45 protein-coding genes and 1 riboswitch (1 of these 46 running past the window's edge) are annotated in these 57,671 nt (G+C 46.5%); of the genes, 20 read left to right on the top strand and 25 right to left on the bottom strand.

The genetic code is table 11. The features are described from left to right. Both A37S_RS24830 and A37S_RS0114645 read left to right on the top strand, forming a co-directional pair. Window positions 1-396 (top strand): IS30 family transposase (locus A37S_RS24830; RefSeq protein WP_051293202.1); only part of this gene is annotated, 396 nt, incomplete at its 5' end. A 100-nt stretch (window positions 397-496) separates the two neighbouring features. Continuing rightward, window positions 497-1,297, top strand: coding sequence for a lytic transglycosylase domain-containing protein (locus tag A37S_RS0114645; protein ID WP_028297638.1), 801 nt, complete (start codon window positions 497-499; stop codon window positions 1,295-1,297). A gap of 99 nt (window positions 1,298-1,396) precedes the next feature. On the opposite strand, the gene A37S_RS0114650 is transcribed toward A37S_RS0114645, so the two are convergent. From A37S_RS0114650 to A37S_RS24835, 3 genes are all read right to left on the bottom strand, one after another. Then, window positions 1,397-2,341: an aldo/keto reductase gene (locus tag A37S_RS0114650; RefSeq protein WP_028297639.1), complete on the bottom strand. Its 945-nt coding sequence runs from the start codon at window positions 2,339-2,341 to the stop codon at window positions 1,397-1,399. Window positions 2,342-2,388: 47 nt separating this feature from the next. Next, the gene (locus tag A37S_RS0114655) at window positions 2,389-3,372 is read right to left on the bottom strand and encodes an aldo/keto reductase (RefSeq protein WP_028297640.1); all 984 of its coding nucleotides are present in this window, start codon (window positions 3,370-3,372) and stop codon (window positions 2,389-2,391) included. A 161-nt stretch (window positions 3,373-3,533) separates the two neighbouring features. Next, window positions 3,534-4,637, bottom strand: coding sequence for a ParM/StbA family protein (locus A37S_RS24835; protein WP_051293203.1), 1,104 nt, complete (start codon window positions 4,635-4,637; stop codon window positions 3,534-3,536). A 263-nt stretch (window positions 4,638-4,900) separates the two neighbouring features. On the opposite strand from A37S_RS24835, the gene A37S_RS24840 reads away from it, so the two are divergent. The 4 genes from A37S_RS24840 (at window position 4,901) to A37S_RS0114680 (ending at window position 9,608) form a co-directional block, all read left to right on the top strand. Next, a complete protein-coding gene (locus A37S_RS24840; protein WP_051293204.1) occupies window positions 4,901-5,761 on the top strand; it encodes a M23 family metallopeptidase in 861 nt (286 codons plus the stop codon). A 2-nt stretch (window positions 5,762-5,763) separates the two neighbouring features. After that, window positions 5,764-6,168, top strand: a complete 405-nt coding sequence (locus tag A37S_RS24845) for a bactofilin family protein (protein WP_051293205.1) — start codon at window positions 5,764-5,766, stop codon at window positions 6,166-6,168. Between the two features lie 114 nt (window positions 6,169-6,282). After that, window positions 6,283-9,117: an excinuclease ABC subunit UvrA gene (uvrA, locus tag A37S_RS0114675; protein ID WP_028297641.1), complete on the top strand. Its 2,835-nt coding sequence runs from the start codon at window positions 6,283-6,285 to the stop codon at window positions 9,115-9,117. Between the two features lie 170 nt (window positions 9,118-9,287). After that, window positions 9,288-9,608 (top strand): iron-sulfur cluster assembly protein, encoded by a 321-nt coding sequence (locus tag A37S_RS0114680; protein WP_028297642.1) that lies wholly within the window; start codon window positions 9,288-9,290, stop codon window positions 9,606-9,608. Between the two features lie 51 nt (window positions 9,609-9,659). On the opposite strand, the gene A37S_RS0114685 is transcribed toward A37S_RS0114680, so the two are convergent. Together A37S_RS0114685 and A37S_RS0114690 are read right to left on the bottom strand one after the other, a co-directional pair. Next, on the bottom strand, window positions 9,660-10,931 hold the full coding sequence (locus A37S_RS0114685) for a cation:proton antiporter (RefSeq protein ID WP_036602651.1): 1,272 nt from the start codon (window positions 10,929-10,931) through the stop codon (window positions 9,660-9,662). Window positions 10,932-11,040: 109 nt separating this feature from the next. Next, entirely contained in the window at window positions 11,041-11,526 is a 486-nt protein-coding gene (locus A37S_RS0114690; protein WP_028297644.1) for a cation:proton antiporter regulatory subunit, read from the bottom strand. Between the two features lie 179 nt (window positions 11,527-11,705). Continuing rightward, a riboswitch (cobalamin riboswitch) is annotated at window positions 11,706-11,916 on the top strand. A gap of 181 nt (window positions 11,917-12,097) precedes the next feature. On the opposite strand from A37S_RS0114690, the gene metE reads away from it, so the two are divergent. From metE to A37S_RS0114720, 4 genes are all read left to right on the top strand, one after another. Beyond that, on the top strand, window positions 12,098-14,428 hold the full coding sequence (gene metE, locus A37S_RS0114700; protein ID WP_036602653.1) for a 5-methyltetrahydropteroyltriglutamate--homocysteine S-methyltransferase: 2,331 nt from the start codon (window positions 12,098-12,100) through the stop codon (window positions 14,426-14,428). Window positions 14,429-14,828: 400 nt separating this feature from the next. Beyond that, window positions 14,829-15,320: a DUF4112 domain-containing protein gene (locus A37S_RS24850; RefSeq protein WP_036602656.1), complete on the top strand. Its 492-nt coding sequence runs from the start codon at window positions 14,829-14,831 to the stop codon at window positions 15,318-15,320. Between the two features lie 63 nt (window positions 15,321-15,383). Then, window positions 15,384-16,862 carry an NAD(P)H-hydrate dehydratase gene (locus A37S_RS0114710; protein ID WP_084163922.1) on the top strand — a complete coding sequence of 493 codons (1,479 nt, stop codon included), beginning with the start codon at window positions 15,384-15,386 and terminating at the stop codon, window positions 16,860-16,862. 420 nt (window positions 16,863-17,282) lie between these two features. Continuing rightward, on the top strand, window positions 17,283-17,633 hold the full coding sequence (locus A37S_RS0114720; RefSeq protein ID WP_028297648.1) for a single-stranded DNA-binding protein: 351 nt from the start codon (window positions 17,283-17,285) through the stop codon (window positions 17,631-17,633). Window positions 17,634-17,869: 236 nt separating this feature from the next. Here A37S_RS0114720 and clpB read toward each other — a convergent pair whose 3' ends face one another. The 3 genes from clpB to pyrE all read right to left on the bottom strand — a co-directional run bounded on the left by clpB (window position 17,870) and on the right by pyrE (window position 21,957). After that, window positions 17,870-20,482, bottom strand: a complete 2,613-nt coding sequence (gene clpB / locus A37S_RS0114725) for an ATP-dependent chaperone ClpB (protein ID WP_028297649.1) — start codon at window positions 20,480-20,482, stop codon at window positions 17,870-17,872. Between the two features lie 397 nt (window positions 20,483-20,879). Next, on the bottom strand, window positions 20,880-21,284 hold the full coding sequence (locus A37S_RS0114735; protein ID WP_028297650.1) for an SRPBCC family protein: 405 nt from the start codon (window positions 21,282-21,284) through the stop codon (window positions 20,880-20,882). A 22-nt stretch (window positions 21,285-21,306) separates the two neighbouring features. After that, window positions 21,307-21,957, bottom strand: coding sequence for an orotate phosphoribosyltransferase (gene pyrE, locus A37S_RS0114740; RefSeq protein WP_028297651.1), 651 nt, complete (start codon window positions 21,955-21,957; stop codon window positions 21,307-21,309). A 22-nt stretch (window positions 21,958-21,979) separates the two neighbouring features. Between pyrE and A37S_RS0114745 the strand changes: the two genes are divergently transcribed. Further along, complete coding sequence (locus tag A37S_RS0114745; RefSeq protein WP_245586396.1) at window positions 21,980-22,573, top strand: NUDIX hydrolase; 594 nt, start codon at window positions 21,980-21,982, stop codon at window positions 22,571-22,573. On the opposite strand, the gene coaD is transcribed toward A37S_RS0114745, so the two are convergent. From coaD to A37S_RS0114760, 3 genes are all read right to left on the bottom strand, one after another. Then, entirely contained in the window at window positions 22,570-23,049 is a 480-nt protein-coding gene (gene coaD / locus A37S_RS0114750) for a pantetheine-phosphate adenylyltransferase (RefSeq protein ID WP_036602662.1), read from the bottom strand. The genes A37S_RS0114745 and coaD overlap by 4 nt on opposite strands. A gap of 103 nt (window positions 23,050-23,152) precedes the next feature. Next, entirely contained in the window at window positions 23,153-23,692 is a 540-nt protein-coding gene (rsmD, locus tag A37S_RS0114755) for a 16S rRNA (guanine(966)-N(2))-methyltransferase RsmD (RefSeq protein ID WP_028297654.1), read from the bottom strand. Continuing rightward, entirely contained in the window at window positions 23,683-24,501 is an 819-nt protein-coding gene (locus A37S_RS0114760; RefSeq protein ID WP_028297655.1) for a DUF3822 family protein, read from the bottom strand. The genes rsmD and A37S_RS0114760 overlap by 10 nt, the downstream gene beginning before the upstream one ends. A 132-nt stretch (window positions 24,502-24,633) precedes the next feature. Here A37S_RS0114760 and A37S_RS0114765 point away from each other — a divergent pair, with 132 nt between their 5' ends. Beyond that, the gene (locus A37S_RS0114765; RefSeq protein WP_157278689.1) at window positions 24,634-26,070 is read left to right on the top strand and encodes an ATP-dependent DNA helicase; all 1,437 of its coding nucleotides are present in this window, start codon (window positions 24,634-24,636) and stop codon (window positions 26,068-26,070) included. A gap of 57 nt (window positions 26,071-26,127) precedes the next feature. Here the strand turns inward: A37S_RS0114765 and bla are convergent, their stop codons facing one another. The 6 genes from bla to A37S_RS0114795 form a co-directional block, all read right to left on the bottom strand. Then, window positions 26,128-26,958, bottom strand: coding sequence for a subclass B1 metallo-beta-lactamase (bla, locus tag A37S_RS0114770; protein WP_028297657.1), 831 nt, complete (start codon window positions 26,956-26,958; stop codon window positions 26,128-26,130). 25 nt (window positions 26,959-26,983) lie between these two features. After that, the gene (locus A37S_RS0114775) at window positions 26,984-29,344 is read right to left on the bottom strand and encodes a S9 family peptidase (RefSeq protein ID WP_028297658.1); all 2,361 of its coding nucleotides are present in this window, start codon (window positions 29,342-29,344) and stop codon (window positions 26,984-26,986) included. Between the two features lie 119 nt (window positions 29,345-29,463). Further along, complete coding sequence (gene uvrC, locus A37S_RS0114780; RefSeq protein WP_028297659.1) at window positions 29,464-31,269, bottom strand: excinuclease ABC subunit UvrC; 1,806 nt, start codon at window positions 31,267-31,269, stop codon at window positions 29,464-29,466. Then, entirely contained in the window at window positions 31,270-33,534 is a 2,265-nt protein-coding gene (locus tag A37S_RS0114785) for a transglycosylase domain-containing protein (protein ID WP_028297660.1), read from the bottom strand. Between the two features lie 8 nt (window positions 33,535-33,542). Continuing rightward, window positions 33,543-36,380, bottom strand: a complete 2,838-nt coding sequence (porW, locus tag A37S_RS0114790) for a type IX secretion system periplasmic lipoprotein PorW/SprE (RefSeq protein ID WP_028297661.1) — start codon at window positions 36,378-36,380, stop codon at window positions 33,543-33,545. Between the two features lie 958 nt (window positions 36,381-37,338). Then, the gene (locus tag A37S_RS0114795) at window positions 37,339-37,548 is read right to left on the bottom strand and encodes a hypothetical protein (protein ID WP_028297662.1); all 210 of its coding nucleotides are present in this window, start codon (window positions 37,546-37,548) and stop codon (window positions 37,339-37,341) included. Window positions 37,549-37,652: 104 nt separating this feature from the next. On the opposite strand from A37S_RS0114795, the gene A37S_RS0114800 reads away from it, so the two are divergent. The 3 genes from A37S_RS0114800 to ppk2 all read left to right on the top strand — a co-directional run bounded on the left by A37S_RS0114800 (window position 37,653) and on the right by ppk2 (window position 40,576). Then, a complete protein-coding gene (locus A37S_RS0114800; protein ID WP_028297663.1) occupies window positions 37,653-38,831 on the top strand; it encodes a prolipoprotein diacylglyceryl transferase in 1,179 nt (392 codons plus the stop codon). 53 nt (window positions 38,832-38,884) lie between these two features. Next, a complete protein-coding gene (locus tag A37S_RS0114805; RefSeq protein ID WP_036602687.1) occupies window positions 38,885-39,676 on the top strand; it encodes an inositol monophosphatase family protein in 792 nt (263 codons plus the stop codon). A 78-nt stretch (window positions 39,677-39,754) separates the two neighbouring features. After that, window positions 39,755-40,576, top strand: a complete 822-nt coding sequence (ppk2, locus tag A37S_RS0114810; RefSeq protein ID WP_028297665.1) for a polyphosphate kinase 2 — start codon at window positions 39,755-39,757, stop codon at window positions 40,574-40,576. Here the strand turns inward: ppk2 and A37S_RS0114815 are convergent. The 3 genes from A37S_RS0114815 to purB all read right to left on the bottom strand — a co-directional run bounded on the left by A37S_RS0114815 (window position 40,573) and on the right by purB (window position 43,202). After that, window positions 40,573-41,085 carry a GNAT family N-acetyltransferase gene (locus A37S_RS0114815; RefSeq protein ID WP_028297666.1) on the bottom strand — a complete coding sequence of 171 codons (513 nt, stop codon included), beginning with the start codon at window positions 41,083-41,085 and terminating at the stop codon, window positions 40,573-40,575. The genes ppk2 and A37S_RS0114815 overlap by 4 nt on opposite strands. A 90-nt stretch (window positions 41,086-41,175) precedes the next feature. After that, window positions 41,176-41,730 (bottom strand): NifU family protein, encoded by a 555-nt coding sequence (locus A37S_RS0114820; protein ID WP_028297667.1) that lies wholly within the window; start codon window positions 41,728-41,730, stop codon window positions 41,176-41,178. A 128-nt stretch (window positions 41,731-41,858) separates the two neighbouring features. Next, window positions 41,859-43,202: an adenylosuccinate lyase gene (gene purB / locus A37S_RS0114825; protein WP_028297668.1), complete on the bottom strand. Its 1,344-nt coding sequence runs from the start codon at window positions 43,200-43,202 to the stop codon at window positions 41,859-41,861. A 182-nt stretch (window positions 43,203-43,384) separates the two neighbouring features. On the opposite strand from purB, the gene A37S_RS0114830 reads away from it, so the two are divergent. Both A37S_RS0114830 and A37S_RS24855 read left to right on the top strand, forming a co-directional pair. Then, the gene (locus A37S_RS0114830) at window positions 43,385-45,172 is read left to right on the top strand and encodes a hypothetical protein (protein ID WP_028297669.1); all 1,788 of its coding nucleotides are present in this window, start codon (window positions 43,385-43,387) and stop codon (window positions 45,170-45,172) included. Window positions 45,173-45,342: 170 nt separating this feature from the next. Further along, complete coding sequence (locus tag A37S_RS24855) at window positions 45,343-45,978, top strand: hypothetical protein (RefSeq protein WP_051293207.1); 636 nt, start codon at window positions 45,343-45,345, stop codon at window positions 45,976-45,978. Between the two features lie 45 nt (window positions 45,979-46,023). Here the strand turns inward: A37S_RS24855 and A37S_RS0114840 are convergent, their stop codons facing one another. Further along, complete coding sequence (locus A37S_RS0114840) at window positions 46,024-47,040, bottom strand: LLM class flavin-dependent oxidoreductase (protein ID WP_028297670.1); 1,017 nt, start codon at window positions 47,038-47,040, stop codon at window positions 46,024-46,026. Between the two features lie 337 nt (window positions 47,041-47,377). Here A37S_RS0114840 and A37S_RS0114845 point away from each other — a divergent pair, with 337 nt between their 5' ends. The 3 genes from A37S_RS0114845 (at window position 47,378) to A37S_RS27130 (ending at window position 53,084) form a co-directional block, all read left to right on the top strand. Further along, window positions 47,378-49,996, top strand: coding sequence for a glycoside hydrolase family 3 C-terminal domain-containing protein (locus A37S_RS0114845; protein WP_036602667.1), 2,619 nt, complete (start codon window positions 47,378-47,380; stop codon window positions 49,994-49,996). Window positions 49,997-50,056: 60 nt separating this feature from the next. Next, window positions 50,057-52,843, top strand: a complete 2,787-nt coding sequence (gene galB / locus A37S_RS0114850; protein ID WP_036602670.1) for a beta-galactosidase GalB — start codon at window positions 50,057-50,059, stop codon at window positions 52,841-52,843. 67 nt (window positions 52,844-52,910) lie between these two features. Next, entirely contained in the window at window positions 52,911-53,084 is a 174-nt protein-coding gene (locus A37S_RS27130) for a hypothetical protein (RefSeq protein ID WP_157278691.1), read from the top strand. Here A37S_RS27130 and A37S_RS0114860 read toward each other — a convergent pair. The 4 genes in view from A37S_RS0114860 to A37S_RS0114875 are tightly spaced (at most 51 nt apart) and all read right to left on the bottom strand, a layout consistent with a single transcriptional unit that may run on beyond the window. After that, the gene (locus tag A37S_RS0114860) at window positions 53,075-54,091 is read right to left on the bottom strand and encodes a glycoside hydrolase family 43 protein (RefSeq protein ID WP_028297673.1); all 1,017 of its coding nucleotides are present in this window, start codon (window positions 54,089-54,091) and stop codon (window positions 53,075-53,077) included. The genes A37S_RS27130 and A37S_RS0114860 overlap by 10 nt on opposite strands. Before the next feature lie 51 nt (window positions 54,092-54,142). Further along, entirely contained in the window at window positions 54,143-55,609 is a 1,467-nt protein-coding gene (locus tag A37S_RS0114865; RefSeq protein ID WP_028297674.1) for an MFS transporter, read from the bottom strand. 23 nt (window positions 55,610-55,632) lie between these two features. Next, entirely contained in the window at window positions 55,633-56,760 is a 1,128-nt protein-coding gene (locus tag A37S_RS24860) for an endo-1,4-beta-xylanase (protein WP_211229798.1), read from the bottom strand. A 25-nt stretch (window positions 56,761-56,785) separates the two neighbouring features. After that, on the bottom strand, window positions 56,786-57,671 hold the 3' portion of the coding sequence (locus A37S_RS0114875; RefSeq protein ID WP_028297675.1) for an alpha-glucuronidase family glycosyl hydrolase. It continues 1,253 nt past the right edge of the window; only the last 886 of its 2,139 coding nucleotides appear in the window; its start codon lies off the right edge, out of view; it ends in the stop codon at window positions 56,786-56,788.

Consider the following 57,671-nt stretch of genomic DNA (forward strand, 5'->3'; position numbering starts at 1 on the left):
ATGCTCTTCATGCGCAAGCTGGAAGAGGGAAAGCAGGCCGATGGCCTGCGCAAGGCACTGGTGGAGATGCTCTTGCCCTACAGGGAATGCGTCCACACCATCACCTCCGACAACGGCACCGAGTTCGCCCGGCACAAGCTGATCGCAAAGAAACTGAAGGCCGATTTCTTCTTCGCACACCCCTATTCCTCCTGGGAAAGGGGTACCAACGAGAACACCAACAAGCTCATCAGGCAGTACATACCAAAAAAACAGTCGTTTGACGACTTCAACTGGCAGGATATCAGAAATATACAGTACAAAATCAATGCAAGACCAAGAAAAAAACTAGATTACCAAAACCCCAAGAGCATTTTTTATGCTACCTTAGACCAAAATGTTGCATTGGTGAGTTGAATCTACCTACAAGGGGTTTTTTGTAAGTATTTGGTAGTTAGGTTTATAATTTGTATGTTTGCATCGCTTTTTTGCATAACCAAACAGGGAAAGGTAAAAAATGATAAAAAAACACCTCTTAACATGTACGTTGGCGGTGCTTTGTTTGATAGTCTCCAAGCTATTTATGTATGGAGTTCCGGCAGATAGGAAAACTACAAAAGCGAAGCTTACCAATGTTGCAGAGGTCGTCAAAATGGAAGATGAGGAAGAGGAGACTGAGGGGTCTACATCGTCCTTGAATTTTGCGGCCGAAGACATGCCTACGGGTGATGTTAAAATTGAAGGCAAGATGGAACGTATGCTACGTGCCCATTCGTTTGATAGGTTGAAAACACATAGGTTTCACCAGAAAGCCAAATCGTGGTTCCCCATTATTGAGCCAGTGCTCAAAGCACATGGTATCCCAGACGACTTTAAGTATATCCCTTTAGTGGAGAGCGGTCTTCAACAAGGCGTGTCTCATAAAGGTGCTTCCGGGCATTGGCAGTTTATGCCGGCCACGGCTAGGGCTTTCGGTCTCAAGGTCAATGGTACTGTTGATGAGCGGAACAATCTGCACAAATCGACAGTAGCAGCCTGCAAGTACCTGAAAGCACTGTACAAGGAGTTTGGGAATTGGACTTTGGTGGCTGCCGCTTATAATACGGGCGGAGGCAGCCTGCGCCGCGTAATGCGCCATCAAGGTGAGGACAACTACTATAAGTTGCAGCTGAACCGCGAAACAGGTAGCTATGTGTACAAATTGATTTCGGTAAAACAAATCATCGAAAATCCTCAAGAACACGGATACAAAGCACGGAAGCCTTCATCCCTCATGGCAAACAACGCCGAAGGCGAGGAGTCAAACGATCAAATGTAATGTAGTTTGGCCTTTGCGTAGCCTCTAAGATTAAGACCATCTTTTACGGATCTGCCCGTAAAGATGGTCTTTGTTTTTTACAATAAGTGCAATCCCGTTTTATTTGCTTGCCTCATCAAGTAGTTCCAAGTCTTCGCTATCCAAGTGCAATTTAGGAGCAGCAAACAAGGTCTCGAGCTGGCTTGGGCTGGTAGCACTGGCAATGGGCGCGCCAATATGTGGCTGGGCCAATAGCCATGCCAGTGAAACTGTTGCCGGGTTGGAGCTGTGTTTTGCCGACACTCTGTCTAAAGCATTCAATACAGCCAAACCTTTCTCGTTGAGGTACTGCTTGACACCTTGGCCTCGCTGACTTTTGCCCAAATCAGCTTCGGAACGGTATTTTCCCGTAAGGAAACCTGATGCTAGGGACCAATATGGGAAGACTGTTAGTCCATATTTCTCGGCAATGGGAGCATATTCCTTTTCATATTTACCGCGCTCTACAAGGTTGTAATGTGGCTGTAGCGCCTGGTACTTCGGAAAGCCATTTTTTTCCGCTATTTCAAAAGATTCTACAATCCGTTCTGGCGAAACATTAGAAACGCCTATATAGCGTACTTTGCCTGCCTTGACGATTTCGTCATAAGCCGAAAGGGTTTCTTCCACTGGCGTTTTATTATCGTCGAAGTGGGTGTAGTACAGGTCAATATAATCTGTTTGCAAGCGTTGTAGGGATTCGTCGACGGATTTCAAAATGTGCTTTTTGCTAATGTCGAAGGGGTGTTCCTTGGTCTCGGATCCCACCTTAGTGGCGATAACTACCTCACTGCGGTTGTTTCGGGATTTGATCCAGTTACCTATGATCGTCTCCGATTGCCCTCCTTTGCCATTGATCCACCACGCGTAGGTGTCTGCCGTGTCAATGAAATTAAAACCTCCGGCAGTGAAATCGTCCAGTATTTCAAAAGATTTTTTTTCGTCCAATGTCCAACCAAAGACATTGCCTCCAAGATTGATTGGGGCTACCTGTAGATCCGTATTACCTATCGTTACTTTTTTCATTTTTTTACTTGCGTTTCTGTATATAAAGTTGATGCATGGGCGCCTTTTTAAAAGGCATCCACACTCTGATTGATGAGTTTGAGTTCCTCCTCGTTAAGCTCAATATTCATTGACTTGGCATTTTGTACGGATTGTTCCGCATTTCTAGCTCCCGCTAAGGCGATCGTAATTCCTGGGCGTTCCACCGTCCATCGAAGTACTAGTTGGCCCAAGGAGGCGCCTTTTGCGTCGGCAATAGGCCTTATCTTGTTGAGTAAGGCATCTGTTCGTTCAATGAATTCTGGCGTAAAATGCGGATGGCTAGCTCGGTGATCTCCTTCCTGAAATTGATGTCCAGGTTTTATTTTGCCAGTTAGCAAACCCCTTTCCAATGGGCTGTACGCCAATATCGCTTTATGGTGCTCAATACAGTAAGGTACCGTTTCTTCTTCTATACCGCGATTGACCATGCTAAACGGTATTTGATTGGATGCCAACTTGACGGACTGTTCTGCTTCTGCCATCTGTGCGGCACTGTAGTTACAAACACCCGCATAGCGGACTTTGCCTTGTTCTATTAATTTGGCCACCGCCTCGAATGTTTCTGAAATGGGAGTGGTACTGTCTGGCCAATGTATCTGATACAGGTCTATGTAGTCGGTTCCCAGCCTTTTCAAGCTGTCTTCACATTCCTTGATGATGCTTTCCTTACCCGCATACTTATAGATGTCTATCTCCTTGCCGTTGTTGTCCTTGCTGTGGAATCCAAAATCACCTTTTGCCAAATCCCATCGCATGCCAAATTTGGTGAGAATTTGCAGTTTGTCCCTTTGGATACCCTTTATGGCCTCTCCAACAATCTCTTCGCTAGTACCTTGCCCATAAATAGGGGCGGTATCAATGGACGTAACTCCTAAATCGTAAGCTGCTTTGATGGCTTCTACGGCATCTTTTCTTTCCGTTTTTCCCCACATCCATCCACCGGCTGCCCAGGCTCCAAATGTGATAACCGATAGGGAAAGATCCGTGTCTCCTAATTTTCTGTATTTCATGATTATTTGTTTAATTAGCTTTTGGAAGAACTACAAAATAGAACGGAATATCGCAGAATTTGTGTTGTGAGAAGCAACAATATTTAAAAACAGAATATTCCATGACAAAAAAAGGCCAACTACATATAGATAGTTGGCCAATAATGTGGGTGTCGGAAGCCTTATACCCCTTTAAAATATACGGTACTTACGGTTTCTGCCTGCTGAGGGGTGCCGTTATAGCTGTAATCCACTTTTTCTTTTGGATCGGCTATGCAAATACTGGTATAGGCATTGCCGATATCCAGCCCTATAGCTTGATTTGCCAAACCAGGGCCACACCACTCCGCAGATCGGAGGTAGTAGCCAATACTTGCTATTTGTTCGGCATTTTCCGGTACGATGACCTTCAATATGTCTTCAAACTCGGCCTTGAAGAGCTCGACCAATTGCGGATAGCGTGCCCCACCACCTACCAAATAGATGCGGTCTGTCTTTTCAAAATCGAGATCGGTAAAGGCTTTCTTTAGGGTAGGTGAAATAACGTCATTGTAGTAAGAGTCGATTTGCGTTCTCTTCAGTTCTACCAAATCCTTTTTCTTTCGGTTCAGCACTATGCTGCCCTGTTGAAAGTTTTGGTTGATCATATGTTCGTTTTTCATGCCCAGGTTAAACTCGCGGCTTAGCTCGTTTTTTAGGCCGTTAACTGCGTAGCGAAGTCCAGCTACGCTCATACAGGTCCTTGTCACTAGGTTACCACCCGCGCACAAACCCGTTTCGCAGGTGCCATAGCCCAAGCTGACAATGAAGAAATTACCTTTTTCTGCCGTGCTTCCTTTGCGAATGGCATTGATACAGCCCATGATTTCGGGCATCACGTCCAGGTGCTTTACCGTTACCTGCATGCGCTTTTTGGTATTTGCAAGCCCGTCATAACTTCCAGCCGTATAGTCGATGAAAAGATCCTTCTCGGTAAAAAATTTAACAGCTTGCTGTTTATATAGCTCATAAGTCGTATAGGGGAAGCCGGTGGTAATGGCCACTTCGCCAGATGTGCCAGCTAGTGCCAATAGGATGCCTGCCTTTGCCAGCAGTTGATAATCCGTGTCTTCTGGCGAGCTGTTTATATTGCGATAGGGCGAAAGACCTTCCGATAAAGCGAGCTCACCTACCAAATAAGTTTGACGATCCTCGATAAGCTCAATTTGCCTTTCTTCAATTTTTGGTTGCAATAATAGGGGCTGGTTATGGTGTTCGATGACACTGGGAATGTTGAAAAACTTCATTGATCTAGGGGTTTAGTTAAATAATCATTATCACCTAAGCCATATTACGATAGCAATATTCAAATATAAAGGTCTTATATTACAAATACAAGTAAGTATTGTCATAAATGATCCCATGCGGACAATATGTCCCGAAGATAGTTGGTAGTTTGAAAGTTTTTTTCGTAAAGTCATGATTATTTACCGATTATTATTAGATTTGCCTAGATCTGCCTTTTTAACTTAGACACTAAACTTGGCTTGCAGCAGTTTTCTTATTAATTATGAAGAACAACCCAAAGAGTTCAAAATCGAGTAAATTAACCGTTCTTATGCTGGATGATCACCTGGCATCGGAAAAAATGTTACAGGTGCCAAAAAAAATGTTGCTTTACTGGAGGCACTACACCTTTGCGATAATCGGTATTTTTCTTTTTTTGGGTATTTCTATTGCATGGTGTACCAGCAGGCTTTTGAGCTTGCATGAAGATAAAGAATTGTTGAGGAAAAAGTTGGAGTATGCCAAGGAAAAGAATAAGACGCCCAATATGGAGGAGGTGAGGAGCAAGATGGAAAAGCTGGAGTCGAAATTGGAAGGCGTTACGTCATATCTACGAGAACGAGGAGTGAAAAACAATGGGTTGGAAGGTGGAAAAGGAGGTGAATCCTTTGAACTTACCCTGGAAAATGTAGACGAAGTATTGGATAGTTATGGTTTTTATATTGATAATATCCACCATGATTTAGTTGGTATACCATTGGGTTTTCCCGTAAAGGGCGTGATGACAAGTGGTTTCGGTGTAAGGAAGAATCCTTTTTCAGGCAGTGGCTATGAAGTTCATACTGGCGTAGACTTGAAGGCGAACAAGGGGGACAAGGTACGCTCCCCGGCCAATGGTAAGGTGGTGTTTGCTGGCTGGAAGGGGGGCTATGGCAATTGCGTAATTATTCAGCATACTCACGGGTATGAGACATTATATGGGCATTTATCCAAAATTGAAGTGAAATCCGGTAAGCAGGTAAAGGTAGGGGAAACCATAGGCTTGGTCGGCTCTACAGGACGCTCTACCGGAGCACATCTCCATTATGAGATAAGTAAACAAGGGAAAAGATTGAATGCTGCTACTTTTTTAAAGAACAATTAATTATGCTATTGTCAAACAACGAAAAAAAACGAAGTAAAGATCAAGGAAGCCATCAGGAATTGACGATTATTGGAAAAGATTGCCTTATTAAAGGCGACTTGTCATCGGATAAGCCTGTGCGTTTGGACGGAAAGGTAATTGGACTTGTAAAGGTAGAGGAAAGTTTGATTGTTGGCTCAGAGGGTGTGATAGAGGGCGACGTTGCTGCCAAGCATGTTATTATCTTCGGAAAGGTTGCGGGCAACATTACATCCGAAAAATTGGAAATCCGTGCTGAAGGAAAAGTGCTCGGCAATATCGATAGCAAGTTGATTGAAATGGAGGCTGGCGCACATTATGTTGGCGAGATGAAAATTGGCGCTTCTGAAGACGTCTCCGAGCCCGGAGTTATTTCCTTGAATAAATAGCCTAAACACAACTGAGATTTTATCGAGCTAATTAATCCATAATTATCCTTATTTTTGTTTGCGTTCGACGGGCAGGACCTTTGTTGAAGGTTGTCGAACATTAAGGAGTATGGAATGAGTAAAAAAGTAACGCCCGATCTGGGCGATCAGAGTGAGGTGGAGGTGTTTGGTGCACGCGTCCATAACCTCAAAAATATAGATGTCACTTTTCCTAGAAATGAGTTGGTAGTTATCACTGGTTTGAGCGGTAGCGGCAAGTCGTCTTTGGCTTTTGATACCATATATGCCGAGGGGCAACGCCGGTACATGGAAACCTTCAGTGCCTATAGCCGCCAGTTTTTGGGAGGCTTGGAACGCCCAGATGTGGATAAGATATCTGGTCTCAGTCCCGTTATCGCTATTGAACAAAAAACCACGAGCAAAAATCCCCGATCAACCGTAGGAACCATTACTGAGGTATATGATTTCATGCGCCTGCTGTTTGCCAGGGCAGGAGAGGCTTTTTCCTATGTAACGGGAAAGCGCATGGAGCGCATGTCCGAAGATCAAATAGTACAGCGCATATTGGATCAGTTCGATGGTCAGGCGCTCAATATCCTAGCGCCGGTGGTAAAGGGCCGTAAAGGGCATTACCGCGAGTTGTTTGAGCAAATACGCAAACAAGGCTTCGTGAAGGTGCGTGTGGATGGTGAAATTTTGGACTTGGTGCCGAAAATGCAGGCCGATCGTTACAAGGTACATGACATAGAAATGGTGATCGATAGGCTGATGGTGGGACAGAAAGACAGAAAGAGGTTGCAGACTTCTATCCAGCAGGCTATGAAGGTGGCCAAGGGCATTATTAAGGTGAGCGATCAAGACAACAACGAATTCTTCTTCAGCCGCTACCTGATGGATCCGGAAAGCGGTATTTCCTATGATGAACCACAGCCCAATACCTTTTCTTTCAACTCACCTTATGGTGCTTGCGAGCGCTGTGGGGGGCTAGGCTATATCTACGAAATGGACCAGGACACGATCATACCCGATCCGAAGCTGAGCATCCTCAAGGGAGGCATTGCCCCCTTGGGAGAGTATAAGGACAACTGGACTTTTCAACAGTTGAAGGCAGTAGGCAAAAAATACGGATTTGGTATGTCCACGCCTTTGAAAGACTTTACCGATGAGCAGCTCGACGTATTATTGAATGGCGCACCAGATCTCATTACCGTGCAAGTGACATATAGCAGCTGGAATGTGAAAGACTATAAGGTCACATTTGATGGGTTGTTCAAATTGCTGCAGCAGCAATCGGAAAATAAAGGGAATGACGAACTGGAGCAATTCATGTCCGTGAAGACTTGTCCCGAATGCCACGGTGCCCGTTTACGGAAAGAATCTTTGAATTTCAAGATAGATGGAAAGAATATTTACGAGCTTGCTTCTGTAGATATACAATCTTTGGCACATTGGTTTGAAAACTTGGAATCTCGACTTTCGGAGAGGCAGAACACCATTGCGTCCGAAATTCTGAAAGAGATAAGAACCCGTTTGGGCTTCCTGTTGGATGTAGGGCTTTCATATCTTACCCTAGACCGTTCTGCAAGGACTCTTTCCGGTGGAGAGGCCCAACGTATCCGTTTGGCCACTCAAATAGGTTCACAATTGGTCAACGTACTTTATATACTTGATGAACCAAGCATTGGCTTGCATCAGCGCGATAACGAGCGACTTATCAAATCGCTGAAGAACCTAAGGGACATAGGCAATTCCATTATCGTGGTAGAGCATGATAAGGATATGATCATGGAGTCCGACTATGTCATAGACATGGGACCGGCAGCCGGTCTCAATGGGGGTATGGTAGTGGCGCAAGGTACGCCGGAAGAGATAAAGAAGTCAGAGTCGCTCACGGCCGAGTATTTAAATGGCAAGAAAGCGATAGACATCCCCAAGGCAAGACGCAAGGGGAACGGTCATGAGCTAAAAATAAAAGGCGTTACCGGCAATAACCTAAAAAATGTCTCGGTTGCTTTTCCTCTAGGTAAGCTAATCGTTGTCTCTGGCGTATCGGGAAGTGGAAAGTCCACCTTGATATCGGAGACTCTGTATCCCATACTTAATCACCATTTCTTCAGGGCCAAGAAACAGCCCATGCCCTACAAAAAAATCGAAGGACTGGAACATATAGACAAAGTCATCGAGATAGACCAAAGCCCGATAGGGCGGACACCTCGTTCCAATCCATCTACCTATACTGGTGTGTTCTCGGATATCCGTGCACTTTTTGTTCAGCTTCCGGAGGCCAAGATACGCGGCTATAAGCCGGGACGGTTTTCGTTCAACGTGAAGGGGGGGAGATGCGAAACCTGTCAGGGGGCAGGTATGAAGGTAATTGAGATGAATTTTCTGCCAGATGTTCAGGTGCCTTGTGAGGCTTGTCAAGGAAAACGTTATAATCGGGAAACACTGGAGGTGCGCTATAGGGGTAAGTCCATCAGCGATGTGCTGGATATGAGCATCGATGAGGCCGTGAGTTTCTTCGAACCCATACCATCCATTTATAGGAAAATAAAGACTTTGCAAGATGTTGGACTCGGTTATATCACTCTAGGGCAATCCTCAGTCACGCTGTCTGGCGGAGAGGCGCAGCGGGTGAAGCTTGCCACTGAGCTCTCGAAGAAAGATACGGGAAATACGTTCTACATCCTGGACGAGCCTACTACTGGCCTGCATTTTGAGGATGTAAATGTCTTGCTTGGTGTATTGAACAGGTTGGTAGACCGGGGAAACACGGTACTGGTAATAGAACATAACCTAGATGTGGTTAAGGTGGCCGATTGGGTGATCGACCTAGGGCCGGAAGGAGGTTCCAGTGGCGGAGAAATACTGTTTAGCGGTACTCCCGAGGAACTTATAAAGGACAAGGAAAGCCAAACGGCCAGGTTTTTGAAAATGGAGATGAGTTAAGACGTCAGACACAAGACGTGAGATATGAGATGTCAGACTTGAGACTAAAGCCGGAAGTCGTACAGCGAAGCAGGGATTCAGAAGAATTTCGGGAATCAAAGGCTAAAGCGCCTTGGCAAGCCGGAAAGTCAGTCTTGATACTTAAGTCTTGATACTTGATACTAAATACTATGATTATACTCGATCAACTCGGCATAGCCGATAAAATAAAGGAAACGCTAGAAACGGTCTTCGACCCGGAGATTCCGGTCAATATCTGCGAACTGGGCTTGGTATACGAGATTATTACCAAGGAAGACGGTACGGCAAAAATCGTGATGACCTTAACGGCTCCGGCCTGTCCGGTAGCTGGCGACATCATTGACGAGGTACAGCGCAAGGTGGCCGATGTGGAAGGGGTGAAAAATGCGCTAGTGGAACTTACCTTTGATCCCAAATGGGAAAAAAGCATGATGAGCGAAGAAGCTAAGCTGGAATTAGGTTTTTTGTAGGGTTAAGTTTGTTTCCCGAATGCGCCCAGCTGTTAATAGAATTCCATCTGTTCAACGTTCGATCTCATTATCCAGAGATTCTTTGCTTGCCGCTTCCAAGGCCTCTAAGGTTTTGGCTTCTTTCTTTATAGCTTTGTGACCACCTCCAAAGATAGCATGCCAGATATTTCTGGATTCCTTAGTGAGCAGTGGAGCTACAATGGAAAGGATGAGCACGTACACAACAACGAAAGATTGGATAATGGGATTAAGCCCTCCTGCTTTTCCGATGTTGGCCATCACTATTGAAAACTCGCCCCTGGCGGAAAGCGTGAAACCAATATCGAATGAGGTCTTCTTTTTAAGCCCCGAAAATTTCGCAGCAAAGTATCCTGACGCGAGGTTGCCCAAGACAGTTACCAGTGCTGCCAATGCTGCCCAGCCAATTGCGCCGCCCAACGTGGTGGGGTCTATAGTAAGTCCAAAACTAAAGAAAAACATAGCGCCAAAAAAATCCTTGTATGGCAATACCATTGCTTCGATTTTTTTGATGTATTGCGAATCTGCCAGTACCAGCCCCGCCATGAGTGCGCCAATTGCTTCAGCTACATGTATGGTCTCCGAAAAGCCAGCTATAGTGAATAGGAGTGCAAAAATGATGAGGATGAATAATTCGGAAGATTTTTCATTGAGCAACTTGTCTATAACGGGGACTAATTTTCGTCCAAAAAACAGAAAAGTGAGTATAAAGCCCAAGGCCAAAGCAGAAGTGCCGATCACGCTCCACGCTGAGCCCCCCCCTGTAAGTACCAAGCCGGATAGGAAGGAGATATGCATGGCGATGAACAAATCATCGAACATAATCATGCCCATTATCACTTCAGTTTCGGGATTGGCCGTCCGCTTCAGGTCGGTAAGGACCTTTGCAACGATGGCCGTAGATGAGGAAGTCATAAGCCCGCAGAGTACCATCATCTCGGCAAAAGGCAGGTCCATGAGCCAGCCGATGAGCAAACCGGAAGTGAAGTTTAGGGCTACATAGGTAGTGCCACCAGTTACAATGGATTTTCCAGATTTTATAAGTCGACCTACCGAAAATTCCAAACCTAAATAGAAAAGTAAAAAGAGCACACCCAATCTACCCATGAATTCTATGAAGGGTAAGCTCTCGGTAAACTTGAAATCCAAAATACCAAAGGTAGGAGAGTTGTCATTGCCAAGAAACATCCCAATGATAATGAAAAATGGGATGACAGAAAAGCGCAATTTATTGGCTATCAGGCCAACAAATGCTACAAGTGTCACGGCAATTCCAACTTCTAATACTAAGGTATTCAACTCCATATTACATCGAGATCTTTGTTCAATTTACGGCTTCCATGGTAGAATAGATAGGTCCCCCGGACTGAGAGGGGTGCAACTTTGGTTAATGCAATAAAGGCAGATGGTTTGTCTAGCCTTTAAGTAAGATGTCCTTCAGTGCTTTGATATTGCTCCGTTTGCCCGCAACCACCAATGTTGTACCAGCCGTAATGCGATAGTCAGGGCCTGGATTGATGACGGTTTCATCACCCTTGATTGCGGCTATGATGGATGCTCCAGTGTTCTGCCTCACGCCCAGTTCGCCAATGGTCTTTTCCGAACCTGCCGCATTTTTTTCCACTTTGTGCCATTCGATGATCAGGTCATTAAGCGCTACATCTATGGTCTCCAAAGCTTTTGGCTTGAAGGACAAACCGCCTATGATGCCGGCAACTTGACGAGCCTCTTCATCATTCATGGTCATGACACATTTGGTGTCGTTGTCCTCATCATCAAGCCTGTAGAGCTCACGCCTGCCATCGTTGTGGATGACAATGACCATATTGTCATCAGCACTTGTCTCTATTTGATACTTCTTGCCAATACCCGGCAATTCACTTTCCCTAACAATAGACATGCTAATCCTGTTGTTTAATGTAAAAAATGTGATTAAATATAAGGCACTTTGCTTGGCGTAATCCTATCTACCAAATTCAATAATAGGCTCCTAGGAACTAAAAATGCAGTACAAAGGTATGTAATTTATTCCAATGCTGAAAGTTATTCCTATATTCGCGTCAAGTTCTGAATATATACTCATATGGAGCGCCAAACGGTTTCCCTTGTCGGGAATTAATAAGGAACCGTGTGCAAATCACGGGCTGTCGCGCAACTGTAAGTGCTTTCTTTCCAACTCTCTGGAAGATAGGTCCGGCAATTAAGTCACTGCCCCGACGGATGTTGGGGTGGGAAGACGCCGAGGCCGATGGGCACAAGCCAGGAGACTTGCCACTTTGGTAGATTCAACAAGCTTTCGCGAGATGAAGCAATGTTGGGGCCTATACGAGCATGCTGCTTTTTACCGCATTTGAAACCGTTTTCTTTCGCGGGTAGATTGGAGTTGCCATGCCTTATCATTGTTTTTTCCTGTCGGTTAGTTTGAGTGAAAATTTGGACTGATTTAAATTATTCACATTAAACGTAAAAACATGTTGCGTACAAACAACTTGGGCTACCCGCGTATTGGTGCCCAGCGTGAACTGAAGAAAGCCAATGAGGCTTTCTGGAGCGGGAAAATCTCCCGCAGGGAATTATTGGATGTCGGACTGAAAATCTGCCAGACTAATTGGGAAATCCAGCGATCGGTCGGTATAGATCTCATTCCCAGTAATGATTTTTCATTCTATGATCAAGTGTTGGACACATCGCTCACCTTTGGTGCCATTCCCCAGCGTTACCATGCCTTGGCAGATAAAAAGGGCGTGGAACACGAACTGGAACTCTATTTCGCCATGGCCAGGGGCTATCAGCAGGAAGGCGTGGATGTGACCGCCATGGAGATGACCAAATGGTTCGATACCAATTACCATTACATCGTGCCGGAATTTGTCAAAAACCAATCCTTCAGCCTCTTTTCCGAAAAGGCCATCAACGAATTTTATGAAGCCAAGAAAATGGGCATCATCACTAAACCCGTATTGCTAGGCCCCATCACTTATCTGTTGCTTGGAAAAGAAAAGGAAGCTGGATTTCATCGCTTGGATTTGATAGACAAGTTATTGCCGGTCTATAATCAACTTTTGTCCAAGTTGAAGGCGCATGGTGCAGAATGGGTGCAGATCGATGAACCGTTCTTGGCATTGGATTTGGATGACAAAACCAAGTCGCTGTACCCTAAGGTGTTCTCGCAACTGAAACAGGCAAATCCGGGATTGAAGTTTGTTTTGACTACCTATTTCGAAGGCCTTCGGGACAATACAGATTTGGCATTCTCCCTCCCTGTCAACGCGCTACACCTCGACTTGGTGAGGGGCGAGGGGCAACTGCAGTCTGTATTTCCTAAGCTGAAAAATAAGGACTTGGTGCTTTCGCTAGGTGTGGTGGATGGTCGCAATATCTGGAAAAATGACTATGAAAGCTCGTTGGGGCTGGTGCGGCCGGTTGTCGATGAGTTGGGAAGTAATCGTGTGTGGATAGCGCCATCCTGCTCCTTGCTGCACGTACCTTGCGATTTGGACCTGGAGACAGATGAAGCCATATTGCCTGCAACGGTGAAGAACTGGCTCGCCTTTGCCAAACAGAAACTGACCGAGGTGAAGGACATTGCGGTACTTGCGGAAGGACGGGTAGACGAGGCTACACAGGCCCGTGCCCTTGCCAACAAGGAAGCACAAGAAGATAGAAGTACATCCAAGTTGATCCATCACGATGCCGTAAAACAGCGTATAGCGAGCATCGGCAAAGGAGACGACCAACGCAAAAGTACGTTTGCTGTACGTAAGCAAAAGCAACAGCAGGCACTGGGACTGCCCTTGTTTCCCACCACTACCATCGGTTCTTTTCCGCAAACGAAGGAAGTACGCAGTTGGCGCGCCCAATTGAAGAAAGGAAGTTTGACGGCAGAACAATATAACGACCTTATCCGCAAGGAAACTGAAGAGGCCGTTCATTGGCAAGAAAGCTTGGGAATCGATGTGCTGGTACATGGTGAGTTTGAGCGCAATGATATGGTGGAGTATTTCGGCGAGCAGTTGCAGGGTTATGCCTTTACCAAGAACGGGTGGGTGCAGAGCTACGGCTCGCGTTGCGTGAAGCCTCCCGTGCTCTATGGCGACGTGAGTAGACCAAAGGACATGACGGTATTTTGGACTGCTTTTGCGCAGTCGCTTACCAAGTTGCCTGTAAAAGGTATGTTGACGGGGCCTGTTACCATACTGCAGTGGTCCTTCGTTCGCAACGATCAGCCTCGTTCGGAGACGGCATTCCAGATTGCGCTCGCTATTCGCGATGAGGTGGTCGCATTGGAGAAGGCAGGTATCAAAGTTATCCAAATCGATGAGCCTGCCATTCGTGAGGGCTTGCCTTTGCGCAAGGCTGACCAACAAAATTATCTGGAATGGGCAGTGAAGGCTTTCCGTTTGAGTGCTAGCGGGGTAGGGGACGACACGCAGATCCATACGCATATGTGCTATTCGGAGTTCAATGATATTATTGCCCACATTGCCGCTATGGATGCCGATGTAATTACCATTGAGACTTCTCGCTCGCAGATGGAATTGCTGGATGCTTTTGCCGATTTCAGCTATCCCAATGACATAGGTCCCGGTGTATATGACATCCACTCGCCACGTGTGCCCAGCAAGGAAGAGATGGTGTTCTTGCTGGAAAAGGCCAAGGCGGTCATTCCCGCCGAGCAGTTATGGGTCAATCCAGACTGTGGCCTGAAGACGCGTGCATGGCCAGAAACCAAGGCGGCCATAGAGGCCATGGTAGCCGCGGCAAAGACGCTCCGTGAAAGTGTGCAGGAAACGGTAGATTAGTGAATTAAAGATAAGATGGTAGGGGCGGGTGATTTATCGGCCTCTGCCATCTGTCACAATTGGTTTGTTATTTCTAGACCATTCGCTCCAAGAACCTACATATAGCTTTGGAATCTGCAATCCTGCATAAGCTATGGCCAAAAGTGAGTGGCATTGGAAGCGTCAATGATGGCTAAATCGCGTGTTGCGTACAAGTCCAATAGCTCATCGACTTGAATGATAGGTGATAAGTAATGATGCATCCTTCTGTTTTTTTATAGCATTCGTATTGTTGTCTTTTGAAGAGGATTGTGGACGATGCAAATTAAAAATAATATTTTGAAACTATATTAGGAGAAGGATATTACTGGATTAATCAACATCTTCTCGTTATATTTGTTATCGGTGTGTAATCATTCATATGCAAGCAAACGACAAATCAATAAGGGCACAATCTGATTTACAATGGGTGGAGCGTGTATCCAAGTTGATGGATACACAATTTCGAATAGGGAATTTCCGTTTTGGACTGGATCCATTGATCAATTTAATGCCTTTTCTGGGCGATATGGCCGGTGCTTTTATCTCCATTCTATTGGTATATGTGATGGCTCGTAATGGAGTGAGCCGCAAAGTGGTCATTCTCATGTTATTGAACGTATTGGTCGATGCCGTGCTGGGGGCTATTCCTTTTATAGGTTGGGCAGCTGATTTTGTTTATAAGGCCAATGCAAAGAACGTCAGGCTTTTGCATGAGCATTATTACGAAAACAAGCATCAGGGTAAGGGAACAGGGATTTTGATCGCGATTTTTATCGTTTTTCTTCTTATCCTGCTTTTGATTTTCGGATTGTTATGGATGGTGACGTTTTGGTTGATTGATTTCATTAGCGGACGAGCATTGATTTATTGATAGAGACAATTATATGTCTCCACATCCTTTTATATTATGTTGAATATTCTTACAACGCAGCAAATGCGCGATACGGATCGGTACACTATTGCACATACTCCTATATCCTCCTTGGACTTGATGGAACGTGCCGCAGCGGCATTTGTGAGGAAGTTTGTCGAATTGTATCCAGACCGCAATCAGGCCATTTTGGTATGCTGCGGCACAGGCAATAACGGTGGTGACGGATTGGCGATAGCCCGTTTGCTACATGAACGGCATTACGACCATATCCGTATATGGGTAGCCCATTTTTCGGATAGCGAGAGCAATGATTTCAGAAGCAATTTAAAGAAATTGGCCTATACCTTCATTCCTGTGGAGATTTTCGTACATGCCGATGAGCTGCCACGTATCACGGAACATATCGTCATAGATGCCCTGCTTGGATCGGGTCTCAATAAGCCTTTGGAAGGACTTTGGTTGGCACTGGCGAAGCATATCAATGAGGCAAATAGACCAGTTATAGCGGTAGATATGCCCACTGGCTTGTCGGCCGATGGGAAGATATACAAGGACTGGGAATGCCTAAGTGCAAAAGATACCATTAGTTTTCAGAGGCCCAAGCTGTCTTTTTTCTTTCCGGAATCCGTACATGCTTCCCGTTTTTTCCATGTGGTGGATATTGGCTTGGACGAGGATTATATGAGTGGGCTTGAAAGTGACTATTATTTGTTTGAGGAGGTGGATGCGCTGACTACGATAAAGGAAAGACTGCCTTTCTCCCATAAGGGAACTTATGGTCACGCCCTGGTGATAGCCGGCAGCGCCAGAACCATGGGAGCGGCATTGATCTGTGCGGAGGCATGCTTGCGCACAGGGGCAGGACTTACCACCGCGTGTATACCCGCCAGTGGCCTAATAGCCTTAAATGCCAGGCTACCGGAGGTAATGGCGCTAGAGAGAGATAAATTAATAGAGAGTGAACTGCCTTACCAGGCAATTGCCTTTGGACCGGGCATAGGAACGGATGAAGAGAATAAGCACTTGCTGTTTCATATATTGCAGGAGTGCAAGAATGCCCTGGTATTGGATGCAGATGCACTTAATATTCTGGCTGCCGACCCAAACTGGAAGGAACGGGTGCCGGCTGGCACGATAATCACACCTCATATGAAAGAATTTGATCGGCTATTTGGCCAATCTGAAAGTTGGTACGAACGCGTACAAAAGGCAAAGCACGCAGCGACTGAATGGAAGCTGGTCGTTGTACTTAAAAACCAGTACACATTCGTTGCCCTGCCAGACGGCAGGGTGATTATCAATACCACAGGTAATCCCGGAATGGCAAGTGGCGGGATGGGCGACGCGCTGACCGGCGTCATTGTTTCATTACTGGCGCAGGGATACGACTCTAAAGAGGCTGCCATGCTGGGGGTGTACCTGCATGGTAAGGCAGGAGATGAGTGGGCGAAGGATGGGTATGCCTTGATACATGCCACGCAATTGATACAGAAGATACCAATGCTTTTGCAGGCTAGTTGTAGCTTGTGCAAAAAATAAAGCGAAGTCTGAAGATTCTGGTACCCGATATGGTAATAATGGTATATATACTTGTTTTGACATGTCCATTTTCAAGTATATATTCGACAATCCAGCTAAATGAATTTAAAATATATCCTTTAAGGTAATAAACAACCAGTTTAACTAGCTTATGCTTGTCCGCTTCATCACTATTGTTTATGTAGGTATAAAAGATTCATCGGATAAGAATATTCTTATGTTTAACTAATTTTAGGCTTTAAGCAGCTATAAAACTCACTAATTCCTTGTTGTAGCCGATTATAAACGGATATAAACGTTTATATCCGTAAATATCCGTTTAATATACGACTAATTTTTTTAGTAAGACTCATCTTTGCATCGTCGGCATTAAGGGAAAAGCCGTTCGTTAAATATGTTTTACTTTTAAATTTTTTAGTCATGAACAAAGCAATCAAAAACAGTGTACAATTAATCGGTTTTTTGGGTAGCGATCCAGAAGTACGCACATTCGGTGAGAACAAGAAAATGGCAAGAGTATCCATCGCTACCCGCGATATCTATAAGAATAAATTGGGAGAGTGGCATACAGAGACACAGTGGCACAACCTAATATTCTGGGGTAAGAAAGCGATAGAAGCAGAGAAAGCACTGGTAAAAGGATTGGAAATAGCCGTCATGGGAAGATTGGTCAATAGGTCCTATATGGATAAGGAAGGTGTAACGCGTTTTGTTTCGGAGGTCGTGGTGGGTGAAATGGAAATCATCGTGAAGGAAAGCAAGGCGAGTTAGTTCGTTGGTTGATTGGTCATTAGTTGGTTGGTCAATCGGTAGATTTGGTCGCTTACTAGGTGCCGCTTTCCGAAACAAAGCTCTTTTTTGGCGTAACATGTAGCGTCAGTTTGGCTATTTCAATGGAAAAGCGAGTGTAAATGTCTGACGTATAAAAAAGCAAAGGCCCGTACCTTTTCGGTACGGGCCTTTTTACTATAACTATCTAAGCAGTATATTAAGGTTTCAAAACATTCTTAGGCATGTTCTTCTTCCTCTTTTCGATTGAGGAATACAAACTTATTGTCAAATACATCAAGCTTGATCTTGCTGTCTTTATCCACCTTGCCTGCAAGGATTTCCTTTGACAATTCATTCAAGATGCGTTTTTGGATAACCCTTTTCAGCGGTCTGGCGCCAAATTGTGGGTCGTAGCCCAATTGAGCTAGCCAATCCAAAGCTTCTTCTGACGCTTCGAGCGTAATGCCCATTTCTGCCAACTGATTTTGAACGCTATGGAATTGCAATCTGACAATGTCGTGTATTTCGTCCCTGCTAAGTGGCGTAAACATGATCACTTCATCAATACGGTTCAAGAACTCTGGCCGAATGGATTTTTTCAATAATTCGAATACCTCGGCTTTTGTCTTGGCAATGACGCTCTCCTTGTTGTTCTCATTTAGTTCAGCAAAGTTTTCCTGAATAAGGTGTGAACCGATATTGGAAGTCATGATAATGATGGTGTTCTTAAAGTTCACTACCCGACCTTTATTGTCCGTCAAGTGACCGTCGTCCAGTACCTGCAGGAGGATGTTGAACACATCTGGATGCGCTTTTTCAATTTCATCTAGCAATACCACGGAATAGGGACGCCTACGAACAGCTTCTGTCAACTGACCACCTTCATCGTAGCCCACATATCCTGGAGGCGCACCGATAAGGCGCGATACAGCGTGCCGTTCTTGGTACTCACTCATATCTATACGTACCATGGATTGCTCGTCATTGAAGAGAAATTCTGCCAAGGCCTTTGCCAATTCAGTTTTACCTACACCAGTAGTTCCCAGGAAGATGAAGGAACCGATGGGCCTACGTTTGTCGCTCAAGCCCGCACGGGAACGCCTGATGGCATCCGAAATGGCCTCGATGGCTTCAGATTGCCCTGCTACGCGTTTGTGCAATTCCTCTTCCAAATGCAGGAGCTTCTCGCGCTCACTTTGCACCATTTTATTTACGGGAATGCCTGTCCAGCGAGATACCACATCGGCGATATCCTCAGCTGTTACTTCCTCTTTCAGCATACGGCCTTCGCCTTGCTTGCTTTCCAGTTCCTTTTTGAGCTTTTCTACTTCGTCTTGGGCTTCCTTGATGCGGCCATAGCGTATCTCAGCTACCTTGCCGTAGTCGCCCGAGCGTTCGGCCTGTTCGGCTTCGAGCTTGTAGTTCTCTATTTGTTCCACTTGGTGGTTCAGCTTGTCTACCAGTGACTTCTCGCTTTGCCATGCGGCACGCAAGGAGTCACGTTTGGAAGCCAAATTGGCGATCTCACGACTGAGCTCTTCTACCTTGTGTTGGTCTTTTTCCCGTTTTATGGCCTCCCGTTCGATTTCCATCTGCATGATTTTGCGTTCGATTTCATCGACTTCTTCTGGCACGGAGTCCATCTCCAAGCGCAGCTTGGAAGCAGCTTCATCCATCAGGTCGATGGCCTTGTCTGGCAAGAAACGATCTGCAATGTAACGTTGCGACAATTCCACGGCAGCGATGATGGCTTCGTCCTTGATGCGGACCTTATGGTGCGTTTCGTACCTTTCCTTGATACCACGCAAGATGGAGATGGCATCTTGGGTGTCTGGTTCATCCACCATGACCTTTTGGAAACGCCTTTCCAGCGCTTTGTCTTTTTCAAAATATTTCTGGAACTCGTTGAGCGTAGTGGCACCAATAGCCCTCAGTTCGCCCCTAGCTAGGGCAGGCTTCAAGATATTGGCCGCATCCATGGCGCCTTCGCCACCGCCGGCCCCCACGAGCGTGTGTATCTCGTCAATGAAAAGGATGATCTCTCCGTCGCTGTCCGTCACCTCTTTCACCACGGCTTTCAGCCTTTCTTCAAACTCACCCTTGTATTTCGCTCCAGCAATCAATGCACCCATATCCAATGAGTAGACCGTTTTGGTCTTCAGGTTTTCGGGGACATCTTTTTTGATGATCCGGTGCGCAATGCCTTCTGCGATGGCCGTTTTACCCACACCTGGTTCGCCTACCAATATGGGGTTGTTCTTGGTACGTCGGGAAAGGATCTGGATAACACGCCTGATCTCTTCATCACGGCCTATGACGGGATCCAGTTTGCCCGATTCGGCAGCCTCATTGAGGTTGCGTGCGTATTTGTTCAAGGCATTATAGGTGGCTTCGGCATTTTGATCGGTCACCCGATTGTTGCCCCGAAGCTCTGTAATGGCCTTTTTTAGATCTTTTTCGTTCACGCCTTGATCTTTTAGTAGAGAAGACGTTTTATCACCTACGGCCAATAGGCCCAAAAGCAGGTGTTCCACGGATACAAACTCGTCCTTGAACTCTTTCAAATAGCCGGTTGCCTTTTGCAGGGCGGTGTTGGCATTGTTGGAAAGATAGATGTTGCTACCACTGACTTTTGGGAAAGAGTTGATTTCCTGATCCAAGCTGTCGTTCAGGTGGTTGATGTTTACATTGAGTTTTTTTAGCAGATGGTTTATGACATTCTCGTCAACCAATAGTAGCGCTTTTAAGAGATGCGCCGTCTCTATAGCCTGTTGCTGGTTGCCGCTGGCTATTTCGGAAGCTTTCTGCACGGCTTCCTGGGCTTTGATGGTAAAGTTGTTAAAATTCATGCCTTTTATATTTTAGAGCATTTCGGTATTGGCCTAAAAGGTCTTTTCGATATTAGGAATACCTTAAAACGTCCCTTTTTGTTTTTGGTTATTTCTTCTAATTTTTGATTTATCATATCAATAAAAAGGCCACCAATAGAAATGAGAGGAAAAGTGACAAAATGGCGTTAAATGATAAAAAGGGGTGAAAAATTGACATTTGTTGCTTCTGGGATTTTCTGATCGAAGGCGACTGCGTTTGTCTCCACGTTGTTTAATCTTTGAAATTGAATTTGGAGAAATATATCGTTTACTCAGATGAACTAAGAGTACAACAAGGCTATGCTATTGCGAAAGAAAGGGAACGTATAGCCCTGGTTTTTTTTGGGGAAAGGGGTGGGAGCATTCGCTCCCTTGGTTAATTTTTTTCCAATACTTTCTTCAACTCACCGGTTTCATGGTCTACCAGCTTTTGTAGCGGACCGCTGGCCAACATCTTCATCATCATGTTAAGATCGGCCTTGATGCGATAGGTCGCCTCTGTTTGGTTTTCGCCTTTGGTGTTGACCTCCCATTCTAGGCTCACGTCAAAAGGCGCTTTTTCGGCAGGTATAAAGATGATGCTGCTGTTTTCCGTACGTTGATCCACTTTCAATGTCAGCTTTGCCATATTTTTTATGGTAAAGCTGGCTTCATCCGTGGTGGAAGACCAATTGTACACATTGTCTGGCATAAGCTGCTCGTGGTTATTGCAGTCGGCCAAGAATTGATAAACTTTTTCCACGGGAAGATTTATCACCGCTTTGCTTTCGATAATAGTCATAATTTTGGTGTCAAATGGTTTTTTAGTCCTTCGTCGTCATCCAATTGGCCGGATCCCGGCGCCACTCGCGCAAGAGGTCCTCCTCTTCGTGCGTGATGTCGTTATGCTCGGCCGCATATTTGATCAAGGCGTTGTAGTTGGACAAGGTGGCATATCGGCATTTGGCTTCCTTGAAGTTGGCCTCGGCCACATCAAAACCATAGCTGAAGATAGCAACCAGGCCTACCACGTCGCAGCCAGCCTCGCGAAGGGCCTCAACGGCCTTGAGGCTGCTCTTGCCCGTAGAGATAAGGTCTTCCACTACCACTACACGTTGGCCGCTTATGACGTCGCCCTCAATCAAGTTCTGCCTGCCATGATCCTTGGCGCTGGAGCGCACGTATACGAAAGGCAGCCCCAAATCTTGGGCTACCAACACCCCTTGTGGGATGCCGGCAGTAGCTACGCCAGCAATCATCGCGACCGAACCAAACTCTTCTTGAATGAGGCTAGAAAGCTTTTGACGGATGTATGTTCTTACGGTAGGATGTGATAAGGTAATGCGATTATCACAATAAATTGGCGATTTCCATCCCGATGCCCAAGTAAAGGGTTTTGATGGTTGTAATTTAATTGCTTTTATTTGCAGAAGAAATTCAGCAACTTTTTGTTCAATCTCACTTTTGTGATCCATGGCGCAAATTTATAAAATTTATATGAACGATTCGGTCCTCATTTTGGCCGATTTTGACTATCCCGAAAAGATAATTGTTCAAAATATTGATAGTGAGCTTTTTGATTTTAATGCCCTATGGGCATTAGTGAAAAAAAATCCTGCACCGTTAAATTATTTGATCAGGGTAGATGACCCCAAGTCCTATTTTAAAGAGTTGTTGAGCAAACAGCCCCTGATAAAGGCGGCAGGTGGCTTGGTACGAAACGGCCGTGGAGATTTCCTTTTTATTTATCGTCTCGGGAAATGGGACCTACCCAAAGGTAAACTGGAAGAGGGGGAGAAAATGCGTGAGACGGCTGTACGTGAAGTAGAAGAGGAATGCGGCATTGCCGTTGACTACCTCGGACCGAAAATTATATCTGGCTATCACGTTTATGAAATCAAAGGCAAGATGGTGGTCAAGAAAACCAATTGGTATGAAATGGCCGTAAACAAAGTGCCCAAACTAAAACCGCAACTGAGCGAGGACATCACAAAGGCAAGGTGGATACCAGCCGAGGGTATTGGCAGCGTGATGACGGATACCTACCCGCTGATAAAGGATATTGTCAACGTATACCAAAGAAGAGCTTAGGTTTTCTGTATGTATTCTAGCACCTCTTTGGGAACCAGGTGAGATACATCCCCATTGTTCTTGAGTATGTCTCTCACGATGGTGGAACTAATGTGTCCGTATCCGGGGCTGCTAAGCAGGAAGATAGATTCTATTTCATTGTCTAGCTGCAAATTGTTCTGCGCAATGGCATTTTCAAACTCAAAATCATTTGTGTTGCGCATGCCGCGCAGTATATATTTGGCGTTTTTTTCTTTCGCATAGTGTACCGTTAGCCCACTATATGTTTCCACATGTATGCTCGGATGATTTGCAAATATGCGCTTCAGCATTAATAAACGGTCGTCGATGGAAAAAAAAGGCGATTTGGAACTATTTGTTCCTATAGATACATAGATATGGTCAAATAATGGAACGGCCCTGTTTAGCAGCTCAAAATGAGCCAGGGTTAACGGATCGAATGAGCCCGGAAAGATAGCGATTCGCTTTTGTGACATATTCAAAGGTAATCAATTTAATGTTTAGTAGGTAGTATTTAGACGTGAGACGTGAGATATCGGGCTAGAAGTTGATTGCTGACGGCTAAAAGCAATATTCCATCTAGTTTTGCCGTTCAAAGAAACTAAAAGAGGAATAACCGTACTTTCTTTGCTCCTTAAAATGTGGGTGGTGATCTACTTTTTTCATTGTAGGATGTTCCAATATGAAAATCCCGTTAGGGCTTAGCAGCTCCTTGTCAAAAATAAGTTGCGGCAATTGCGTTAGTTGGGGAAGGTCATAAGGGGGATCGGCGAAAATAAGATCATACTGTGCATGGCCTCGCTGCAAGAATTTGAATACGTCATCCTTGACTATCTGAATGTTTTTCAAATCGAATTTGCTTACAAGATTTTTCAAATGCGCACAGCACTTACCGCTTTTGTCTACAGCACAAATTGCTCCGGCTCCTCTAGAAGCAAGCTCCATCATGATATTGCCCGTGCCGCTAAAAAGGTCAAGCGCAGAACACCCTTCTATCTCCATGCGATTGTTTAGGATATTGAAGAGCGATTCCTTGGCCAGGTCCGTAGTGGGCCTCACAGGCAAACCTTTGGGGACATGCAGTACCAAGCCCCTGTATTTACCGCCTATTATACGCATAAGGTCAAGCCAAATAAACTGAAAAATCGATGCGGCTCTGGGAGTTGGCTCGGAAGCTCTTGGTCTATAAAAGCGTTGGGAGATGAAAACCGGACTTCTTTATTGTATTTTTTGCAGCGGAGGTAGTACTCATCGCCAGAGGAAATGCTGCCAGAAAGTGAAAGTACGATGTCTTCGAGCTGGATGCCCAATTCTTGGGCGCAGCTTAGCAGGAAATAGTTGAACTCATCTACATCGTTGTTCGGAAACTGGGAGAAAAAGATCAATTGCCCATCTTGGATGTAGATAAACTCCGTGAATTTGCCTGCGAAATTGATGTAGAGCGAAGCTTGGTCATTGACCGACGATGCCAATACCGCATTCAGAAAGGCAGAAGCAGAAGCAACGATCTTTTCTTTGGGAAAGGCATTGTGAACCTGATCTGAACGCTTGTTTTCAAGTCCAGAGATGACCACTATTTTCTCATGGGGAATGTGATCTACATGCAACAAATGCGTTGACTTATCAAGTCCGAGTATGGGGTAGAGGTCATCTAGATGTTCTAGGTCAAACAGGTCTTGAGGTACCAAGGTGCTCGGCTGTAGCTCCAAACTCACCTTCCTAGAGACATATTGGAGTGACAATATATGGTCCACCCGGGAGTCCCTATCCTCACCTTGCCATTGCAACATTAAGCGCAAATGTTGTTCTGGGCAAAAGATAGCCATAGAATAGGCGTCGCCAATCAATTGCAAGGCCAAATGGCAGTTTTCTGCGTGGCTTACGGAAAAGCCCTCGTCTATGTAAGGAATGTGTAAAGATTCGCTCATGATGAAGCAAAAGTACTTTATAGCATTGACATGAACAAACTTCGCTAGGAGACAAATGGAGGACCAAGTTTTTTGTCAAACGAAACATCGAGCAGTCATCGGCCGATAAAAGAAAAATAATTGGATGAAAATATGTTATTTTGGCACGTGGATATCGAAAAGCTATTCGAGCGAAAATTTCTCATGTCACCTACTGCGCAGCAGCGTGCAGTCTTTGGTGCACTGGCGAAGTTTTTGGAGCATATTGGCTATAGGCCTTGTTTTGTGTTGAAGGGCTATGCCGGTACGGGAAAGACGACCATCATCAGTACCTTGGTTCAGGTGCTGCCTACTTTGCGAAAGCGTTCCGTATTGCTAGCACCTACGGGGAGGGCGGCAAAGGTAGTGAGTGCCTATTCGGGTATGGCAGCGCATACCATCCATAAGAAAATATACAAAAAAAAAATAGCTGGAACGCCCGATATGGCTTTTGTATTGGCCGATAACCTACATACAGATACAGTCTTTGTTGTGGATGAAGCCTCCATGATTTCCAACGAAAGGCAGGGCTATCAAAACAGAAGCCTGTTGGAAGACCTTGTGGAATACGTGTTTTCTGGCAAGCGCTGTCAGCTCCTTTTTGTGGGCGATATGGCGCAGCTGCCTCCTGTAGGCCTTATGCAGAGTCCTGCCTTGGTACCATCCGCATTGGAAGCCGCTTTTGGCTTATCCGTCATGTGTTGTGAGCTGACAGATGTAGTACGGCAAGATAAAAGCTCGGGTATACTTTATAATGCTACTCGCATACGGGAGCAGATTCGTCTGGATGATAAACCGGTAGGAGTGAAGTTCCCCAAGCTTCGGGTAGATGGTTTTGCAGACGTTTATCGCATGACGGGCGAACGTCTGATTGAAGGGCTTCATTATGCTTATGGTAAATATGGAATGGAAAACACCTTAGTGATCTGTCGGTCCAATAAGCACGCCAACCTGTACAATCAGCATATTCGGCACCAGATACTGTATCGGGAGGAAGAGCTGACGGGCGGGGACTCCATCATGGTGGTGCGCAACAATTATTATTGGGCAGCGGACGATGAACGAGCACAGAGCTTCATAGCAAATGGCGACATGGCTACGGTGCGTCGCGTAAGGAACGTGCATGAACAATACGGCTTTCGTTTTGCCGACGTGAGCTTATCGTTTATGGATAGGGAAGAAGAGGAGCCGATGAACTGCAGGGTACTCTTGGATACCTTACATACGGATAGCCCAAATTTACCTTATGCTTCCCAACAGGTGCTTTACGAGCAGGTGATGGCCGACTATGCGGATATTACGAGTAAGAAAGCAAGGCTAGAAGCTTTGAAGAAAGACCCTTACTACAATGCATTGCAGATTAAGTTTGCGATGGCCGTAACTTGCCACAAGGCACAAGGAGGCCAGTGGGATGCCGTTTTTGTGGACCAAGGCTTTCTTACGGAAGAAATGCTCGACGTGGAATTTTTACGCTGGCTTTATACAGCCTGTACACGTGCTACGAAAGAATTGTTTCTGGTCAATTTCAACGCCTTGTTTTATGAACAATAACGTCTCTGAATGCCCCATGCTTGCTCACGACAGAAATCGCAATTGCAGTTTAGCGGTTCATTGTGGGGACGAAGCAAATAATTTTATGGTATAGTCCAAAAGTTCCGTTCCCCCGATTGCTCCATGTCCGGGAATGACCAATTTTATTTGTGGATACTGTTGTCTCAGTTTACCTACTGTCTCTGGCCAGGCCTGCACATTGGCATCCTCCAAATTGCCCTTGCCCGCTCCATCTTCTTTTATGAGGCAACCGCCAAACAATACCTTATCTTTGGGAAAATAACCGATGACATTGTCCTTCGTATGGCCTTCGCCCAAGAAACTGGCTAGCGTTTTCTGCGTTCCCACAGTTAATTCGAGCTGATCTTGAAATGTATGCTGAGGTAAGTCATAGCTATTATCCGCTTTTTTCTGCAATAAAGCTATCGTGCGTTCATGAGCATAGGAAGGGATGCCCCGCCGATGAAATACATTAAGCCCAGCTACGCAGTCGGCATGAAAATGTGTGGCTATTATCCCGTTGATGTGAAGCATATTGTCGTTGATGAGGAAATTCAACAATTCTTCCGTGCCTATTTCATCGGCAGGCGTGTCGAATATGAGACATTCTCCATCGCTTAGCACGACCATGCCATTGCAGGGAACCTTACCAAAATCTTCCGTATTTAAATAAGAAGTATGCACATAAGTATTTGCCGCCACCTGTTTGATGATCAAATTTTCAGAGTGATATAGGGTGGTAGAATCTGCATTTACGGCAATTCCCGAAGGTTCTTTATCGCCCATGGCACTACTTGTACTGCTCGAGCGTGAGCTACAAGCAAGCATCAGCAAGCAGCCGATCCAAGACAGTAGCATAGGTGGTAGGTGTTGTTTGTTCAATCCCATTTCCTCTCGGTTTAACACATCGCTGTTAGTCGATCTTATTCCTCTTATCCGAAGCACTTTTCAGCAGGTATTCATGTGGTGGCTCGGCCCCTTTCAAATGCCGCACAAAATAGTCCCAACGGCGGCGCATCATATAGGGCGAGAATTCGCCGAAGCCATGTGCACTATTGGGAAATACGATCAGGTCATAGTCTTTATTTGCCCTTTGCAGAGCTTCTATGACTAGGAATGTATTTACCGGGGGCACATTGTTGTCCATCAGGCCATGAGCGAGTAACAGCTTACCTTTTAGGTTCTTGGCATAGTTTTGATTGGCCTGTGCTTCGTAGTCGGAGTTTTCTACCAGACCATTGTAACGTTCACCCCAGTCGTCTTCGTAATTTCTGTTATCGTGATTGCCCGACTCGGAGATGCCCACTTTGAAGAAATCAGGATAGCGAAACATGGCGGCAGCCGTTGCAAAGCCGCCACCGGAATGGCCCCAGATGCCCACGCGATCTAGATCCATGAATGGGTAGCGCTGCGCCAGCTGGCGGATAGCCGTTATCTGATCGGGCAAGGTGTTCTCGGCCATATTGCCATAGCTCATGTCGTGGAAGCTTTTGGAGCGGTATGGATTGCTCGTTCCTTCAATAAGTACCACCACGAAGCCCAGCTCTGCCAGCGCTTGGTGATCGCCTCTGGCAGAAGCAAAGGACCAATTGCCTATGCTGCCGCCCTGCGGTCCGGGGTAGATATAGTCAATGACGGGGTATTTCTTTCCGGGGTCAAGCCGAGTGGGCGTAAACATTAAGCCGTAAAGGTCGGTCTTGCCGTCATGTGCTTTCACGCTGACTGGCGTAGCGGGCTTCCAGCCAGTTGCGGCCAGGCGAGAAATGTCTGCTTGTTCCAAAGTATTCACTAACTTGCCATTTATACGGCGTAAGGTGATGACTGGAGGGACATCCAATTTTGAGTAGCTGTCTATGAAATACTGTTCGGAAGGAGAGAGGCTAATGCTATGGTTGCCGGCTTCTGGAGTCAATACCTTGAAGTCCTTGCCGTCAAAACCAATTTGGCACAGTTGTGCATAGTATGGGTTTTCTTTTTGTAGCCCATTTGCCATGAAATAGATCGTACGCTTTTTTTCATCTATTTTGACCAAGCGGGATACAAGCCATTCCCCGGTAGTGATTTGATTTTTTAGTTGGCCTGTGGATGCATCGTACAGGTATAAGTGTCCCCAGTCATCGCGTTCGGAAAACCATATAAACTCACCCGATCCGTGTAGATAGCGCCAGTTGCTGCCGCGCCAGCCCGACTCAAATTGGGTAGCTACAGTTTCTTCAAAAACTTCCCGTACATCGCCGGTAAGTGCATTGGCTATGCGTACCTTTTCTTGCTTGTGGTCCCGCGAGGTGGAAACAAATGCAAGGTAATCCCCATCGGGACTCCAGTTTACATCGGCCAGCACACCGCCCGTGGCAATATCGTCACTGACGGTAGATCTGTGCGGATCTGGATCGACTTTCAGGGGGACGACTTTTTTGTTCTGGACATCAATAATTACCCGATGGATCATGGCGACTTCCTTATCGCCAGCAAAAGGATATTTCCATGTTTTTAAGGTAGGCTTCCCAACGTTGGTGGGCACAAGATACATATCGCTCACCAGCCGTTGGTCTTGCTTGAAAGTGGCAATTTTTTTTGAGTCTGGCGACCACAAAAGGATGGGCCTGTCACTTGTCTTCCATCCCGCATTGTCGGTAGCATAACCGAAATCTTGAACTCCATCCGTCGTGAGCTGGCTTTCTTCTTTGCTTGCGATATCCTTTATCCACAGGTTATTGTTTTTGATGAAGACGGCTTTCTTTCCGTCAGGTGAGCGCGATTCTGGCGTGGCACCTAAGCGGAAAGAACGAGCCTCGCCATTGGCATTCGCTTCCCTGTCCTGAATATTGCCCTCGCCTTCGGTACAGACATAGCTTTTCAGGTCGCACTTCCATTGTTTTCCCCCTACCTTAAAGAGGATGCTCTGGCCATCGGGAGAGAAGCTGAATGCATGGAAAGGCAGCATGCTTGCTTGATACTGCTTGCCACTTGCAAGAGATAGGGCACTAGCAAGCCGCTGATGGTCAAAGGCTGCTTTGCGTGTCCCTTTTGCGGCATCTACCAAAACAAACTCACTTCCTTCCGCTGTCAGTACCCTATACCAAAAACGCTCGTTTGGAAGCCAATTAGGCGATACCGTCGCGCGATCGACGTATTGCTCGGTATGGTATGCAAGAAACTTCTCGGCATGCTCGTAGTCCGAGGCGCTTATGTGCTTGGCCTGCTCCACCTGAGCAAATAGGGGGCTGCTACAAGCTATCGACAGCGACAATAGGAAGGTTGTTGTTTTATTCATAAGATGGTGCTTATTACATTTTCACAGGCCAAATTAAGCAGAAAAAATGCTTTTTGAGGGCTGAAAAACGTAATATTTTTTTTATCCGCCTCGATGTGTTCGTTATTGCTTGCTCCACATCAAACGGTTTCTGCGAAATACTCGCGCAAGGCAGCAATTTGTGTTTTGTTTAGCACTTTTGCGAGTTCTTCCTCGCTTGCTTCCCTGATCTTCTTTACCGATTTGAATTTGCTCAGTAGTTTGTCTGCGCTCACTTTGCCAATTCCCTTAACCTGGTAAAGCTCTGTCTGAAAGGTCTTACGGCTGCGCTGGTTGCGGTGAAAGGTGATGCCGAAACGGTGTGCTTCATCGCGCAGGTGCTGAATGACCTTTAGCGTTTCCGATCGTTTGTCCAGGTACAAAGGATATTGATCTCCAGGATAAAAAAGCTCTTCTAGACGCTTGGCGATCCCAATGACGGTCACTTTTGTGTCTATATGGAGTTTCTTGAGGCTCTTCATGGCGGAAGACAGCTGTCCTTTTCCTCCGTCGATGATGATGAGCTGGGGAAGAGGGGAGCCTTCGTCCAGCATCCTTTTGTATCGCCTGTAAACTGCTTCTTCCATGGTGGCAAAGTCATTGGGACCCTCTACGGTTTTCACGTTGAAATGGCGATAGTCTTTCTTGGATGGCTTGGCATCCTTGAATACCACAATGGCCGAAACAGGGTACTTGCCCTGGAAATTGGAATTGTCGAAACATTCAATATGCTTGGGCAGTACATTGAGCCTCAGGTCCTCTTTCATTTTGGTGAGGATGCGATCGGTTTTTAACTCCGGATTTAGTTTTTCGTATTGATCGAGTCGTTCTTTTTTGAAGAAGAGGACGTTCTTGTGCGAAAGGTCCAGCAGTTTTTTCTTATCACCCAGCTGAGGGATGGTTTGCTTGAACTCCTCGGTTTCGATAGCCAGTTTGAAAGGGACGATAATTTCCTTGGAACGGCTCTTATAGCGATGTCGAAACTCCAATATGGCTAGGGAGAGCAGCTCTTCGTCTGTCTCGTCGAGCTTCTTTTTCAGTTCGACGGTTTGCGTTTGTATTACCGTACCGTTCATCACTTTCAGGAAGTTAACGAAGGCATAATCCTTTTCGGATGCTATGCTGTAAACTTCCACATCGTTGATGATATTACTCACGATGGTCGATTTGCTTTGGTAATTGGACAGCAGATCCAGTTTACGTTTCAGCTCATGGGCCTCTTCAAAATGGAGTTGTTCAATGGCTTGGTCCAAGTTTTCTTTCAGGCGTTTGAAGACGACGGCTGTCTTGCCGTTCAAAATATCCTTAATGCTATCTATGTTGGCGTTGTAGTCTTCTTCGCTTTGATAGTTTTCGCATGGGCCCGCACAGTTGCCTATCTGGTATTCCAGGCATATTTTGAACTTACCGCTGTTGACATTTTCCTTGGTGAGGGGCAGGTTGCAGGTCCGCAAGGGGAAAAGCTCCTTTATGACTTCCAGAATAGCGTGCATCATGCCCACCGAAGCATAGGGGCCAAAGTATTTGGAACCATCCCTGATGACTTTGCGTGTCCAGAAGATACGTGGAAAACGCTCGTGTTTGATGACAATCCAAGGGTATGTCTTGTCGTCCTTGAGCATCACGTTGTAACGCGGTTGATGCTTTTTGATGAGGCTGTTTTCCAACAGCCATGCATCTATCTCGGTATCGACAATAGTGAAGGAAATTTTGTTGATCTTCCTTACCAGCACCCTCGTTTTGGCATTGTAAAGGTGCTCATCCTTCACGAAATAGGAGCTGACGCGGTTTTTCAGGTCCTTTGCCTTGCCGATATAGATTAAAGTGCCTTGTTTATCGTAATACTGGTATACCCCAGGCTTGTGGGGGATTTTTTTCAGTGCTTCGCGATAATCAAATTTTTCCATTTAAAAATCCAACCTACTTTCATTCTCCTTTTTATTTTCCTCTTCTTCTGTCGGTGGCTGGTAATACTTGCTACAATCCAGTTCGCGCTGTAGTCCGCCTTGTGGCAATTCAAAATCGCCCTTGGAATATTGGAGATCTGGCGATTCGTACACCTTCTTCATATATAGCGCAAATATCGGCAATGCCGCATGAGCACCCTGTCCAAAGGCAGTGGAGCGGAAACGTATGCGCCGTTCGTCACCCCCAGTCCACACGCCCGTGACGAGTTGTGGCGTAATGCCTATGAACCAGGAATCCGAATTGCTATTGGAGGTACCTGTTTTTCCACCAATGGGGTTGGTGAGGCCGTAGCGAAACCTGATACGCATGCCGCTTCCCTCGGTGACCACACTTTTGAGCATATCTACCATCACATAGGCAGACTGGTCGTTATAAACTGCTTTCACTTGAGGCGCATTGTTGTATATGACCGCTCCGTTCTTGTCTTCTATGCGCAGCAGGTAAATTGGCTTGTTCCATACGCCGTGGTTGACGAAAGTGGAATAGGCGCCCACCATATCGTATATCGATGCCTCAAAAGAGCCGAGAGATATGGAAGGGTAGGGAGGTACCTCGGTTGTCACTCCAAAGCTCTTAATCAGGTTTGCCACCTCCTGCGGTCCCACGCGGTTGATCATATCTGCCGTGGCGTAGTTTTGCGAATTGGCCAGGGCTTTTCTCAGCGTAATGGGGCCTGCTATGACATTCTCCCCCCGTGGGGTCCATTCGTTGGTAGCGCTCTTTATGGTAATAGGCGCGTTGGGCACCTGAAAGCAGGGCGAGTAACCGTTGTCTATCGCTACGGCATAGGTAAATGGCTTGGCCGTAGAGCCTACCTGGCGGGTACCCATTTTCACTTGGTCGTATTTGTAATGCTCAAAATTGATGCCGCCCACCCAGGCCCGTACATAGCCGGTTTGTGGCTCCATGCTCATGAGGGCATTGCGCAAGATCATCTTGTTGTATCTCACGGAATCCAGGGGAGTCATGGTGGTGTCTATATTGCCTTTCCAACTGAAGATGGTCATCTTGACAGGCGTGGCAAAGCTTTTGTCTATGTCACTATCCGAAGCCCCTTGCTGATTGAGGATCCGATACCTGTCCGATTGCTTTATGCCGTTGGTTATGACGTCTTCGATCCCCTTGAAAGGATCTTTTACGCCTTTGAATTGGTTGTTGAACTGTACCTGTAGTTCCTGCATCCATTCCTTTTGTGCCTCCTCGGCAAAGGCCTGCATGCGGGAGTCGATGGTGGTGTAGATCTTCAATCCATCTCGATCCAGGTCATAGGGTGTGCCGTCTGCCTTGGTGATGGACAGTTCATTGAATATCCTTCTGATGTCGCTACGCAGGGTGGCCCTGAAATAAGGTGCCAGGCCTTCGCCATAGCTATTTGGCCTAAAATCGAGTTCTATGGGTTCCTTTTTGAATGCTTCTGCCTCGGCAGCCGTAAGGAAACCATCCTTGCGCATGTTGTTAAGTACCGTATTGCGGCGGCGCAGGGCATTTTCTGGATAGCGTATGGGCGAATAGATACCGGGACCTTTCAGCATGCCCACCAGTACGGCGGCCTGTGGAGGAGTTAGCTTAGAAGGGGTGGTGTTGAAGTAGGTCTTGGCCGCTGATTTGATGCCGTAGGTATTGTAAGCGCCAAAATCTACCGTATTGAGATACATCGTCAATATCTCCTCCTTAGTGTAGTTTCGCTCCAGGCGCACTGCGGTAATGAGCTCCTTAAATTTCTGTATCACACGTTTTACGGTGCTGCGCGAACGGCCTTCTTCCGAGAACAAGTTGAGCGCGAGCTGCTGTGTGATGGTACTGGCGCCCTGTTTTTTGCCTATCAAATTGTAGAAGAAAATCGTGAAGGTACGTCTGAAATCTACCCCCGAGTGGTTGTTGAAGCGCGTGTCCTCGGTAGCGATGAGTGCCTTGATGAGCGCTGGCGACAGTTCATTGTAGGTAACGTTGGAACGGTTTTGCACGTAATAGGTACCCAGCACCAGGCCGTCGTCCGAGATCACTTCCGAAGCCAGGTTGCTCTTAGGATTTTCCAGGTCCCTGAAAGAGGGCAATTTGCCAAACAAGCCGAAGCCTACGCACAGCAGGAACAGTGCGAAAAGCAGGCCAAGGCCCAAGAGTATCTTCCAGAAATTGAAGGTATACCTTCTGATGTCTTGTGCTGTTAATACGGTTTTCTTATTGTTTTTTTTATTTCGTTGCATGTGTTTTGCTATGGATTGCTCCTATTATATAGGTCAATATACGTATTTAATTTATTTCCATCCGTCAGCACTTCCAAATTTTGCTGTGTGATGATGAAGGTTTCGTATTTTTCCTGTGGCACCTTCATAATGTCTTTCATCAGGGGAGCAATGCGATTGGCATATGTCTTAACGTCATTGTAGCTTTCAAACTGGCCGATATAGATCAACTGTGAGGTGTCTAGCACGGTCATCAGTTGATGGCGCAGGTTTTTTGTGCTGTTTTGACTGCGGTTGAACTGGCCTATACCATAGCGCGAGGGACTAAGGTTGGCAGTAGCAAGACGTACGTCTATCACAAAGTAATAGGTGCCTGTGTCTGGCAATAAGTCCAAATTTCTATTACTCCCTATCGTTTTTATTTCATTAAACGGCATAAGGGCCGGTATAGTGTTGTCCTCATCTTTTACTTCAGCAACATTCACGGGCTCTTGTTGGGGCTCTGCTATGAGGGCCTGCCCATCGGCACGATAAACGAGCTCGGGCCACTTTGTCATGTTCGGCTCGTTCTCGAACCGCTCCCTGTTGGCATTGATCTCGGCTATGGCAACGGCCCGGCTTTGCAGGCTGTCGCGATTTTCCTGAATAAAATTAAGTTGTTGTTGTACGATGGGGGCCAATAGGGGATCGTCTGGATAACGCAGCGATAGCTGCTTAAGTTCCTCTTCGTATTCACCAATGGAAGCTGTCCTACCCACGGCCAATGCTTTGAGATAGGCCAATTGGGCATGGATTCGCTGGGTGCTTTCTTCCGTCCCTGTGTTCTGCAGGCTATCTGCTATAGACTTTACTTCCTTAAAATCCTCTTTGGTATATGCCTCAAAAGCTTTGGTGTACAGACTATCTAATGCGGCTTTATCACGACGTACTGTTTGTAAGTAGTTGGGGTCCAGTATGGATCTGGTATAAGTAGATTTTGGGAACTCCTCCGCTAAAAGTTGGCCGTACAAGTTCTTTTTTTGCTGTTCATCGGCATCGGCATACAGCCTATATAAATAGTAATAGGTGACATCTCTGTCCGAAGCCTCTGGATACCTTTTCAGCAATTGTTCGTAGGTTTGAATAGCATGCTGCGGATCTTTCAGTACATCGCGGTAGAGATTTCCTATTTCCATTAACGAATTGCTTATCCTTTGGTCTGACTTGCGCCATTTTTCATCGTCATCTGGTATGGCTGCCAAGTAATCCGCCTTATTCCATAAGCTTTGTTGTCCTGCTGCGTTCGTTGCCGTGGCTAGGTCCGTCATTTCCGCTTCGTTGGACGGCATTCTCGTTCGAGAGGAAGACTTGTTGGGTTTACTGCTCCACCTCCAGTCATCTTCTAGCGGCCGATTGCCCCAACGGCGCCTAAAGGTAGACATTCCCGTACTTACGGCAGTGGGGTTGTTGAAATAGAAATGGTTGCCACTCGATGCATTGGCCAGGGTGGAGGCATCGCTATCGCCCGGGGACGATAGGCTGGCAAAAGCCCGGTTCACGGTGGGGGCTTGTTTCTTTTGCTCGGTCGTTGCGGCTGCCTTGCTGCTTATCAAGCTGTCTATGAACTGCTCCCGCTGTTCAACAGGCATGCTTGCCAACAGGCGGAGCGTGTCTTCGTGTGCTATCGTAAGGTAGTTGCTCGTAAGCTCATCTACATGTGTTATCTTTTCGCTGATTTGCTTATAGGAGGGATAGCTGCTGTTTATAACGCTAGCCGTGCTGTCGTAATAGGACTTTGCCAGACCGTATTGTTTCCTGTCGAAATAAAGGTCTGCCAAGGCCAAATAGCTTCCTGTACGCTGGAAGTCATTTTGTACGTTCTCTTGTAAGGATATTTTGAGCTGTGTGATCGCATTGGCAGTGTCCCCGGCCTGAAGGTAACTCTGGGCAATGAGGTAATGGATTTGATCTTTAAAACCAATGCTTTTGTTGTTTCTGGCTAGTTTTTTCAACCGTTGGATATGGTTTTCGATATCCGGGTCGTGCAGGCTTACAATGGCCTCGCACCTTAAAGAGGCATTGAAGGCCAGCTCAAAAGCTGCATTGCTGTTCGCTACTTTGTTGAATGCCTTGTACGCTTCTTCATGCGCCTCTCCTTGCTCTAGCAATTGGGCATAAAGGTATTGCCAGCGCAATCTTTCCTTAGGGCTCTTACTTACGTTGATAGCTTGCTTTAGAAAGGGGAGTGATCCCGCTATTTCTCCCTGTTCCATTAGCCATAGTGCATTGGTGGCCTGAGTGAGGGCCAGCGGCACTTTGCGCCTAAATCTTGCTTGGGCAAAGGCAGAGTCCAACGATACGGAGGCTTGATTGAGACGGCCAGATAAAATGAGCATTCTGGCATGCCAGCTATATGCCTTTTCTTTTAGTTGGAAATCCTGCGGGTCGGCCGTTTGGCTTATGTAGCGAAACAGTTCGGATGCCTGGTAAAAGTTGGCTTTCTCATATTGAGCCTGCGCCATCATGAAATAGGCCTGAGGAATGAAGCGGCTTTGGTCTTTGGTGTTGATAAGCGTGTTTGCCTTTTGTATTACGCTGTCCATCAGGTAAGCAGCACGTTCGCCGTCTTGCGTAGTGGGATCGACAAAGATGGGCAAGGTAGCTTGGAAGTTATCCCGATGGTCCAATAAGCGCTTCTTGGATATTTCTTCCAAAATCTGGTTGCCATTGAAAAGGATATTGTACCTAGCGCTCACATTTTGAAAAAAATTGGTGCCCTTGCGCTCTTTGTTTGTCTTACAGGCCCATAATCCAGACATCAGAATCACCATCCCGTAGATAGAAAAACGCTTAGGGAGCAAAAAAAATGTCTTGAGATATCTGTCCATGTTCAGTGCGTACAAAGGTAATTTCTTTTGATGAGCTTATAAAGTTCCACGCACGATAAAAATCAGGAGGCTATTCCATTCCCATCCCCATCTGAAACAGGGGAAGGTACATGGCGAGTTTTGCCCGTCAATCGATGTTTGAAAGGTGTCTGGATGGGAAAATTTTGAATAGCAGCAGTGATAGAGAAAAACCTTGCTATGCACGCATGTTCGGCCCCCAGCAATGGAGACAAGCAAAAAGGAAGCGGACCGTTATGAGACGTGAGATATGAGACGTGAGATTGAACCATCATGCGGCGCTTGTAAGGCTTCCAGAGGGTAGTACGTTCATAGCAGCAGGAATGAAGGTTACGCATTGATAGTACGAGCGGCCTTGGAAAGTTTGCGTCTCGGGATTTTGGTGGCTTGTGGATCANAGGGATGGATGCAGCGAAGCCTAGCGTCCATCTGGTATAGGCCACCAAAATCCAGCAAACTTTCCCCAGCCGCAAAAGCGTTCTTTGTTTACTTTCTTTCGCGTTTGCAAAGAAAGTAAAAGCCTTGGCCCGGCTTGAGGGCCGGAAGGGAAAGAGCGAGGGGAAATGGGTTGTGAGATATGAGACGTGAGATTGAACCATCATGCGGCGCTTGTAAGGCCCTCTGGAAGGCAAAACATTCATAGAGCAGCAAAAATAGGGCTGCACGTTGCGATGCAGGCCCTGCCCATTCCACAGCAATGAAAACAGGGCAAAGAACTGCTCTACCGATCATGCAAGCAGTGCCGAACCTTGCTTTTGCGGGGCTATGAGCGCCATGGGAGGAGGCGGAGAGCAAAAAAAGCGATGCGATATTTGCTTGTAGCGATAGGCATGCACGAAAGATTACCTTAGGGTCGAACAGGCACTTTTGGTCCTTTTGTTGCCGGACAATAGGGCTGGGCCCGCCACGGCCATGAGTGGCAGAAAGAAGTGCTCAGAAACTACTTCTTCTTACCTACAAAAAGCAGCAATACGCCACCGGCTATGAGAATGCCCCCGGCATAGGGCGGCCAATTGAATGACTTTTCTTTTTCTGCACTTACTTCCACTGGTCCAATGTCTACAACCTTTTCTTGCTTGGTATAGGAGAAACCTGTCCAAAACAGGGTGATGATACCGATGATAATGAGGATGATTCCGAATGTTTTCATGGTTAGCGTTTTGTTTGTAAACAAGCTACGTGCGCAAATGGTTTTTGGCGTGGCGTAAATTAATTTTTCTTCGCACTTTATGATAAATATATATCTTTATACCCATGTTTCCGACTTTATCACATCTCATAGAATACTTCACCGGCGTATTTATCCCATTGCCCGTTCAGACCTTTGGCTTATTTGTAGCACTTGCCTTCTATGCCGCCTATACGGTTTTCAGCAAGGAAATGCGCAGGAAGGAGCAAGAAGGACTGATGTCTTCTGTACAGCGGACGCATACGGTGGGCGAAGCACCCAGTATGGCCGATGTAGTTGTGAACGGTGTCGTTGGGTTCATTGTGGGTTTCAAATTGGTCCACGCGCTGTTCAATTATGGTGCGGTGGTAAACGATCCCCAATCGTTTTTACTCTCTTGGGACGGCAGTGTGATAGGAGGATTACTGCTGGGCGCTTTGTTCGGCTATTGGTCTTACAGTGAAAAGAAAAAGGCACAGCTGCCCAAGCCAAAGAAGGAAGCTATTACGCTTCGTCCACACGAATTGATGCCATCTATATTACTATGGGCTGCCATATGGGGCATCATTGGCGCCAAGGTATTCCATAACCTGGAATATTGGGACGAGTTCGTCAAAAATCCCATTGAAGGCTTGATCTCTTTTAGCGGGCTGACCTTTTATGGCGGTCTCATATGCGGCGGGGCAGCGGTTATTTACTATACCTATAAGCAAGGCATACATCCGCTGCATATGCTGGATGTGGGCGCACCGGGCATGATGCTGTCCTATGCCGTGGGGAGACTAGGCTGCCAGTTGGCTGGCGATGGCGATTGGGGGATAGAAAATACGGCTCCCAAACCCGATTGGCTGGCATGGGCACCCGATTGGGTGTGGGCATTTAAGTTCCCGCACAACGTGCTGGATGAGGGAGTGCCAATAGCAGGGTGTACCGGCAAGTTCTGCCATGAGCTGCCCATACCTGTATTTCCTACGCCCCTGTATGAGGTGATAGCTTGTTTTCTGCTTTTTCTGTTGATATGGGGCATTCGCAAAAAAGTGAGGCCCGCAGGCATGTTGTTTTCCATTTACCTCATCCTTTGTGGGATAGAACGTTTCCTTATTGAGCTCATCCGAGTAAACTCGAAATATCGCCTTGGTGGTTTGGAATTTACCCAGGCGGAGTTGATCGCAGTACTATTGGTTATACTTGGTATCGTAGGGCTGTTCTATACGCAGCGCTATGCCAAGAAGCATCCCGAAACCATAGCACCAAAGTATGCTTAAATATACTTATTTGAAAACAGGAAGCCTATATATCTGTTGCCAACAATATGAAGATGGAATTACTCGATTTATTACCCAAAGTTTGTGAAGTAGCAAAAGAAGCAGGTGCCTTTATCCGAGAGCAAAGACAATCGTTTTCCGATGATGCCGTAGAAGACAAAGGTTTCCATGACGTGGTATCTTATGTAGACAAGCAGAGTGAGCAACTGGTAGTGTCGCGATTGACGGATTTGTGGCCATCTGCCGGATTCATTACGGAAGAGAAAACGGTGATAAGTAAAACCGATGCCGAATACGAATGGATTATAGACCCTTTGGATGGTACCACTAATTTTGTGCACAATATCCCTGCCTATTGTGTGTCCATAGCACTTACCTATAGGCGCAAAGTTGTCTTGGGTGTCGTGTATGAGATCACTAGGGATGAGTGCTATACAGCCGTAAAAGGGGAGGGAGCCTTTCTGAATGGAAAGCCCATTAAAGTAAGTGGTACCAAGAATTTCGAGCGGTCCTTATTGGCCACGGGCATACCTTTTCATGATTTCAGCTTTCAAGAGCAGTATATCAACTTGCTACGCGAAGCCATGACTCTGGGAAGGGGGATCCGAAGAATAGGTTCGGCGGCGCTCGATCTGGCTTATGTCGCCTCTGGAAAGTTTGACATCTTCTTTGAGTATAATATTCATGATTATGACATGGCCGCTGGAGTGTTATTGGTAGAAGAAGCAGGTGGCATGGTGTATGATTTTAATGGGGGAGATAATATGCTGGACAAAGGATCTGTAGTGGCCGGCAATCCTCATCTGACGCCTTCCTTTGTCGCTTTGACGCAGAAATATTTTTAAGTACTAACTTCACCAAAGTTTGACTGCGCTTTGGTCTTGCGCACACCTTTGGTGAAGGTTTTAGATAATTTACTGGTTATGGCTGTATTTGATTTGAAGGATCTGGAATCCATTGTCTATAGTGATGATATCCTATCCCTATTGGTAAAAAAGGGAATCATTAAGGAACAAAAGCTTCGGGAGCAACTGGCTTACGAAAAAGATTTGCACGCTTTGCAGTTTGAATTGCTGCGCCTGCAAACGCATATTATCAACGCCAATGCAAGGCTGCTGGTCATTGTCGAAGGAAGGGATGCAGCGGGAAAGGGTGGAACCATCAGTCGTGCCATAGCCAAAATGAATCCCAAAAAATACCGGGTAGTAGCCCTTCCAAAACCTACGGAAAATGAGCAAAAGCAATGGTACTTCCAGCGGTATATAAAGCATTTACCGCAAGAGGGTGAGGTGGTTTTTTTTGACAGGAGTTGGTACAATCGCGCAGTGGTAGAGCCAGTTTTCGGTTTTTGCTCCAAAGAGCAACATAAGGCCTTTATGAAACAAGTTGGCGATGTGGAGAAGCTTCTGGTAAAAGAAGGTATCGTATTGATGAAGATTTTCCTTGACATCAGCAAGCCTGAGCAAGAAAAGCGTCTGCGAGAAAGGGCAGAAGATCCGGAAAAATCGTGGAAAATAGGTGGCCTCGATGAACAGGCCCTGGAAAAATGGGACGATTACAGCTATTACATTGATCGGATGTTAAACAAGACGTCCAGTAAGGATGCACCGTGGATACGCATCACGGCAGATGATAAGAAAAAGACACGTATACAGGTTATGAACTATATACTGGGGCATTTTCCTGGATTCAAGCCGAAAACGAAGGTTCAAGTCGATAAAACGATATTTAAGAAGATCGATTAGATGGAATCGAAATAACTAACGTTCAATTCCATCACATAGTCTTCCATCAAGAAAGTTTGGCCAATATCGATATTCTCTTGAGCTTTTATCTGAAAGCCTAGTCTCTCATAAAACTGGGTAGCGGGATTGTTCCTATTGACATTTAGCGACAGTACTCGGTTATCGCTTTGACGTGCAATATCCGCGATTTTGTTTATCAACAATTTCCCCAATCCCTTGCCTTGCGCACTCGGCAAAACATATAGCTTGTGTATTTTGGTTTTCTTTAGCTTGTACCCGATCTCGTAGGAAGCATAGGCGAGGAAATCCGTGCCTTCCCTTACCAAGAGAAACCGGTGTTTTTTGTTGTTGACTTGATCTGCCAAAGATTGCTCGCTGTACATCATCTGCAGCATATAGGCAATTTGTTCTTTGGATAGTATAGCCCCAAAGGTATGGGGCCATGTTTGATGAGCCAGTTGCTGGATGATGGGAAAATGACTTTCCGAAGCTTCAACAATTTCTATCATCGTATTTAAGCGATCAACAAAAAAAGCTGCCTATCACATTGGGCAGCCCTGTTTGGATTATAATGATTTGTTTATTCTTATGGGGCATTGTTACATAGCCTCGGCTACTACTTCTTGCACTTCGGGAACCATTCTTTTCAACAGGCCTTCGATGCCCGCCTTTAACGTAAAAGTAGATGATGGACAACCACTACAAGCTCCCCTGAGCTCTACGGTGACCACGCCCTCGTCGAAGGATTTGTAGGCGATGGCCCCACCATCTTGCTCTACGGCAGGGCGTACATAGTCGTGCAGTACCTGTTGGATTTTCACTTCTGTGTCGCTTCCCTCAAAATTGGTGTTATGGTCCACTTCTACCTCCTGAACTTTCAGGTCGGACTCTACGGCGCCTTTTACAAAGTCTTTCAAAAGCGGTTCTATATCTTCCCATTCCACATGCTCGGCCTTGGTGATGGTGACGAAATTACTGGCGAAAAACACCCCATTTACGAAGTTGAACTTAAACAACTCACTGGCAAAGGGTGACGCTGCCGCTTTTTCCTTGCTTGGAAAATCCAAACTGCCATTGACCAACAGCTTGTTGACCAAGAACTTCATGGTTGCCGGATTGGGTGTAGCTTCGGTATATACGTTTATGGTAGCCATTTTAGTTTTCTAATTTAGAATAATTAAAGCAAAAATAAGGAAAAATAACCTTACAAGAGGTCACTCAAACGTCAATTCTAAAATAGATAGGAGATATGAGACATCGGACAACTCATAACTCACAACTATTATATTCCCGTATAGTTCCAAGGACTAATGCCCTTTATTTCTTCCTTGATTTGATCGTCCACATTCAATTGTTCCACAAAACGGGCAATGGTTTCCTTGTTGACCCCTTCATTGGTTCTGGTGAGGTCTTTCAGCGCCTCATAAGGTTTGGGATAACCCTCTCTTCGCAATATGGTTTGGATGGCCTCTGCCACTACGGCCCAGTTCTTTTCGAGATCGGCATGTATGGCCTCTTCGTTCAGGATGAGCTTTTTCAATCCTCGTAAGGAAGATTTGAACGCGATGATGATATGGGCCATAGGCACGCCAATATTTCTGAAAACGGTAGAATCGGTCAAGTCTCGTTGCAGCCTGGATATGGGCAGCTTTGCAGCCAAATGTTCCAGGATGGCATTGGCTATGCCCAAGTTGCCCTCGGCATTCTCAAAATCGATGGGATTCACCTTATGCGGCATGGCCGATGAGCCGATCTGCCCGGCGATGATCTGTTGCTTGAAGTAATCCATGGAGATATAGGTCCATATATCCCGACAGAGGTCTATCAAGATGTTATTGATGCGCTTCAGAGCATCGCACTGCGCTGCAAAATTGTCGTAATGCTCTATCTGCGTAGTGTACTGCGACCTATTGAGACCGAGCGTGTCATTGACAAAGTGATTGGCAAAGGCCACCCAGTCCGTATGGGAATAGGCTACCTGGTGCGCATTGAAATTGCCTGTGGCTCCACCAAATTTGGCGGAATAGGGAACGGACTTCAATTGAGCTAATTGCACCTCAAAACGCTCTATGAAGACCTTGATCTCCTTTCCCAGCTTGGTGGGCGACGCCGGTTGGCCGTGGGTGCGGGCCAGCATGGGAATGTCTTTCCATTGTTGTGCCAGTTCTTTTAATAGGCTCAAAACCTGTTCGAAAGTAGGGATATATTCTTTTTCTATGGCCTCTTTCCAAGAATAGGGAATGGCCGTATTGTTGATGTCCTGGGAGGTAAGCCCAAAATGGATGAACTCCTTAAAAGAGGACAGCCCCAATTGGTCGAATTTTTCCTTGATGAAGTACTCCACCGCCTTTACATCATGGTTGGTAGTTTTCTCTACATCCTTGATACGCTGGGCATCCTCCAGACCAAAATTGGCATAGATGTCTCTCAACGAGGCAAATAAAGCCTTATCGACCATTTTCAGTTGGGGGAGCCCACTTTCGCAAAGTGCAATGAAATATTCGATCTCTATAAATACCCTATACTTGATGAGGGCAGATTCCGAAAAATAGGAAGATAGGGAAGAGGTAGCTTGGTGATAGCGACCATCTACGGGCGATATGGCTGTTAAAGGAGATAAACTCATCGTATGAAAAATGCTTTTTTGTTTTGAAGGCAAAGTTAACCATTTGTGCGAAACCTGTAGATACCCGAGTGCAATTATATACATCCAGTTGAGATGTGACGATTGTCATTTTTATTTCGGGACAATGTCACCCCTTAATAGAGAGAAGACTTACACATTTGACAAGTCTATTTATATTGTTTATGCAGCACTTATTTCATATTCCCGTTCTCGGACTTGCTTTTTCCATAGATACACCATTGGCGGTTGCCAAATATGGCATCACCTCGGTCATTTCCATAGTGGATGATGAATTGATAGAACGCATGCGTGCCTACCATTGCAAAAAGAATGATTTGCTCTATCAACCTATATTGGCAACGGACTACGATAGTAGGGCGGCACGTATTACGGCCTACCTCAACCTATTGCAGGACCTGATAGATCGCCAGGTGGAAAATATGAAAGCAGCACATTTTGGAGATGGGGGCGATCTGGATCGTTATTTTGAACTGCTGCCAAACAATCATGTGCTAAAGGAAAAGTACCATCGTCTTCGTTGTACGGTGAGCATAGACGATCGTCATGCGTTGGAAAGGGAGCTGAAGGGACAAATGGCGGTAGGGGAGATCCAGGCCAATATCATGGCCAAGGTAGACAAGGTGAACGAAAATGCCGAAACTCATGAGGTGATGCCTTTTTCCAGCGATGCCTTGGCGGCCTTGCGTGGCTTTGCCAATAGCAAGGTGTCTTCGGGTCTAGTGCTGTCGGCAGGACTGAATCAGCATCTGTATAGCTATATTGCCACCTTTCCCGATTTCTATCCCGATAGTGAGGGGCAATTGATGAAAAGGATTATCCTCAAGGTAAGCGATTACCGTTCTGCCTATATACAGGCCCGGCTTTTGGCCAAGAAAGGAATTTGGGTGTCGGAGTATCGCATCGAGTCTGGGCTCAATTGCGGTGGGCATGCCTTTGCTACCGACGGTTACCTGCTAGGCCCCATTCTCGAAGAGTTTAGGGACAAGCGGCAAGCCATGTCCCAAGAGCTTTTTGCCATGTATCGACAAGCATTGGTAGCTAAGGGATATGATATAGAGCGCATGCCTCAAACTAGGTATACCGTTCAAGGAGGGATAGGGAATGCCGATGAACAGCGATTTTTACTGGATTACTATCAATTGGACGGAACAGGTTGGGGAAGCCCCTTTTTGCTCGTCCCCGAGGCGACCAACGTAGATGATGATACGCTAAATAGATTGGTAGAGGCACAGGAGCAGGATTTTTATGTGAGCGATGCCTCTCCGTTGGGCATACCGTTCAACAATTTTCGGAAAAGCACTGCCGAAGATTTGCGACTGCAGCGTTTGGCCCAAGGAAAGCCCGGTAATCCGTGTACCAAAAAATATTTGATATCCAATACGGAATACGGTGGTCGGCCTATATGTACTGCCTCGAACAAATATCAATCGCTCAAGATTAAGGAACTGAAGGCTTCCGGATTGAGTTCGCGGGAGTTTAGGTTAGAGGTAGCAAAGTTAACGGAGAAGACCTGTCTTTGTGAAGGACTTTCCAGTGCGGCTTATATAAAGAAAGGTATCCTTGGTCCAAAGGAAAGCAAGGCGGTAGCCATTTGTCCCGGACCCAACTTGGCTTGGTTTTCTGGACCCTATAGCCTGGATGAAATGATAGGACATATCTATGGGCGCATCAACTTGCTGAACGGGAAGAGTAGGCCTAACTTGTTTGTCAATGAGCTATTGCTTTACATTGCCCATTTAAACAAGCACTTGGCACAGGAAAATCCTGTCGATGAACAGAAGCATGCAAAATATATAGCACATTTTAGGGAACAGTTGCTGAACGGAATTGATTATTATAAATCACTATCCAAAAAATTTAAAGCATATCCACTTCTAAATGAAGGTTGGATGTTGCTGGAACTGGCTTCTATAGAAAGTGAGCTTCAAATGTCTGACGAGACGAGGTGAGATAACAAACACCTTTTCAAGGGTCTTTCCTTTGTATTTATCGCAATACTTATTTAAATTAGCTTGTCGTTAAAGACAGTATTGAGTTAACAGAATTATCCGTTTGCCTACACCGGGCGAATGGATGGGGAGAGAATGGGGATTTCTAAGAAATATAATATGCAAAGTTGATGGAACCCTTGAGACCTAATACCTATTATCATATTTACAACCACGCCAATGGCGACGATAATTTGTTTCGCGAACGCAAAAACTACTCGTTTTTCTTGGCAAAGTACGAAAAGCACATCGCGCCAATAGCCGATACAATAGCTTGGTGCCTGATGCCAAACCATTTTCATCTATTGGTGCGGATTAAAAGCGAAGAAGATTTAGCGACAGCTTTTCCAACCTCTTTAGCTTTTCCAAAGTTCCAAACTTTGGAAAAGCTGTCGTCGTCGTCGGAGCTGTCGATTTCCAATTTTCTAAGTAAACAGTTCTCCAATTTCTTTAGTAGCTATACGCAGTCGTTCAATAAAGAATATAAACGTAGAGGCTCTTTGTTCTTGAAAAATTTCAAACGGAAAAAAGCGACAAACGATGCCTATTTGCAGGCACTAGTATTGTATATCCACCTCAACCCTGTAAAGCATGGCTTCACTAGCGGGTTGGACGATTGGGAATGGACTTCTTACCACGATGTACCAAAACGGTTTCCCATATTGGTAACCCATTTTTTCGGAGATGAAGAGCAGTACCAATCGCGGCATCAAGAAAAGATTAGCTTTTTTGCCGAATACCTAAAATTGGAGAATGAACTGACCTAAAACGATAGCCATACTAATAAATAGATCTGGTGTTTACTTTCTTTCTTATTCCGTTGGCAGAGCGTTGATGTCGTCCACTACTTGCTTGAGTATCTCGAGTGAATGCAGCTTGGCCTGTTCGTCGAATATATTTCCCGTCACCATGATCTCGTTCACTTCCGTACTTTCCACAAAGGTGCTCAATTGATTGAAAAGGCTTTCTTTGTTGCCAATGAAAGTGCAGCTGGTCATTTGCTGTACGGCTTGGCGTAGTTCCTCGGGCCAGTGTACGGGATCCATTGCCATACGGGGAGGTTGCAAAGGCTTGCGATTGTTGGTGACGATACCCAAAAATAATTGGTACATACTGGTCGCCAAGAATCGAGCCTCATCATCTGTATCTGCCGCTATGACATTGACACAGGCTAATACCTTTGGTTTATCCAGGTAGGGAGATGGCTTGAAGTTTTGGCGGTACAATTGAATGGCTCGCCTAAATTGTTGCGGAGCAAAGTGCGCTGCAAAGGCATAGGGGAGGCCCATTTCCGCTGCCAGATAGGCACTGTCGGTGCTCGATCCCAAAATCCAAATAGGGATGTTCAACCCTTCGCCTGGAAATGCCCGAACGCGCGCATGCTCATTGGTAGAGCTGAAATAGACCTGTAGGTCTTTGATGTCCGAGGGGAAGCTATAAATGGATTCCACGTTGTTCCTTCTTAGGGCCATTGCGGTAGCCTGATCTGTGCCGGGTGCTCTCCCTAGCCCCAGGTCTATCCTGCCAGGATAGATCGTTTCTAGGGTGCCAAACTGTTCGGCTACCGCCAGCGGCGAGTGATTGGGCAGCATGATACCACCAGAACCTACTCTGAGGGTGCTAGTTTTGCCGGCTACATGGCCTATGAGCACGGCCGTAGCCGAACTGGCGATATTGGGCATATTATGATGCTCGGCCAGCCAGATGCGTTCATAGCCCAATTTTTCGATGTGCTGGGCTACCTTCACGGTACGTGCAATGGCGGCCGCTGCATCGCCTCCTTCAAATATGACAGCTAAATCTAGTGCAGAAACGGAAATTCTATTCATGGTCGCTTATAAAACAGACCCTGCTACTTTTCAAGGCCTGTCTGCAAAGCTAGGAAATGGTGTATTCTCAACTGTGTTTTGAATGTCAAAACATCCAAGGAATACTTTTGTCCTTGCTTCCCACTGCCTTACTCCTCACATAAGTCTTGATTCTTATGTTTGATACAGGTTGAACATTCGTTCCATAAGTTTTGACAAATGTTGCCCTGCTAGCTTATGGCTTTTTCTAACTTTGAGCGATACCGACAAATGCTGTTAAAGCTAATTGATTTTCATTGGAGAAGATCGTTGCCTAGCATAGGTATTTACTGATTATAAGACCAATTACGACATCGATATGAAAGCTTCTACACCCTTGTTAGCCTTTTTTCTTCTATTATATTCCTCATTTGCCATTGCCCAAGTTGAGAAATATCCTTTCGAGGATCATAGTCTAAGCTTTGAGCAACGAGTGGACGATTTGGTAAGTCGCCTGACCCTGGAAGAGAAGGTTTCCCAAATGCTCAATGCGTCTCCCGCTATTCCGAGGTTGGGAATTCCGGCTTATGATTGGTGGAACGAGACTCTGCATGGAGTAGCTAGAACACCTTTTAAGGTGACCGTATACCCACAGGCCATCGCCATGGCTGCTACATTTGACCCAGGCTCGTTGTTCACCATGGCCGACTTTTCTGCCCTTGAAGGAAGGGCTATCTATAATGAGGCGGTGGCAAGCGGTAGAACGAACGAGCGATACCTTGGCCTTACCTACTGGACGCCCAACATCAATATATTCCGCGATCCGCGATGGGGGCGTGGGCAGGAAACCTATGGAGAAGATCCTTACCTTACAGCTCTTTTGGGCGATGCCTTTGTAAGGGGGCTACAGGGCGACGATCCCAAATACCTGAAGGCTGCCGCTTGTGCCAAACACTATGCCGTGCACAGTGGCCCTGAACCACTTCGCCATGTTTTTGATGTAGATGTGAGTGCATACGACCTCTGGGACACCTACCTTCCTGCCTTTGAGAAGCTGGTGGTAGACTCAAAAGTAGCGGGGGTAATGTGTGCCTACAATGCGTTCAGGACACAACCATGCTGTGCAAGTGATATACTGATGACCGATATATTGCGGAAGCAGTGGAACTTTGAGGGCTACGTTACGTCAGATTGCTGGGCCATAGACGATTTTTTTAAAAACCATAAGACCCATCCAGATGCGGCCTCGGCTTCGGCCGATGCGGTATTTCATGGCACGGATATCGATTGCGGCACAGATGCCTACAAAGCTCTTGTGCAGGCTGTAAACGAAGGAAAAATCAGTGAAAGTCAAATTGACGTTTCGGTAAAGCGCCTGTTTATGATCCGTTTCCGGCTAGGAATGTTCGATCCTGTGTCCATGGTCAAATATGCGCAGACACCTGCCTCCGTGCTGGAAAGGGACGAACACCGCGAACATGCGTTGAAAATGGCCCGCAAGTCCATGGTGCTATTGAAAAACGAAGGTCATACCTTGCCTTTGGATAAAGGCCTGAAAAAGATCGTGGTACTGGGGCCGAATGCCGATAATGCCATTGCCGTGTTGGGCAATTATAACGGTATTCCATCCAAGATTACCACTGTACTGCAAGGTATTCAGGAGAAAGTGGGCGAACAGACCGAAGTGGTATATGAGAAAGCCATTAATTTTACCAATGATACCCTTTTGGCTTATGCCGATCTAAGCAAGCAGTATGCTTACGATGGGAAGCAAGGGTTTAAAGCGGAATATTTTGATAATAAGGAGCTGCTGGGTAGTCCCAAATTGGTTCGGTATGAAAGTAGTCTTGACCATCTTTGGCAAGAAGGGGAAACCTTTGGGAATATCCGGGCCAATAACTTTTCTGCTCGCTTTACTACCCATTTTAAGGCGAATGCCGAAGGCTCCCTTACTTTTGAGCTGGAAGCAGATGATGGCTATCGTTTTATCGTCAATGGCGACACCGTGTTGGATGCCTGGTCCCGAAACCGCTGGGGAGCTCGGACTTACGAGCTGAAGGCAAAGAAAGACACTGTTTATCAGCTGGTGGTCGAATACTGGCAAGGAGAGGGGAAAGCAAACGTTAGGCTTAGCGCCGGCAACTACGAACGCACTGATTTTGCCGCTTTGGTGAGTCGCATAGCAGATGCCGATGCGTTTGTGTTTGTGGGAGGCATTTCTCCGCAGTTGGAGGGGGAGGAAATGCAAGTAGATTATCCGGGGTTTGCAGGAGGTGACCGTACCTCTATTTTGATTCCGTCCGTGCAAACCGAATTGATGAAAGCCTTAAAATCAACGGGCAAACCTGTCGTGTTTGTGATGATGACCGGAAGTGCCATTGCCACACCCTGGGAGTCCGAACATATTGACGCTATCCTCAATGCCTGGTACGGTGGACAGGCTGCGGGGACGGCCGTAGCCGATATCCTTTTCGGAGATTACAATCCTGCCGGGCGGTTGCCGGTAACGTTCTATCGGGACGATAGTGATCTCGCTTCTTTTACCGATTATGGTATGGAAAACCGAACCTACCGCTATTTCCACGGGAAGCCTTTATATGGTTTTGGGTATGGATTGAGTTATTCCACTTTTCGATATGATCAGGTGAAAATGCCACCTGTCATAAAGAAAGACGAAGCGGTACAGGTGAGCGTGAACGTATCCAATAGCGGGGCGATGGATGGTGAAGAAGTTGTGCAACTGTACGTGATAAATCGGGAAAAGACGGTAAAAACAGCCCTTAAAGCGTTGAAAGGATTCCAACGGATTAGCCTCAAAGTAGGGGAGAGCAAGGTCGTTCAGTTCATTTTGACACCGAAGGACTTGTCATATGTCGACGTAAATGGGGAAAGTAAGCAACTTACAGGAAAAGTCGAAATATGCGTCGGAGGAAGCCAGCCCGATGAACCCAATCCTACCAGTGGAAACATCGTAAAGGGAAGCGTTTCAATTCAGTGACCTCGTTGTGATGAACCGATCAATATAGTGAACGGAGGTAATGCACAGTACAAAGTCTATATGATGATAAGATTAAATCAAAAGTATATATCAACAGGTTTTCGTTTACTAGTTTGTCTGTCGATGGCTGCACCGCTCCTATCTATTTTTACCGAAGTGCGAGCGCAAAGCGAGCGATATGACGATAGGCCAATTAAGCGAGAACGGATTTTGATAAATGAGAACTGGAAGTTCTATAAATATAGTTCCGCCGAACAGGCAGATAGCCTCATCTATGACGTGCGCCCGGAAGTGGAAGAGGATGTGGACGGCAAGCCGGCCGATGCAAGACCTACCGAAGCGATTGAACTCATTGCGACGAGAACCGTACTGAAACCTTGGATATTACCTACGGGCAATAATTTCATCGAGGACTCTGTCCAATGGCATGTACGGCCGGAGGGTCATCCTGGAAGTGATTTTCCCTTTGTGGAACGCGATTTTGATGATAGCTCATGGAAAAGCGTGAACCTACCGCACGATTGGGCCATCAATGGACCGTTTTACGAGGGTTGGAATACCGAGATAGGGGGTGGTATGGGGCGTCTGCCCATTCAGGGCGTGGCTTGGTATCGTAAGGAATTGGATATTCCCGAGACCGATGCAGGGAAGTCTATCTTTTTGGAGATGGAAGGTGCCATGTCCTATGCCATGGTCTGGCTAAACGGCAAATTGGTCGGCGGTTGGCCATATGGTTATGCTTCTTGGCAGCTCGACCTCACGCCGTATGTTATTCCCGGCACCGTTAATCAACTGGCAATTCGCCTGGACAATCCACCTAGTTCATCACGGTGGTACCCGGGCGGAGGAATTTACCGCAATGTCTGGCTAACGAAAACAGCTCCTGTTCATGTCGCCCAATGGGGTGCCTTCGTACAGACGCACCATGTGTCCAAATCATCTGCCACGGTCGAGTTGCAGGTTACCGTCGATAATCGTTCTGCTGCCAATGGGCATGTGAGCGTTGCTACGGAGATATACTTGTTGGATGCTAACGGGCGGAAAGCGGGCAGTCCCGTTGCACAGATTAATCCTGCAAGCGATAGCGTCGCGGCTTATGCTAGCGCGAGCTTTAATCGCGCTGTATCCATTTCCAATCCCAAATTATGGGGGCCACCGCCCAATCAGGTTCCTGATCGCTATGTGGCGGTAATCCAGGTTTCTTTTAACGGTCGGGTGGTAGATACCTATGAAACGGTGTTCGGGATTCGCGATTTGCATTTCGATCCAGATAAGGGGCTGCTAGTAAATGGTGAGCGCATCCTGATGAAGGGTGTTAACCAACACCACGATTTGGGTGCGCTGGGGGCTGCATTCAATAGGCGTGCTGCCGAACGTCAGCTGGAACTACTTCGTGAAATGGGTTGTAATGCCATTCGCATGGCACATAATCCGCCGGCTCCGGGCCTTCTTGAGTTGACGGACAGTATGGGTTTTCTGGTCATAGACGAAATATTCGACAATTGGGAATTGAAAAAAACACCGCTCGATTTTCACCTTATTTTTCCCGATTGGCATGAACAGGACTTACGCGCACTCGTTCGCAGGGACAGGAACCACCCTTCCGTTATCCTATGGAGTTTTGGAAACGAAGTGGGCGAGCAATATACGGATGAGAAAGGTGCCGAGTTGGCGAGACGACTGCAGACCATCGTAAAAGCGGAAGACGCGACACGTCCTACTACCGTTTCCATGAATTATGCCAAGCCTCACATGCCATTGCCAGCGGTAGTAGACATTATCAGCCTGAACTATCAGGGAGAAGGGATACGCAACGGCCCGGCATATAGTGGCCTTAAGGGGATCAATACGCCTCCTCTCTTTCCCGCATTTCGTGAGCGGTTTCCGGACAAAATGATATTGAGCAGTGAGAACGCCGCTGCCGTAAGCAGTCGCGGAGAATACCTGTTTCCCGTATTTGACGGAAACAGTGCCCCAGTGAAAGATGGGCAAGGTGGAGACCCCGATACACAGCAAGTGAGCGCTTATGAGCTCTATTCGGTAGAGTTTGGCGCAGCTCCCGACAAGGTTTTTGCCACCATGGATGCCCATCCTTATGTAGCCGGTGGATTTGTATGGAGTGGTTGGGATTATCTCGGAGAGCCGACGCCGTATTACCTTTCGCGTAGCTCCTATTTTGGAATTATTGATTTGGCCGGATTTAAAAAAGATCGCTTTTACCTCTATCAGGCATATTGGCGCCCAGATATGCCGATGGCACATATCCTGCCTCACTGGAACTGGCAGGAGCGGGTAGGGCAAGTAACGCCCGTGCATGTGTTCACCTCGGGGGACGAGGTGGAACTGTTCCTGAATGGCGTGTCATTGGGCAGGAAAAAACGAGGAAAACAGGAATACAGACTGCGTTGGGATGATATTAAGTACGCTCCGGGCGAACTAAAGGCGGTGGCCTTTAAAGATGGGAAGCGGTGGGCCGAGGATATTGTAAAAACAACAGGCGCTGCTAGTCAATTGATGCTCCAGGCAGATAGGCCCGTCTTTCTCGCCGATGGAGAAGATCTGGTATTTGTAACGGTAAGCATAGCGGACAAGGACCGACTTACCGTGCCGCGCGCAAAGAACCTTTTACGGTTTTCCATAGATGGTCCTGGTGAGATCGTGGCGACAGATAATGGCGACCCTACGAGCCTGGTATCTTTTTCCTCTCTCGAAAGAGAGGCCTTTAATGGCCTATGTCTGGTCATTGTTCGCGCCAGGCGGGGACAAGAAGGAGCCATCAAGCTCACTGCCGAATCAGCAGGACTAGATAGTGCGACTATTTTGCTGAAAAGTATCCGGGAAGAGTGAGCTAAGTATACTACAAAGGAACGGGTGCACGACAAAAATCCCATTTTAACAAAAAAGCGTCCTTGCGATGATCCGCCAAAGGCGGAGAAGAAGCAACCTGCTTTTTTGTTTGCCAGACTGCTTCTCCGCCATCCGGCAGATCGCAGTGACGGCCGACCGTAAGCAGAAATTTGTCCTGCATCCCAAAGGAACTGCCCTGGCGATAGTTCCTTTGGGCTCCTTTGCAGGTCCCTACAAATAGGGGTCTAAGGTAATGATGTTCCCTTGTTCGTCATAGCTCAACTCCGTGAACTTGATGGAACGCAAGTGCGTTACGCCCTTGGATAGGCTGGAGTCGTGGTAGAACAGGTACCATTTTCCCTGAAATTCTACAATGGAATGGTGGGTGGTCCAGCCGACCACGGGGTTGAGAATTCTGCCCCGGTAAGTGAAGGGACCATAGGGATTATCTCCAGTTGCATAGCAGATGTAGTGCGTGTCTCCCGTGGAATAGGAGAAATAGTACGTGCCCCTGTATTTGTGCATCCAGGAGGCTTCGAAGAATCGCCTGTTATTGTCTCCTGCCAATAGGGGCTGGCCATGCTCGTCCAAGATGCTGATTTCCCTTACTTCCTCCGCAAACTGAAGCATATCGTCGGTCAGCTTCGCTATCTTTGGGCCTAGGGCAGGTTCATGCGCCGACGGCTCTTTGTGGTCTTCGTCGTATCGGTTTTCCCGATAACATTGCAATTGCCCGCCCCAGATGCCGCCGAAGTACATGTAGTGCTCTCCATCATCGTCCTCAAATACGGCTGGGTCTATGGAATAGCTGTTTGCAATAGCCTCAACCTCGGGCGTGAAAGGCCCGTATGGGGCAGTGCCGGTAGCTACACCTATCTGGAAGATACCATCCGGGCGTTTGGCGGGGAAGTACAGGTAATACTTCCCGTTTTTGTAGGCCGCATCAGGTGCCCAGAGCTGTTTTTTTGCCCAGGGTACCTCACTCACATGCAAGGCGATACCGTGATCGACAACCTTGGCTTTAGGATCGGAAAGGGAAAATACATGGTAGTCTTCCATCGCAAAATGATTGCCTAGGTCGTCAAAAGGAATGCCCGCATCGATGTCGTGCGAGGGATAGATATAGATCTTGCCCTCAAAAACGTGTGCCGAGGGATCTGCGGTAAAAATATGGTTTACCAAAGGGGACGATAGGGCTTTTTTGTTCAGTTCGTCAAAGTCAATTTGGTCAATGTGCTCTTCCGGCATAATGGGGTATTTAAAGTGAAAATTAAAAAGTAAAAATTAAAAAAGGAGATATCATATCTCACGTCTATCATTCAATTCCTTTTCTATCAATTGCTCCTTGTTCCTGTCTATTTCGTACCATAGCAAAAGTACGGCACCTATGATGAAGCCGGCAGCAGCGTAGAGGCTCACCGATATCCTGATACCAAAGACTGTGTCGGCCGTCTGTATAGCCGATTCGGCTACATAGCCATAAGACGACAGGATACCTGCCACCAATGCCCCACCGATGCTTAAGCCTACTTTCAGCCCAAAGATCATGGCCGAGAATACGATGGCCGTTGCTCTCCTGTTGTTTTTCCATTCGCTGTAATCGGCCACATCGGCAATCATGGCCCATAACAAAGGTGTGGTGACACCGTAGAAGAGACCTTGCAGCATCTGCGTGAGGAATACGAGGATAATGGATTGGGGTGCATAGAAATAAAAGGCAGCCAAACACAGGGCGGCCAGGAAAAGGAATATACCAAATATGTCCCTTTTTCCGAACCGGTCTGCCAAAGGCTTGGAGAATACGATGCCTACAAGCGTAAAGAGGATGCCACCAGCATTGAACAAACTGAAGGCTGATGTTGCTGCATCTTCCGGCCACTCGAATCCGGCAAATCCCATATGCACCAATAGGCCGTTGAGCTGGGAGATAAAAGCATTAAACCCAATTTGCTCCAAAAAAGTCGATAAACTTGCTTCGTCCAAGTAATATTTGAAGTAATAAATGTACATACCGCCCTTGAGCGATAGGGTGATAAAAACCAAAATGGTGAGAAAGAGCATGATGACCCAAGGGCGGTTTTGGGTCAAATCCTTCAAATCTTGTATGATGCTTGTCTTTTCTGTCTGTGGTGGGCGTACCCGTTCTTTGGTGGTCAGGAAAGTGATGATGAAGCATATTATCCCCGCTATGGCAAATAGGGTCATGACGCTTCTGAACCCTTCGGCCTTATCCCCATCGCCCATGATCAATACCAAGGGGAGCAGGAGTGACTGAATGATGAACTGCGCAATGGTTACCGCCAAGAACCGGTAAGCTGATAGGCTATTGCGCTGCTTCATATCACCAGTGATCACGCCACTCAATGCCGAGTAGGGCAGGTTGTTTGCGGAATAGATCAGTACCAATAGAAAATAGGTGAGCATCGCATAGGCAATCTTGCCACTCATCGCAAAGTTTGGTGTACTGAATGCCAATAGGGCTATAACTCCAAAGGGAACGGACGTCCATAGGATCCAAGGGCGGAATTTTCCCCATCGGGTCTCCGTGCGATCGGCAATGATGCCCATGATGACGTTAAAAAAAGCGCCTACAAAACCTCCTGCAAAGATGATTACGCTTGCCGTTGCTGCCGGTATCCGATATACATCGGTATAGAAGAAAGCTAAAAAAGTCATCAAGGTCTGGAAAATCAAGTTGGCTGCCAGGTCGCCCAGGCTATAGCCAATTTTTTCGATGACCGAAATTTTTTCGTGTTTGGTGCTCATGTATATGGAAGTTTAGGACTGTGTTACTTTGAATGCTCTTTTTTCAGGTCTACGATCCTATGGAATGCGTCTTTGGGCCTGTTACAACGGTCGAATAATAGGGGATAGTTAGTCCTACCTGGTATGGGCCAATCGTTTAACCAAGAATGTCCGTCGTTCACTCCCCAAAAAGTCACCCGGCTAATTTTGTCGCGATGCTTCAAGAATAGGCGGAAGAGCTCTTCATAGGCATCGGCCAGCTTGGTGCTCACCGAATCGGGCAATTGCTTTACGTAAGGATTCATTCTGCTGTTCCCTTCAAACTGCTGGTTCACATCGGCCCCTTGTAGGTTCCATGGGTTAGGCAATACTCCCAGGTCAAGCTCGGTAATGGCTACTTTTAGTCCCATTTTGGCATATTCTACTACGCTCTCTTCAATGGCAATCAATGGCAGGTCGTTTATGTTCCAATGGCCTTGTATGCCTATGCCGTCAATGCGTAATCCTGCTTGTTGGAGTTTTTGTACGAGCTTTATGGCTCCAGCCCGTTTTTTGGGCTGTTCGATATTATAGTCATTGTAGTATAGTTCGGCCTCGGGTGCTGCTTTAGCTGCCAGCTCAAAGGCATCTAAGATATATTGTTCGCCCAAGAGCTGGAAGAAGATAGATTCCCTCCATGAGCCATCCTCGTTCAGCGCCTCGTTTACTACATCCCAACTGTCTACCGACCCAGCATATCGTTCTGCAACAGTGTGGATGTGCTTGTCCATGAACTGCCTGATGGAGTCGACACTTTTAATGGCTTGTACGAAAGGGGGAAGCTGGCTATGCCATATCAATGTATGTCCTACGATGTACATGTTGTTTTTCTGTCCATAGGCCACGAATCTATCGGCCAGGTCAAAGTCAAACTTATCCCATGCTGGGTGTATAACCTCGGTTTTCATGATGTTCTCTGCTGTAATGGCATTGAACTGTTCTTTGATCAGGCTATCGGTTGCGCCGTCATGCTCGTTTATCTGGTCTGCGTTGAGCGCCGTACCTATCAGAAAGTCATCTTCGAAGCTTTCTTTCAAGGAGTCCGTACTTGCCGAGCGTGCGCAACTGAAGTGAGCCGCAATAAGGGCTGCGAGCATCAAGGTCTTGTATAATCGGTTGGTTTTATTGGTCATGGTTCTTTTCTTGTTTACGATTTCTTTACCAGTGCCCCGGCGCATAGGGGAAATGCAGTGAACGATAGTACTCCAAAGTATGTGCTACTTTCTCGTGCTTGGGCAAAATTTCCTGTCCAGAGAAGGTTTGAAAATAGAGCAGGCAGGCGTCTCTCCACCATTTTGCTTCTTTGTACTGTATGGCTAGTAGCATCTGCACCTGTTTGAAGCGCTGGTCATCGATCTTATTTTGCTGCCTATCCCATACCTCCTGCATTGTTTTGACTGACTGCATGCCTGAGTAATAGCTTTCGCAGAGCTTTTCCCAAATGCTATGGCCATCTTTCAGTTGATCATCCCAAGGCAAATGATGAAACCAGAGCAGGTATTCATCTTCGCAAAGGGAAAGATCCTCCCATTTTCTACGTACTTCAGGGTGATATTGACTTAGGGCGTTGCTGCCAGATGTAGTACGGTCAAAACCTATTCCTTGGGTGTCAGCTTTATGGTAGTAGGTGGGATTCCAGTCGGCTCTGGGCAAATCATCGACCCAGGGCGCCGGCCCATAATGGTGCCCGGTTCCCATGAGGTGGTGCAGCCCTATGGGGTTCATGTAATTGACCAAAGCTTCTCGGGAGCCCATCATTATTTGGCACACCTGTTCTACAAAGGAGCTGTCGTTGCTGAAGGTCATTTTCAGCCATTCCTTGGCAATTTCCGAAGCATTGAGGTCATAATCCCAACAAAGCCTGCCAAAGGCATACCAATTGGCCTGGGCAAAAGGATGCCCGCACCAGTTGATGTCATTCCCGATATTGGAAACTCCGGCTATGCCATTGATACGGTGCTTATCTAAGCTGCCGTCGACAATTTTGGCCACAGTACTTCCTTCGCCTTGGGCATAGGTATCGCTGTTTAGGCATTCCTTGAAC

It is taken from the genome of Olivibacter sitiensis DSM 17696, from assembly GCF_000427965.1.
GTDB lineage: Bacteria > Bacteroidota > Bacteroidia > Sphingobacteriales > Sphingobacteriaceae > Olivibacter > Olivibacter sitiensis.

Coding starts and splice junctions, on each gene's coding strand:
- A37S_RS0114645 (WP_028297638.1), top strand. CDS start 497: ATGATAAAAAAACACCTCTTAACATGTACGTTGGCGGTGCTTTGTTTG.
- A37S_RS0114650 (WP_028297639.1), bottom strand. CDS start 2,341: ATGAAAAAAGTAACGATAGGTAATACGGATCTACAGGTAGCCCCAATC.
- A37S_RS0114655 (WP_028297640.1), bottom strand. CDS start 3,372: ATGAAATACAGAAAATTAGGAGACACGGATCTTTCCCTATCGGTTATC.
- A37S_RS24835 (WP_051293203.1), bottom strand. CDS start 4,637: ATGAAGTTTTTCAACATTCCCAGTGTCATCGAACACCATAACCAGCCC.
- A37S_RS24840 (WP_051293204.1), top strand. CDS start 4,901: ATGAAGAACAACCCAAAGAGTTCAAAATCGAGTAAATTAACCGTTCTT.
- A37S_RS24845 (WP_051293205.1), top strand. CDS start 5,764: ATGCTATTGTCAAACAACGAAAAAAAACGAAGTAAAGATCAAGGAAGC.
- uvrA (WP_028297641.1), top strand. CDS start 6,283: ATGAGTAAAAAAGTAACGCCCGATCTGGGCGATCAGAGTGAGGTGGAG.
- A37S_RS0114680 (WP_028297642.1), top strand. CDS start 9,288: ATGATTATACTCGATCAACTCGGCATAGCCGATAAAATAAAGGAAACG.
- A37S_RS0114685 (WP_036602651.1), bottom strand. CDS start 10,931: ATGGAGTTGAATACCTTAGTATTAGAAGTTGGAATTGCCGTGACACTT.
- A37S_RS0114690 (WP_028297644.1), bottom strand. CDS start 11,526: ATGTCTATTGTTAGGGAAAGTGAATTGCCGGGTATTGGCAAGAAGTAT.
- metE (WP_036602653.1), top strand. CDS start 12,098: ATGTTGCGTACAAACAACTTGGGCTACCCGCGTATTGGTGCCCAGCGT.
- A37S_RS24850 (WP_036602656.1), top strand. CDS start 14,829: ATGCAAGCAAACGACAAATCAATAAGGGCACAATCTGATTTACAATGG.
- A37S_RS0114710 (WP_084163922.1), top strand. CDS start 15,384: ATGCGCGATACGGATCGGTACACTATTGCACATACTCCTATATCCTCC.
- A37S_RS0114720 (WP_028297648.1), top strand. CDS start 17,283: ATGAACAAAGCAATCAAAAACAGTGTACAATTAATCGGTTTTTTGGGT.
- clpB (WP_028297649.1), bottom strand. CDS start 20,482: ATGAATTTTAACAACTTTACCATCAAAGCCCAGGAAGCCGTGCAGAAA.
- A37S_RS0114735 (WP_028297650.1), bottom strand. CDS start 21,284: ATGACTATTATCGAAAGCAAAGCGGTGATAAATCTTCCCGTGGAAAAA.
- pyrE (WP_028297651.1), bottom strand. CDS start 21,957: ATGGATCACAAAAGTGAGATTGAACAAAAAGTTGCTGAATTTCTTCTG.
- A37S_RS0114745 (WP_245586396.1), top strand. CDS start 21,980: ATGAACGATTCGGTCCTCATTTTGGCCGATTTTGACTATCCCGAAAAG.
- coaD (WP_036602662.1), bottom strand. CDS start 23,049: ATGTCACAAAAGCGAATCGCTATCTTTCCGGGCTCATTCGATCCGTTA.
- rsmD (WP_028297654.1), bottom strand. CDS start 23,692: ATGCGTATAATAGGCGGTAAATACAGGGGCTTGGTACTGCATGTCCCC.
- A37S_RS0114760 (WP_028297655.1), bottom strand. CDS start 24,501: ATGAGCGAATCTTTACACATTCCTTACATAGACGAGGGCTTTTCCGTA.
- A37S_RS0114765 (WP_157278689.1), top strand. CDS start 24,634: ATGTTATTTTGGCACGTGGATATCGAAAAGCTATTCGAGCGAAAATTT.
- bla (WP_028297657.1), bottom strand. CDS start 26,958: ATGGGATTGAACAAACAACACCTACCACCTATGCTACTGTCTTGGATC.
- A37S_RS0114775 (WP_028297658.1), bottom strand. CDS start 29,344: ATGAATAAAACAACAACCTTCCTATTGTCGCTGTCGATAGCTTGTAGC.
- uvrC (WP_028297659.1), bottom strand. CDS start 31,269: ATGGAAAAATTTGATTATCGCGAAGCACTGAAAAAAATCCCCCACAAG.
- A37S_RS0114785 (WP_028297660.1), bottom strand. CDS start 33,534: ATGCAACGAAATAAAAAAAACAATAAGAAAACCGTATTAACAGCACAA.
- porW (WP_028297661.1), bottom strand. CDS start 36,380: ATGGACAGATATCTCAAGACATTTTTTTTGCTCCCTAAGCGTTTTTCT.
- A37S_RS0114795 (WP_028297662.1), bottom strand. CDS start 37,548: ATGAAAACATTCGGAATCATCCTCATTATCATCGGTATCATCACCCTG.
- A37S_RS0114800 (WP_028297663.1), top strand. CDS start 37,653: ATGTTTCCGACTTTATCACATCTCATAGAATACTTCACCGGCGTATTT.
- A37S_RS0114805 (WP_036602687.1), top strand. CDS start 38,885: ATGGAATTACTCGATTTATTACCCAAAGTTTGTGAAGTAGCAAAAGAA.
- ppk2 (WP_028297665.1), top strand. CDS start 39,755: ATGGCTGTATTTGATTTGAAGGATCTGGAATCCATTGTCTATAGTGAT.
- A37S_RS0114815 (WP_028297666.1), bottom strand. CDS start 41,085: ATGATAGAAATTGTTGAAGCTTCGGAAAGTCATTTTCCCATCATCCAG.
- A37S_RS0114820 (WP_028297667.1), bottom strand. CDS start 41,730: ATGGCTACCATAAACGTATATACCGAAGCTACACCCAATCCGGCAACC.
- purB (WP_028297668.1), bottom strand. CDS start 43,202: ATGAGTTTATCTCCTTTAACAGCCATATCGCCCGTAGATGGTCGCTAT.
- A37S_RS0114830 (WP_028297669.1), top strand. CDS start 43,385: ATGCAGCACTTATTTCATATTCCCGTTCTCGGACTTGCTTTTTCCATA.
- A37S_RS24855 (WP_051293207.1), top strand. CDS start 45,343: ATGGAACCCTTGAGACCTAATACCTATTATCATATTTACAACCACGCC.
- A37S_RS0114840 (WP_028297670.1), bottom strand. CDS start 47,040: ATGAATAGAATTTCCGTTTCTGCACTAGATTTAGCTGTCATATTTGAA.
- A37S_RS0114845 (WP_036602667.1), top strand. CDS start 47,378: ATGAAAGCTTCTACACCCTTGTTAGCCTTTTTTCTTCTATTATATTCC.
- galB (WP_036602670.1), top strand. CDS start 50,057: ATGATGATAAGATTAAATCAAAAGTATATATCAACAGGTTTTCGTTTA.
- A37S_RS27130 (WP_157278691.1), top strand. CDS start 52,911: ATGATCCGCCAAAGGCGGAGAAGAAGCAACCTGCTTTTTTGTTTGCCA.
- A37S_RS0114860 (WP_028297673.1), bottom strand. CDS start 54,091: ATGCCGGAAGAGCACATTGACCAAATTGACTTTGACGAACTGAACAAA.
- A37S_RS0114865 (WP_028297674.1), bottom strand. CDS start 55,609: ATGAGCACCAAACACGAAAAAATTTCGGTCATCGAAAAAATTGGCTAT.
- A37S_RS24860 (WP_211229798.1), bottom strand. CDS start 56,760: ATGACCAATAAAACCAACCGATTATACAAGACCTTGATGCTCGCAGCC.